The organism is Pseudomonas sp. (genome assembly GCF_032058845.1).
Classification (GTDB): domain Bacteria; phylum Pseudomonadota; class Gammaproteobacteria; order Pseudomonadales; family Pseudomonadaceae; genus Aquipseudomonas.
The window spans coordinates 16821-72807 of the sequence record NZ_DAMCCR010000002.1 but is presented as its reverse complement, the minus strand read 5'-3'; the positions used below and the strand labels follow the sequence as shown (position 1 = coordinate 72807).

The following is a 55987-nucleotide window of genomic DNA, read 5'->3' as shown; positions in this document are numbered from 1 at the left end:
TTTTGCAAAACTTATACTAATTCTATTCTTGCTCTATAACCGTGTAGTACCCTAGTCCAGTATAGCAAACTTGTCGAGCTCGCTCAAAAATCATGCGAACGTCTCCCATGCAGCTCTGCAATTGGTCCTTTTAACGCCTTGATGTTTCCGCTGTAGATTGGCTGCTCCAGTTGCTGATATTTGACGAACCTCCAGCTCGGCATCGAGGGGGGGTGTTCGCTAGTAATATGGTAACTATGTGTTAGTTGTGTGGTGGCAGTGTGGTAACAACGTGGTTGAAGTGTGGCAGCATTGTGGTAACAATGTGGTAACAATGTGGTTGAAGTGTGGTTGAAGTGTGGCAGTATTGTGGTAACAATGTGGTGAAAGTGTAGCGGCAGTGTGGTGATAGTTGTGGTTTATGTTTTTTGTTTTTTTAAAAGCACTGTTGTTGACACGTTTTTTAGTTTAGCTTAGTTTCACTAGTGGACAGGGTAGGGTTTGTCCCACCGCCGCTTCGCGTCGTTAGGCCACCGGCCCGCTCCACTCGCTGCGCTCGTTCTGCGGGCCTAACCTTTTCCCCTGCTCAGGGCTTCGCCCCGAGACCCCGCCGCAATGCGGCCAGTTAATAGCATGACCGTTTGTTGTCTAGGGGTTGTTTATGTCATCAAGTGAGAACCGTAAGCGCACAGTAAACCTCAAGTTACGCTGTTTGCCGGAAGAGGCAGACAAGATCAAAGAAAAGGCCATTGATAGCGGAGTAAGCATTTCGGAATTCCTGCGCTGCGCAGCGTTGAAACGCAAAACACGTTCGACTATAGACAGCCAAGTAATAAACGAACTGCGTCGTCTTGGAGGGCTGCAAAAGCATCTATTTACTGAGGGCGGCGGGCATACAGCTGGTGGACATGTCTCCAAAGAGTACGGCGAAATTTTGGTTAACATAAAACGCGCGATTCAGAGGATCGAGGGTTAAAAATGCTGGCGAAGGTACCCGACAAGCGCAACGATGGAAAGAGCAGCTTTAAAAGTCTGCAAAAGTACATTGAGGAGCGCGACGTTATCGACTCGGAAACCGGCGAGATTAAGGGTCGGTTGCGTCACAGGCTGTCAGTCGAGACGAACTGTTTAGACCGTGACACTGCTTGGCGTGAAATGCTGGCTGTTGCGGACATGAATGGTCGGGTTAAAGATCCGGTTTACCACGCGGTTATCTCTTGGCAGAGGGACGAGAAGCCTACAAATAGACAAGCGTTCGAGGCATGCCAGGACGCAATGAAAGCGATAGGCATGCAGGACCACCAGTTCGTTGCCGCTGTACATCGTGATACCGATAATCATCATGTACATTTAATGGTCAATCGTGTGAATCCTGAAACCTACAAAGCTGTCTACCCAGACCGGGACTTTTACAAGCTCGACAGAACAATGAGGGAGATTGAGCTTAGCCAAGGATGGAAGCATGATAATGGACCGTTTTCTGTTCATGAAAAGGACGGAAACAAGGTTGTAGATTGGGCTAAGAGTTCGGCAAAAGAGTACCGTAAGGAGCAAGCAGAGAGGCGCATACGCCGTCCTACTAAGGTCAAAGATATGGAACAGCATACAGGTAATGAGTCGCTTTACACATATGCGCAGGCTGAGCCGAAAAATGACGCTAAAGCGGTATTACAAAAGTCGGATTCTTCTTGGCAGTCCCTACATCGTGCTTTGTCTAAGCATGGTTTGGAGCTTCGGCCTACAAGTGACAAGATGAATGCGTTCCGAGTGCATAGCGCCGCAGACCCAAGAATCTGTATCAAGGCGTCCGCTATGGAGCTTGGCGGCGGTAAGCTTATAAAGCAGCTTGGCCCGTATGAACAATTTCAAATCCGGGACTTTGATCGGGACGCGGAAGAGAAGCAGATCTATAGCAAGTATCGTCCGTTGCGTGATCCAGCTAAGCGAACAGAAAACCGTGAGAAGCGAGCCGAAGAACGCGCAGAGCTGCGTGGTAAGTATGACGGGTTTGTTGATGAGTGGAAGGCCACGAAAGCCCCGGCTAAAGCTGAACTAGTCAATAGCCAGAAGCTACGGCGTAAGTCGCTCACAGATCAGTTTAATGCAACGAGGGAAGCGATCCGAACAAGCGGGTTAGATGGTAATCAGCGTAAGGCACTTACATCTGTGGCAGCGTTTACGGTTGCGGCTAAACGAGACGAATTAAAGGCTATAATTAAGGCCGAAAATACCAGTTTCAAAAAAGAGAAATGCCCCTGTTATCGAGACTGGGTGACAGATCGTGCAGAAGCTGGCGATCCAGCAGCTATAGCGCAACTTCGGGGATTTGCGTACGCAGACAAACGCAAAGGGAAACGGCAGGAAGAGTTAAATATTACAGACGTAAAACAGCCATATTTTGCGGCTACTTCGGATAGCGATCTTGACCCAGCACGGCCTGCAAGGCTTTCTGAGCGTGTTACGTGGGCCGTTGATCGTTCGAATGGTGCTGTTAACTATTCGGTCAATGATCGGTTGGCGTTCCGGGATGAAGGACAGAGGATCACTTTCAACAAGGACAGCCGCAACGATGCGGATAGCATTGAATTAGGGTTGTTGCTGGCGAAGGAGAAATTCGGCGCTGTAGCGGTGTACGGCGGGCAGGAATTCAGGGATAGAGTGCTTGCGACCGCGGTTGAGCGACGGCTGGATGTGCGGTTTGCTGATCCTGAGCTTGAACAGCAACGCAAAGACGCCATCAAGGCCGACATTGACCAGACGCGTCAGCGCTTCATAGAGGATCAACAGCAGGTCGGTGTTATCCGTGCGCAACATGAGCCCAAGAAAGCGCCCCGGCAGGCTGCTATGACGCGAGGTGAGGCGCGGCAGGCGCTATCAGCACCGGCACCGGTTCGGCCAGTCCGTGATTATGTTGAGATGGATGCTGTCGAGGCTGATGTGGCTCAGTATCGGTCTAGACTGGATCGTACACACCGGGAGTCGTGGGGCAAACGGCCAGACCCGGAGAAGGCGGGCGGCTTCATTGGCCGACACATGGCGAAGGGCAAGGCCATGCAGTGGGACAATCATTTTCGCAAGAACGTAGAGCGCCCATCAGAGGCTCGGCGCGATCACTTGAACAGCGATCATCCCGACGCTATTAAGTTAAGAGACGATGCTTGGAGTCAGGCTTTAGAAACGCATGATTCATCAGTAAATGCTTGGACAAAAAAGTGCGATTATGCGAGGCAAACGTTGATGAATACGCACGTGGATAGTGAGCCAGTAGCACTGAATCAGGACGATCAGCGAGCAGCACGGCAGACCGAAGCCCAGCGGTTGCAGCAGCGTCAGAAAGAGCAAGAGCGTGAGCGTCAGAACTCATTGAACAGGGACTCGCAGGATTTGGATATGTGAGGGTGGCACCATGCTCGATAGAATTAAGTACGTGTGGCGGTTCAACCCGGAAACGCAAGATTTCGACGATGTCTTGCCGCTCATGGTTCGTAACGACCCCGGCGCGTATTACGTCGTTCGGGACGGTTTTGGTGACTTGTGGGTGCATGATCCTTGGGGGCGTGAGTGCCATGCGAATTTTGGATATGTAGAGGTATGCGGTATGACATTCGATAGAGAGCAGTTCGACCCGGAAGGGGTCGATGGGCAGCGCACAACCGACGAGCCACCCTCGAGGTCGCTTTATTGTTCGCTCACCCCAGGGGAACTGGACGACCTGCGTACAGAAATGCGGCGCGACGGCCAATTGATGAGAGAACGGCTCGCTGTCTGGGGTAAAAAATTTTAAGGCATCTAATCAGCATCTGATTTTTTTGCGACGCAGCGTGCCTGTAACGCTTTGTAGCGTTCCACTATCCCCCGATAGGCACACTCAAGCGGGGAGCCGAGTTGTTCTAGGTTCGGCATTATGGGCATTCCTATTTCTGGGGAAGCCAATTTTGTCGAAGATGGCCGACCGCGCCCCCTTGTAGGACGATCTATCCCAGCTTTCACCATCGCACGACTGAGTGCGTCCAAAGCCAACCAAATAGCGGTTTTCTGTGCTTCATCGACGGTACACGCTTCCTCACTCAAGGCGGTAGCTGCATAGCTCAACGTAAGAGGTAAGGCATCCAGTGATGCTTCGAGCTGCTTACGTCTGAACGCAGCATCGTGGGCCGCCTTCCATGCCTTCCACTCCTCGACTTCAACCTTTGTCAGCAATTGGACTGCATGTTCTGGCAGCTTGGTATCCCATCGACTGATCGTGCAGACATAGCTTTGCTTCTGGTTGCCGCTCTCGGTCGTTTCATCGAGAAGGCGAACGCAAGCTACGGGGTTGCCAATGTACTGGATACCTAATGTTTTATTGTCTTGATACTTTAGCTTGAATCTCACTTTTCACCGTATCTGCTGGCAAATTTCGGGATGCTGGAGTCTACGTGACAGTCCTCCTTAAATACACATTATTATCTATCGCCTACTAGATGCGGTTTCAATACTGCAAAATATATTTTTTACTTTGTAAACAACTAGTTGATGGAGCTTAGTCCTTAATAAGTGGACTATAGTCCATGTCCAATTTTTGCCTGTCTTTTAAAGGATGCAGTGGGCCTATAGACTCTCTCGTGAATTCCCCCGCGAGATTTTCCAGATGGCAGGAATGCCCTTTTCACCGTGCGACACAACGGACGGCGCAAGCAGTTGCTCAGATGCAAGTGTAGGAGTACTTAGAGCAGTCTTTGGGCCGGTCATTGACGCCTTGGCACAAGGTAATGATCCAGAAACTGTTACTGCCAGTTCTAACGTGCTAGCCTCGATGTTCGTGCAATACAACTCTGGTCTGCTGATACTCGCGTCCTTATTCGTTTCGTATATCGCCGTTGTCGGCGTCGCCAACACGGCTAATGAGGGCGAAGCGATGGGGAAGGCATGGAGTTCGCTTTGGACTCCACTGCGTATCGTGTTCGGTGGTGGAGCCCTACTGCCCGCTTCAAGCGGCTATTCGATAATCCAGATCATCGTGCTGACAATTGGACTTTGGGGTATTGGTTTTGCCAACGGCGTATTCAAGGCCGGTGTTGAAAACGGGATTGTTAACGGCTCGCTCAGCAGCGTTAGTAGCCAGCTTGGATTTGGTAGTGGCGCGAAGCCTAACCCCAGTTATCCGTTGTACGACATTCGCCAGTTTGGCCAATCCTATTTGGCGTCGAGCTGGTGCGCCCGATCCCTCAATGCTATTTACGGCTCGCTTGACCAGCCTACCGCTGTACAAGCACTCTCAACCCCTGACTCCAAGGTAGATGACGGCATAGGACGACAGGCTGCGACGTATCTCATCAAAGATCGCAATACGGCCACCAACCTTGGCGGTGGCACGCCAATTTGTGGATCGATCAAGGTCTATAGCTTTAGCGTTCCTACGGAGCTGATAACAACTTCAACCTCTACTGGTTCAATTTTTGATCCTGCTACGATTACTAACAATAAGGCCGCGATGCAAGCGGTACGCCATGCCACGCTAAACGCTAAAGTCATCGCCATGAACAAGGTAATGTCTGATATTGATGCATGGGTGAACACTTGGCCCACGGATATCACCAAGACCGGATGGGATACGGTGAAGAGTGACCGCTTTAACCTAATTATCAACCAAGCCCAGAATACGCTTACTCAAAATCTAACGTCCCAAATGACGAATGATGCAACGCTACAAAGGATAATGGTTAAGTACGTCGAGGATGTAACTGAAGACGGCTGGGCAATGGCAGGGGGCTTTTATCAACGTCTCTCCGGCATTAGGCAAGAGATGGGGGCTATGTATGCAGAGCCTGTTGCAGTTGCAACGCAGCCAAACCTAAATATGCTGCCTAAAGACGCCGCGAGTCGGCTGGCATTAAATAGTTACCAAACGGTGTATCAAGCAATTATTAGCAAGTCGCTTGATGGTTCAAGCTACAAACCACCCGTAACGCCAAATGCAGCAGATATTAAAGCTGCTTTAGCTCCGGCATCGCTGGATGATTTGAATGTCGACACCTTGGGTAGCCGTGGTGACAGCATTATGAGTAACTTCATGGGCTGGGGTATGGAACGCGTTACGGCCACGCTGATTGGCACGGATGGCGATGTTGACGCAATTTCTCGGATCAAGACTACTGGTGATGTTCTGGCCCTTATGCAGGCATCTGCTATTACAACTAATCGTATCGTGCATACTGCGTTATCAGGTGCCAAGGCGGTTGCAGCTGGGGTTGGATCAGTATCGTTTTTCGGGACTAGCGTTGACGCTACCCCGCTAGCTGACACGTTGCTTGAATGGGTAATCTACAATTTCTTGAAACCACTGGTCGAAGTCGCCAGCTGGGTAGGAGTATTAGCATTTTACTTCGGTGTGTTTCTGCCGTCACTGCCCTATACCATTTTCATTATTGCCGTGGTCGGCTGGGTGCTTGGTGTTCTGCAAGCAGTTGTGGCTGCGCCACTATGGGCATTGATGCACATGACGCCAGAACGTTCGTTTGTTGGATCGCAGACCCAAGGTTATTTGATGTTGTTGTCCCTGTTTGCACGACCTGTACTGATTGTTTTTGGTTTGTTTGCAGCGATGGCGATAGCAAATCCAATTCTGCTGTACATCAGTAAAGCATTTTGGGCGATGCATGCAGCCAACGTGACCAGTGCGGAATCTTTGGGGTGGTTTGTTGAGTTCTTCCAGTGGCGCAACTGGTTAATCATGTATGGACTGCTATTGCTGCCTGTCATCTACATGATCTTTGGACTATCTCAGACTCTGCCGGATGTTGTCTTGAAATGGATCGGCATCGGCATCGACTCTATGGGGTCGACGCAGGCTACTAGTGAGATGCGAAGCAACACAGAAAAATTCGGGCCAAGCAGCTTGGGCGGCCATAGTGGCGGAACAAAGCCAATTCCCGGAGGAGGAACATCTGGCCTTCGAGATGACAGCGGTAATAACCATGGTGGTGATCGAGGTGGCCGAAAAGACGGTGGGGCTCCACTTAACATAGGCCCACAAGGCGTTGCTCCTAATATGGCTGATGAATCATTAGGTGGTGCGTCCTCTGCTGAACTCTCGACTCGGCCCGGTGGCCGAGATGATGAAAGTCTGCTGCTGGGCCCACGAGGTGGTGTTTTGCCTGAGACTTCCGCTAATCCTGCGAAATCAGATGGAAAAAATTCTTCGTCCGAAGTCAAAAAACTCAATGGTCAGGACCGTAACGCAGACGACGACAAGCCCATAATTTCTTAAAGGAATTGAAATCATGTCATATGACTTTAATGCAGAAACCACTGGGGTCATTATCGGCCGCAGGCAGGGTTACCAAAAAGGACGCAATGAAGGTTACGACGCAGGTTTTGAAGATGCAAATAGCCAATGGATCGAGGTTAATAATAAATGGAAAGCGGGCTATGCCCAGCTTAAAAAAGAAAATGAACAGCAGGCAAAGACCATAAAAGAGGCAAACTTTGCAATGTCTAGTCTTGCGATTATTGCAATGAGCACAATGCATGGCTTAGGAAATGCAAATGATAAAGAAATAAACAAAGTCGTTCTGCGCTATTGCGAGCTTTCCAAAAGTTGGTTGGATGGTGGTTATATACGCACTGCTCCCGCTCAGGAACCTGTCCTTATACAACTTTCACCTCACATTTGCGAGGTAATGCAAGGGTGGTGTGATCGAATAATCGAAGCACACAGACGAGAAAAGCTGCACATCCCGCACTGTGCCCCATCAGAGTAATTTTCGCAGCCCGTAGGCTAGTAGTCTGTACCAACGACCTTGGAGATCGGAACCATGAAACAAAGATGTGATGTAGAAGAATCGCCCTCTCAGGGCATCATGGCGGTGCTCATCGCTGTTGCTGAAAAAGTCCTAACAAATATTCCTGTAAAACGTCGCCGCAGTGCGCGTAAGGTGCTTTGAAATGACGATTTTGAAAACTGCAAAAAAGGCTGCAAAATTCACGTTCGTTTCTATGCCTCTTTCGATTTTCGGATGGCGTAACATCTCCACAAACCATCAGCATTTAAAAGACCTGGTGAACACGATCAGAAACCCGCATTGCCCTGCGTGCGACAGGGGAGTGATGTTCGTTCACAAAGACGCAGAGCCAGACAAAAATGCGCTTTACCCGTGGACTTGTTCGGGTGGCTGTGGCTTCGGCGTTTTTACCAAGCGCGATCCACACTCAATCAATGAGGTGGTGATTCCCCTCATTAGCAAAAAGGGTCGTGCCCGACTCAATGGCATGAGCGAACAAGAGCAGATGGGCTTGATCAAATCACACACACGACAATCTCGGATGTTTTGGATACTAGCTGCGCTTTGCCCTTTGATTGCCTTGTACAGCCTCGCAACAGGCGGCATGGCGATGACCTGCATTAGCATCTTGTCGATGGCCGTACCTTTCTCGATCCTTGCTATCAAGTGGAGCTATCGGGCTTGGCAGGTACACACCGGAACATTGTACGTCGAAGGCGCATTCACGCAGTTTGTGACGCGTGGCCTTTGGCTTCCAGGGGTGGAGGCATGATTGCGCATAAGTTTGTCAAAGGCGAGCTGCTGATTTTAGATCCAACATATTGGGCCGCACTCGAATACGCTGCTGATGAGTTTTTGGCTCGTGAGGCCGCGTCTCGAAAATCCCGTCGAGACAATCTCATCCGCTCCGCTCGGGCCAAAGGGGCGTTGCCCCTCTGGACGCCCCAAGTCTGCCTTGCGACGCGGCGGGTAGCTGACGGGAAAAGCACCCATCAGCTACCCTTGCAGAGGCTGGGGGCGTTACAACCGCATCAAGGGTGAAGGCTTCGCCCCGGCGCTCCGTTCATCGGGCAGGCCCGATGAGCCGGTGCGGCGGCCCTTGACCCGGCCTCCACGCGTTGTCTGGCTGATTCGAGATAGCGCCCCAGGGAACATTGGAGCCGACTTGGCTCTGGCAAACCATCTGTCATGTTCCCAATTTCAGTAAGCATATGCGTAATATGTAGACCCTCCGCGAATATCCAGAAGTACGCGCCAGACAAGGAAGCGACAATGTCCAGAAGTAGCAATCGCAAGCATACAAAATCCGATATGTTCAATATTGATGAGATACGAAAGAACGCCGTTAGCTCTATACAGTTAGGAGTGGAAGACTTTGTGATAAGTCGCGATACACCTGGAAAAACTACCAGAGCTATTTCTGCGGCTAGAAATATATACGCAGGCGTCTTGCTGCTATTCAAATATAAAATAGCGTCCCTCGCCAAAACACCCGAACAAGCCCAAGCATTGATCTACATACCAACGTCTATACTTCCTAGTATCACGGACACGGGTGACATATCTTGGTCACCAACGCCGCACGTTCGAGACACCATAAATACAGGGATGATTAAGGCAAGGCTTGAAAGCTTAGGTGTTAGTCACGACTGGCAGGCAATCCTGCCTTTGCGCGACTGTCGGAATGCTTTGGAACACCTTCATCCTACCGACCCTATCAGCAGCATCCAAGCCTCTATAGCGGCACTTTTCCCCATGCTTAGTCGGTTCATCACAGAGGAGCTAGGGGAAACTCCAGCAGCCTTGCTCGGGGACGCTTGGCCAACGATGCTTGCCACGCATGACTTTTACAAGGAATGCGAGAACCAAATAAAAAAAGAATGGATTGCAATTAACTACCCTCCTTCCGCGATAGAGTTCTTGCGCGGCTGTTGTTGCCGAGCATGTTATTCCTCACTGCTTGGCCCCATGCAAGAGGATGTAGATAACCTTGTCCCAATTGACACAACAGATTTTCGCTTGCAATGTATTGCGTGCAGTCAAACAGAATCAGCGATCGAGTTTCTAGAAGATAATTTCTCAGACTTACATGAAGACCCTTTCGAACACACAGAACCCTCTGTTGTACAAGAATGCAATGCGTGTTTGACCCGCATGTATTTGATAACCGATTCAACATGCCGCTGGTGCAGATACAAAACTGTATGGCCGAAGTGCGCTGGCTGCGAGAAACCGATTACAGAACATGTTGCAAATGAAGGAGGCCGACTGTGTGATCGATGCGCTGAAGATGAGTGGCTTGATCGTCGGCGCTAAGACACTAATCAAACGTCTGGGCAGATTTCGGGTTTTGCGCTTACGGAATTTGCCTGCCACGAGCGCGTAGGTGGTTTTGGTAAGGCATTAAAAACTTGATTGCCCTAAGGGCTAATTCATGTGTCCGTGCTTTCAATTATCCACAGCCCTTAGTTTTAGGATTGGTTGTGGTTGGACTTGCCTGTTAGATATATTTGAATGCTCTTTACCTTCCCTATGAGTTTCAAGAGCGTCAACGGTAAGGGACATAGCGTAGTGCAGCTGGTTAATGTATGGTGTCATTATCTCTCTAAGTTCTAGGAGTGCCTTCGTTTGTATGACTATTTGTTCTACCAGTGGTTTTCCAAGTTTTATGAGTGATACAGTCAAACTCCAGTCCAAGTTATTACTATTTGATGAGTGGAGGGCGAGCATTACGCACCTCATGGCCGCAGTCGCGTTGCCTTGGATGTCTGGTAGATATTGCACACTTTCGTTTGGCTGGATGTAGGCAGATGTTGAAACGAAATCATTTCTAATACTTGTTGATATTTCGTATTCCTGTAGTTTGGTTATCAAAGGTCGTGCATATAAGGCACGTAACATTTTGGTTTTTCTTGCATAGTTGCTCGTGTCTTCTACTCTGTGCTGAGCTATTATTTCCAGCTCTTGGGCCATTTTTTTTAGGTTTGTAGTTCGTTCGCTTAGGTCTGATTTTTCAGAGTTTGTGAGGTTAAATACGTCAATGTCATGCTTGTTTAATAGTGTTAATGAGTGTGCAAGTCGTTTAGCGTCAGAAGCTGCTTTCGCCAATGCTCTTAGCCGGATTTGAGTATCACTTTTATCGAGAACAATAAGCCCATCTTTTTGCTCTGTTAGAAATCTTATTAAGGATTCCTTTCTGTCCGGCGATAGATGATCTAAAGATGGATGCATTAAGATGCTTTCGATCAGTAGACTGCGAAATCTTTTCTGGTCGGCGTCGTTGTCAGATCGCAGCATCTGAAGCCTCCATTTTCCATTGATCAAGCTTGTCTGCCCAATGCTGCATCATTTCTGCTCGCTCACCCATATATGTAGCGTGATTGTAGGCCCGACGAACTGAATTAGGTTCTGCATGAGCCAGCTGCGCCTCGATTGCATCAGATCTGTAACCCATTTCGTTAAGCCTCGTGCTTCCTGTTGTACGAGTTCCATGGGGACTATATATCGTTGCCCAACCGAGTTTTTTCAGTGCTTGGCGGAAAGCCGCATCAGACATCGGCTTGTGGCGATCATCTCGGTTAGGAAAAACATAGGTGCTTTGCCCGGTGATCGGCTGCATCGTCGTTAGTATTGAGACTGCCTGGCGGGGGAGGGGGAGCAAATGCTCCCGACGTGCTTTCATGCGCTCTTTAGGGATTTTCCAAAGCCCATTGGTTAGGTCGAATTCATCCCACCGCGCCTGGACGCTTTCATTGGCTCTTGTCAGCGTCAGCCACATTAACCTGAATGCCATCTGCGTCTGGAAATGCCCTCCGTGGGACTCGAAAGCATTAAGTAGATTGCCTACTTGGCCTGACGTAAGTGCTGCTTTGTGTTGGGTTTTGTTCGGTGGCAGAGCCTTTCTCACAGGCCATACGGGGTCGGTGTCAGCTCTAAGTGTTGCGACGGCTAGCTCAAAAACTCCTGACATCGTGCGTTTTGCTTCGGCAGCTACGGATGGGGCCCCGCGCTTCACTGTTTTATGCAGGATGTCGAGGACATGTGCTGATGTGATGGTGCGAACTGGAAGTTTCCCTATCGAAGGGAAAACAACCCTTTTTAGCATCCCCAATCTCCGAGATTTCGTCACCGGCTCCCAGCTCTTTAGAGCAAGCCATTCTTGGGCGATCGTCTCAAATGTGTTGGAAGCATCCATCTCCCGTTTGATTTTCGTGAGCTGTCTGTTCTGTACTGGGTTAATGCCCTGTCTGACCAGCTTGCGGGCCTCATCGCACTTTTCTCGGGCGTTTGCCAGCGACAGGTCGGGATAATCGCCGAGGGCGAACCAGGAGGCCTTTCCGCAAAGCTTAAAGCGGTATCGCCATGCCCGCACCCCGTTAGGCTTTACCTCAAGGTACAGGCCTCTAGCGTCGTTGATGCGATACAGCTTGTCTTTGGCTTTTGCAGCCCGGCAGTGAGCGTCGGTGAGCATCGGATGACTCAGTTTTCACAGGATGCATTCATCGTATACACCTAAAAACGGCTTGTCCAAAAAACATATACACCAGCGTAGTCGCTTTTTTTCTGCATGGTCGTGCAATAGCATGCAACACATAGAAACGCGAAAGCCCCATAGAATGGGGCTTTCGGGGCGATTTTTAAGCCTTTAAGCAAGCTTATGCAATCACCTGCAATGTTATCTACAATTTAGACGTTGAAACGGAAGTGCATCACGTCGCCGTCCTTGACGATGTAGTCCTTGCCTTCCAGGCGCCATTTACCGGCTTCCTTCGCGCCGCTTTCACCCTTGAACTGGATGAAGTCGTCGTAGGCCACCACTTCGGCGCGGATGAAGCCCTTTTCGAAGTCGGTGTGGATCACACCTGCGGCCTGGGGGCCGGTGGCGCCGATGCGCACGGTCCAGGCGCGGACTTCCTGCACGCCGGCGGTGAAGTAGGTCTGCAGGTTGAGCAGCTCGTAGCCGGCGCGGATCACCCGGTTCAGGCCAGGTTCTTCCAGGCCCAGGGCTTCGAGGAACATGTCTTTCTCTTCGCCGTCATCGAGCTCGGCGATTTCGGCTTCGATCTTGTTGCACACCGGCACCACGACTGCGCCTTCTTCCTCGGCGATGGCACGCACCACGTCAAGGTGCGGGTTGTTCTCGAAGCCGTCTTCGGCGACGTTGGCGATGTACATGACCGGCTTGCTGGTCAGCAGGTGGAAGCCGCGAACCTGGGCTTTTTCGTCGGCGCTCATGTGCTTCATCAGGCTGCGCGCAGGCTTGCCTTCGGTGAAGTGCGGGATGAGCTGCTCCAGAATGGCTTTCTGCGCCAGGGCGTCCTTGTCACCACCCTTGGCGTTGCGGGTGACTTTCTGCAGTTGCTTCTCGCAGCTGTCGAGGTCAGCGAAGATCAGTTCCAGGTCGATGATCTCGATGTCGCGCTTGGGGTCGACGCTGTTGGAGACGTGAATCACGTTCTCGTCTTCGAAGCAGCGCACCACGTGGGCGATGGCATCGGTTTCGCGGATGTTGGCCAGGAACTTGTTGCCCAGGCCTTCACCTTTCGAGGCGCCCGCCACCAGGCCCGCGATGTCGACGAATTCCATGGTGGTTGGCAGGATGCGGTTGGGTTTGACGATCTCGGCCAGCGCTGCAAGGCGAGCGTCGGGCATCGGCACGATGCCGCTGTTGGGCTCGATGGTGCAGAAGGGGAAGTTCTCAGCGGCGATGCCCGATTTGGTCAGCGCGTTGAACAGGGTGGACTTGCCAACGTTGGGCAGACCGACGATGCCGCAATTGAAACCCATGTGAATTCCCCTCTCTAGGAAGTCAGGCCTTCTGGCCGTGCAGCTCGCGCATCGCCTTGGCGAAGTCGCCAGCGAGGACATCCGGCAGCACGCCGAGGGCGTAATCGATACTGGTGTCGAGCTTGTCCTGTTCGGCGCGCGGTGCGCGGCCCAGCACGAAGTTCGAGACCAGCTTGGCGTCGCCCGGGTGGCCAATGCCAAGCCGCAGGCGGTGGAAATCGTTCTGGTTGCCGAGTTGCGCGATGATGTCGCGCAGCCCGTTGTGCCCACCATGGCCGCCGCCTCGCTTGAGCTTGGCGACGCCGGGGGGCAGGTCGAGTTCGTCGTGAGCCACCAGGATTTCTTGCGGCGCAATGCGGAAGAAATTGGCCAGAGCCGCGACGGACTGGCCGCTGCGATTCATGTAGGTGGTGGGGATCAGCAAACGAACGTCGCGGCCCTGATGGCTGAATTTTGCCGTCAGGCCGAAATACTTGCGGTCAGCGTTGAGTGAAACACGCTGGGCGCTGGCAATGCGTTCAACGAAAAGAGCCCCTGCGTTATGCCGGGTCTGTTCGTATTCGGGGCCGGGATTTCCCAGGCCAACGATCAACTGGATGGCGGTCACGTCAGGGGCTCTTCCTTGGGGCAGTCAGGTTACAGTGCGCGGCACTGTACCCTGACCTACACCGGCGTGCGAGTGATTACTCGGCAGCGCCTTCTTCACCTTCTTCTTCAGCAACGATGCGCGGCGCGTGAACGTTGGCAACGGCTTTGTCATCGCCGTGGGCCAGGGCCACGAACTCGACGCCTTTCGGAGCCTTGAGGTCGGACAGGTGAATGGTGGTGCCGATTTCAGCGCCATTGAGGTCAACTTCGATGAACTCAGGCAGGTCCTTGGCTTCGCAGGACACTTCGATCTCGGTTTCGGTGTGGGAGATCTCGCCGCCGTTCTTCAGGGTGGTCTCTTCGTTGACGAAGTGAACCGGAACCTTGGCAGTCAGCTTCTGGCCAGCAACGACGCGGATGAAGTCGGCGTGCATGATGAACTGCTTGACCGGGTGACGCTGCATGGCCTTGACGATGACGTTCTGCTTGGCGCCGTCAACGTTCAGTTCGATAACGTGGCTGAAAGCCGCTTCGTTTTCGAACAGCTTGGCGATTTCCTTCAACACGATGGTCAAGGATTCAGCTTCTTTGTTGCCGCCGTAGACAACGGCAGGGATGCTTTGCGAGTGACGCAGGCGGCGGCTCGCACCTTTCCCCAGGTCAGTACGCTTCTGAGCGTTCAGGATGAAATCAGTCATGGTATATCTCCAAAATAGCCAGCTCCCGAAGGCGTTTGCGACCAGCGCCAAACGGGGTGGGCAAAAAAGCCCCGCCCCAACGAGAGGTTGGGGCGGGGCGCTTTTCGTCAGGACGGGTTCCGCTTAGCGGAACATCGCACTGATCGATTCTTCGTTGCTGATGCGGCGAACCGCTTCGGCAACTACCGGTGCGATATCCAGTTGACGGATACGGTCACAGGCTTGAGCAGCGGCGGACAGCGGGATGGTGTTGGTCACCACCAGTTCGTCCAGGACCGACTTCTCGATGTTCTCGATCGCGCGGCCGGAAAGCACAGGGTGCGTGCAATAGGCATAGACCTTGGCAGCGCCGTGTTCTTTCAGGGCCTTGGCCGCGTGGCACAAGGTGCCGGCGGTATCGACCATGTCGTCTACCAGGATGCAGGTGCGCCCTTCGACATCGCCGATGATGTGCATCACTTCGGAGTGATTGGCCTTTTCGCGGCGTTTGTCGATGATCCCGAGATCGACGCCCAGCGACTTGGCAACGGCACGTGCACGCACGACGCCACCGATGTCTGGGGAAACGATCATCAGGTTGTCGAAACGCTGGTCTTCGATGTCATCGACCAGTACGGGCGAGCCGTAGATGTTGTCGACGGGGATATCGAAGAAGCCCTGGATCTGGTCAGCGTGCAGGTCGACGGTGAGTACACGGTCGATACCGACGACAGTGAGCATGTCAGCGACGACTTTGGCGCTGATGGCTACACGTGCCGAACGCGGACGGCGGTCCTGGCGGGCATATCCGAAGTAGGGAATCACAGCAGTGATTCGAGACGCTGAGGAGCGGCGGAAGGCATCTGCCATCACGACCAGTTCCATCAGGTTGTCATTGGTTGGAGCGCACGTGGGCTGGATGATGAAGACGTCTTTACCACGAACGTTTTCATTGATCTCAGTGCTGATCTCGCCGTCGGAGAACTTGCCGACAGAAACATCACCCAGTGGAATATGCAGCTGACGTACGACACGCCGAGCCAGATCGGGGTTGGCATTCCCCGTGAAGACCATCATCTTGGACACGCGCAGTACCTGAAGGCTGAGGGTAACCTGGATGAGAATAGGAAAATGGCAGGGGCGGCTGGATTCGAACCAACGCATGGCAGGATCAAAACCTGCTGCCTTACCGCTTGGCGACGCCCCTGTATCTGTTGCTGCGAATACGCTGTATTCGACTTCTAGAGCAGACTTTGCAGCTTCCGATGCAACATTGAAGTGTTGCAACCTTTAGCGACAAACCCTGTTTGGGTCTCTGAAAGAAGGGCCAGAACTTTATCAGCTTCGGCTTTGCTTGGGAAGGCCCCAAACACGCAACTTCCAGTACCGGTTAATCGAGCTTCCGTGTATTTACCCAATGAAATCAGCGCATTGCGAACTTCTGGATAACGTTGCTCTACCACCGGCTGGCAGTCATTACGACTGTTTCCCTCGGGAACGGGGCGCATCTTAAGGGGGAGGGAATCACGTGTCAACTCTGGATGTGAAAAAATTTCTGCTGTGCTGACAGACACTTGCGGCACCAGCACCACATACCAGGGCTCGGCGGGATCGACGGGCGTGAGCCGTTCGCCCACCCCTTGGGCGAAGGCGGCGTGGCCGCGCACGAACACCGGAACATCCGCGCCCAGGGTCAGGCCCAGCGTAGCCAGTTGGTCAGGGCTCCAGCCCAGCTGCCAGAGGTGATCGAGCCCCAGCAGGGTGGTGGCGGCATCGGAGCTGCCACCGCCAATGCCGCCGCCCATGGGCAGGACCTTGTCGAGCCAGATGTCGGCGCCCAGCGTGCAGCCCGACTGCTGCTGCAGTTGCCGGGCCGCGCGAACGATCAGGTTGCTGTCGTGTGGCACCGACGCGAGGCTGTGGTGCAGGTGGATCTGGCCATCTTCACGCCGTGCAAAACGCAGCTCGTCACCATGGTCGAGAAACTGGAACACGGTCTCGAGCAGGTGGTAGCCATCATCGCGTCGACCGAGGATGTGCAGCCACAGGTTCAACTTGGCCGGGGCGGGCAGGGTCAGCATGGTTCAGCGGCCCAGCTGGCGCGGTTGCCAGTCCTTGACCACCAGGGTCACGTCGATCTTTTCGCCATGCAGCTTGATGCGCTCGGGCAGCCAGTAGCCGTTCTGCTCGGCATAGCTCAGGTACTCGACCTTCCAGCCATCCTGATCGAGGCTGGCCAGACGGCTGTCGCCATCGAGGGTGAGCTGGCTCTTGCTGTCGGGCGCGGGCAGGCCGCGGACCCACCAGACCAGGTGCGAGACGGGCAAGCGCCAGCCCAGCTGTTCTTCGAGCAACGCTTCGGGCGTCGGGGCTTCGTAGCGGCCCTGGTTGGCCACCTCCAGCACCACCGCTCCGGGTCGGCCGGTGAGTCGTGCAGCCCCGCGACCCAGCGGGCCGGACAGGCGGATATCGTAGTAATCCTGGCGCTGCAGCCAGAACAGCGTGCCGCTGCCCGAATCCTGCGGCGCGCGAATGCCGACCTTGCCGTTGATCTGCCAGCCGTCAAGCGCCGTCAGCTGCGCTTTGTGCTCGCGCCATTGCGTGGGGTTGCCTTGGCCCTGAAGGGCTTCGTGGGAGCCGAAACCGGCGCAGCCGGCCAGTACGGCGAGCAGGCTGAAGGTAATGCAGTGGCGCAGAAACATGGTTCAGAGAGCCTCGGAGCCGGTCATGCGCAGGATGGTCTGGCGCAGGACGGTGCTGTCGGATTGGATGTCCAGGCCCTTGGCCCAGACCTGACGGGCGTCGCGGCGCTTGCCGTTGGCCCAGAGCACTTCACCCAGGTGCGCGGCGACTTCAGCGTCGGACAAGCGCTCGAAGGCCTTGCGCAGCGCGTGCTCGGCCTCGTCGAGATTGCCCATGCGGTAGTTCACCCAGCCCAGGCTGTCGAGCACCGCCGGATCATCGGGGGTGATGCTCAGCGCCTTTTCGATAAGGCGCCTGGCTTCGTCGTAGCGCGTGGTGCGGTCAGCCAGGGTGTAGCCCAGCGCATTGAGCGCCATGGCGTTTTCCGGTTCGCGGGTGAGGATGGCGCGCAGGTCTTTTTCCATCTGCGCCAGGTCATTGCGTTTCTCGGCGAGCATGGCGCGGCTGTAAAGCAGGTTGAGGTCGTCGGGGTAGCGCTGGATGGCCTGCTGCAGCACCTGGTCGGCCTGGGCGGTCTTGTCGTTGTTGCTGTAGCTCTCGGCCTCGATCAGGTACAGCTGAATGGCGTAGTCCGGCTGCGCTTCACGCGCTTCGGCGAGCAGGCGCGAGGCTTCGCGGGCGCGGCCGTTGGCGATGAGGATGTCGCCCTGGCGCAGTTGCGCGGCGAGGTAGTCCGGCCCTGGCCCGACCAGCGCGTATTCGCGCAGCGCAGCCTCGGGGTCGTTGCGCTGCTCGCGGATGCGGCCCAGGTTCAGGTGCGCGGCATCGGCGTTGGCATCGCGCTCGACCAGTTCCTGCAGGTAGCCTTCGGCTTCGTCGAGGTCCTGGTTTTCCAGGCTCACCAGCGCCAGCGAGTAGCGCAGGTCGTCGTCTTCGGGGTACTGCTGCACCAGGCTGACGAACTCGGCCTTGGCGTCCTTGATGCGGTCGAGCTCGACCAGGGTGCGCGCGTAGGTCAGGCGCAGGCGTTTGTCTTCAGGGTTGTCGCGGATGGCGCCGCGCAACAGCGGCAGGGCTTCGTCGCCACGATCGAGGGTCTGCAGCAAGCGTGCGCGCAACAGGATCGGTGCGATTTCATCGTCTTGTACAGGGTGTGATTCGAGCAGCTCCAGCGCTTGCTGGGTCTTGCCATCCTGGTTGAGCAGCAAGGCCTTGCCGAAGATCAGCTGACCATTGGCCGGATGCTTGGCCAGCAAGCGATCGAAGCTTTGCAGCAGGCCTTCACGGGTGCTCTGGTCGGTCTCGGCCGCCGACAGGGCGAGGAAGTCGAAGTGCGTATCGCCCTTGGCCTGCAGGACTTTTTCCATGTAGGCCATCGACTCGTCGTAGCGACCGGCGCGGGCCAGTTGGATGGCCGCAGCGCGCTGGGCTTCGAGGTTGTCGGCATCGTTGCGTGCCCAGAGCAGCGCGGTGTCCAGCGCCGGCTCATCGGCGCCAAGGTACTCGGCAATGCGATAGGCGCGTTCGGATACGGCCGAATCCTGGGTTTTTTCAGCCTGGTCAACGTAGTTGGCCAGGGCGATATCGAAACGGTTGCGCTGCCCGGCCAGTTCAGCCACCAGCAGGCTGTACAGCGTTTCGGGCTTGAATGACCCATAGACCACAGGCTCGGCCGGTGTCTGCTCGGCAGCATCCTCGGCCGGCGCGCTGTGCTCGGTCGAATGCGGAGCCAGGCTCTGGCAGCCCTGGAGCAGGGCGAGGGCAAGCAGCAATGCGTAGCGTCTGTTCATAAATGAGGCTTTAGAGGGCTAACCGGCGGTCTGGAGATGATGACACAAGCGTTGTGGCAAACCCACCAACGATGGTCTTGGTTTATAGGGACAATAGCGAACGGTGGTTGTTCTGAATCCTGTGAAGTAGGACAATTATCGGCTTCTCGTCACAATCAGCGACCTCGCATGGCCTTTCTTGCACTCGGGATCAATCACAAGACTGCCTCGGTCGACGTCCGCGAGCGCGTGGCGTTCACGCCCGAGCAACTGGTCGATGCCCTGCAGCAGCTCTGTCGCCTGACCCCAAGCCGCGAAGCGGCGATTCTTTCGACCTGCAACCGCAGCGAGCTTTATATAGAGCAAGACGTGCTCTCGGCCGACCAGGTGTTGCAATGGCTGGCCGACTATCACCGCCTCAGCCTTGCCGAGCTGCGCGCCTGCGCCTACGTCCATGAAGAACATGCTGCCGTCAAACACATGATGCGCGTCGCCTCCGGGCTCGACTCGCTGGTGCTGGGCGAGCCGCAGATCCTCGGCCAGATGAAATCGGCCTACGCCGTGGCGCGTGAAGCCGGTACCGTCGGGCCGTTGCTGGGCCGGCTGTTCCAGGCCACGTTCAGCGCCGCCAAGCAGGTGCGCACCGACACGGCCATTGGCGAAAACCCGGTGTCGGTGGCCTTCGCTGCCGTCAGCCTGGCACGGCAGATCTTCAGTGATCTGGGGCGCAGCCAGGCCCTGCTGATCGGTGCCGGGGAAACCATCACCCTGGTCGCGCGTCACCTGCATGAGCAGGGCGTGCGGCGCATCGTGGTGGCCAACCGGACCCTGGAGCGCGCCAGCCTGCTGGCCGAGCAGTTCGGCGCGCACGCGGTCCTGTTGGCCGACATCCCGCAAGAGCTGGCCAACAGCGACATCGTCATCAGTTCCACCGCCAGCCAGTTGCCGATTCTGGGCAAGGGCGCGGTGGAAAGCGCGCTGAAGTTGCGCCGGCACAAACCGATCTTCATGGTCGACATTGCCGTGCCGCGCGACATCGAGCCGGAAGTGGGCGAGCTCGACGATGTGTACCTCTATACGGTCGATGACCTGCACGATGTCGTCGCCGAAAACCTCAAGAGCCGCCAGGGCGCGGCGCATGCCGCCGAAGAACTGGTGGCGGTGGGCGCCGAGGATTTCATGGTGCGCCTGCGCGAGCTGGCCGCCGTCGATGTGCTGCGCGCCTACCGCCAGCAAAGCGAGCGCCTGCGTGACGACGAGTTGCAGAAGGCCCAGCGCCTGCTGGCCAACGGCGGCAACCCGGAAGAAGTGCTCGCGCAGCTGGCCCGCGGCCTGACCAACAAACTCCTGCATGCCCCCAGCGTGCAACTGAAAAAGCTCTCTGCCGAAGGCCGCGTCGATGCGTTGGCCATGGCCCAGGAACTCTTCGCCCTCAACGAGGGCTCCACGGACAAAACCCCGCAATGAAAGCGTCGCTGCTGAACAAACTGGACACGCTCCAGGACCGCTTCGAAGAACTCACCGCGTTGCTGGGCGATGGCGAAGTCATCGCCGATCAGACACGTTTTCGCACGTATTCGCGCGAGTACGCCGAGGTTGAGCCAGTGAACGCGGTCTATCAGGCCTGGCGCAAGGTCCAGGCTGACCTCGAGGGCGCCCAGGCGCTGCTCAAGGACAGTGACCCTGACCTGCGCGAGATGGCCGTGGAGGAGGTTCGCGAGGCCCGCGAGCGGCTGGTCGACATCGAGTCGCAGCTGCAACGCATGTTGCTGCCCAAAGACCCTAACGACAACCGCAACGTGTTTCTTGAAATCCGCGCCGGCACCGGTGGCGACGAGGCGGCGATCTTCTCCGGCGACCTGTTCCGCATGTATGCGCGCTATGCCGAGAAACGCGGCTGGCGGGTCGAAGTGCTGTCTGAAAACGAGGGCGAGCACGGCGGCTACAAGGAAATCATCGCCCGGGTCGAAGGCGACAGCGTGTACGCCAAGCTCAAGTTCGAGTCCGGCGCCCACCGCGTGCAACGTGTGCCGGAAACCGAGAGCCAGGGGCGCATCCATACCTCGGCCTGCACCGTGGCCGTGCTGCCCGAGCCTGACGAACAGGTGGCGATCGAGATCAATCCGGCCGACTTGCGCGTGGACACCTACCGCGCTTCGGGCGCCGGCGGTCAGCACATCAACAAGACCGATTCGGCGATCCGCATCACCCACTTGCCGACCGGCATCGTGGTCGAGTGCCAGGAAGAGCGTTCCCAGCACAAGAACCGTGCACGCGCCATGTCCTGGCTGTCGGCCAAGCTCAACGACATCCAGACCAGCGCCGCGCAGAACGCCATCGCCAGTGAGCGCAAACTGCTGGTGGGCTCGGGTGACCGCTCGGAGCGCATCCGCACCTACAACTATCCGCAAGGGCGGGTGACCGACCACCGCATCAACCTCACCCTGTACTCGCTGGACGAAGTGCTGGCCGGTGGCGTGGAGGCGGTGATCGAGCCGCTGCTGAGCGAATACCAGGCCGACCAACTGGCCGCGCTGGGGGACTGAATGACCATCATTGCCAGCCTGCTGCGCAACGCGCAGTTGACCGATTCGCCCACCGCGCAGCTGGACGCCGAGCTGCTGCTCGCCGCCGCCCTGGGCCGTTCGCGCAGTTACCTGCGCACCTGGCCGGAGCGCATCGTCGAGCGCGACGCGGCGCAACGCTTCGAGGGCTATCTGGCGCGCCGTCGTGAAGGCGAGCCGGTGGCGTACATCCTCGGCCAGCAGGGGTTCTGGACCCTGGACCTGGAAGTGGCGCCCGATACCCTGATTCCCCGGCCTGAAACCGAACTGCTGGTAGAAGCAGCGCTGGCCCTGCTGCCGGCCGCCCCCGCGCAGGTACTCGACCTGGGCACCGGCACCGGGGCCATTGCCCTGGCCCTGGCCAGCGAACGGCCGGCCTGGCAAGTGACTGCCGTGGACCGTGTCGACGCTGCCGTGGCGCTGGCCGAGCGCAACCGTCAGCGCTTGGGCCTGGGCAATGTGCAGGTGCTCGCCGGGCACTGGTTCGAGCCCTTGGCCGACCAGCGCTTCGCCATGATTCTCAGCAACCCCCCCTACATCCGCGATCAGGACCCGCACCTGGTGCGCGGTGACGTGCGTTTCGAGCCCAGCAGTGCGTTGGTGGCCGGGCACGACGGTCTCAGCGACCTGCGCCAGATCATCGAGCAGGCCCCACAGCACCTGCTGCCGGGGGGCTGGCTGCTGCTCGAACACGGCTACGATCAGGCCACCGAGGTATGCGCCTTGCTGGCCGAACAGGGTTTCGTCGACGTGGAAAACCGTGTCGATCTGGGAGGCCAGCCACGGGTGTCCCTGGGACGCCTGCCATGTTGAGCGACCAGGAACTGCTGCGTTACAGCCGGCAGGTCCTGCTGTCACAGGTCGACATCGCCGGTCAGTTGCGTCTCAAGCAGAGCAAGGCGCTGCTGGTCGGGCTGGGCGGTCTGGGCTCGCCGGCGGCGCTCTACCTGGCGGCGGCCGGAGTCGGTGAGCTGCACCTGGCAGACTTCGACAGCGTCGACCTGACCAACCTGCAGCGCCAGGTGCTGCACGACAGCGCCAGTGTCGGCCTGAGCAAGGTCGACTCGGCGCTGCAACGCTTGCGCGCCCTCAACCCCGAAGTACGTCTGGTCGCTCACCGCGAGGCACTCGATGCCGAGCGCCTGGCGGCTGCAGTGGCTGGGGTCGACGTGGTGCTCGACTGCTCCGACAATTTCACCACCCGCGAGGCCGTCAACGCCGCCTGCGTCGCCGCTGGCAAGCCGCTGGTGAGCGGCGCGGCGATTCGCCTGGAAGGCCAGTTGTCGGTGTTCGACACGCGCCGCCCTGACAGCCCCTGCTACCACTGCCTGTACGGGCATGGCAGCGAGGCCGAACTGACTTGCAGCGAAGCCGGCGTGCTCGGGCCGCTGGTGGGGCTGGTCGGTAGCCTGCAGGCCCTGGAAACGCTGAAGCTGCTGGCCGAATTCGGTGAGCCTCTGGTGGGCCGGCTGCTGCTGATCGATGCCTTGACCACGCGCATGCGCGAACTGCGGGTCAAGCGCGATCCGGCCTGCCCGGTGTGCGCCACGCGCCATGGATGAGCGCGCAGCGCCGGTGGGCGTGATGGATTCGGGAGTGGGTGGGCTGTCGGTGCTCAGCGAAATCCAGCAGCGGTTGCCCCACGAATCCCTGCTCTATGTGGCTGATTGCGGGCACGTGCCCTACGGGGAAAAATCGGCGGACTACATTCGTCAGCGCTGCCGGCACATCGCAGGCTTTTTCCGCGAGCAGGGCGCCAAGGCCATGGTGCTGGCGTGCAATACCGCCACCGTGGCGGCGGTCGCTGACTTGCGCAGCCTGTACCCGGACTGGCCGCTGGTGGGCATGGAGCCTGCCGTGAAACCTGCCGCCGCGGCAACGCGCTCAGGCGTGGTGGGCGTGCTGGCCACCACCGGCACGCTGCAGAGCGCCAGGTTCGCGGCGTTGCTCGATCGCTTCGCTGGTGATGTTCGGGTTATCACGCAGCCGTGCCCAGGGCTGGTGGAATGTATCGAGGCCGGTGACCTGCACAGCCCACGCTTGCGCCAGTTGCTGACAGGTTTCGTCGAACCGCTGTTGGCAGCGGGCTGCGACACGCTGATCCTCGGCTGCACCCATTACCCGTTTCTGCGCCCCTTGCTCGCCACCCTTGTGCCGGCTGACATCGCCATTATCGATACCGGCGCGGCCGTGGCTCGGCAGCTGCAACGGCTGCTGCATGAGCGCGACCTGCTGGCAGAGGGTCCAGCCCAGAAGACCGCGTTCTGGAGCAGTGCCGATCCGCACGCGCTGCGCCGGATTCTGCCGGTGTTGTGGGGCAATGCCGACTGCGTGCACAGCCTGCCCCTGTAGCACGGCGGGAAGCTGCGGTGCCTGCCAGGCCCGTGCTCCTGACACAGGGCATTGAAGATCCCTGCCATGGGTATCTGGGCCGCTCACGGGATAGGCCGAGGGCGCTATACGCAGCTGTCGCGGAGCGATCCGAGGTGCCTGACGCGCGTCGTTACAGCGCGGCCTGGGTAGGCCAGGCTCGATCAGGCTGACTAGGCCAAATCGAATCGGTTGGATCGAACCGGTCTGGCCGACCCGGTCTGGTCGATCCGGTCTGGTTGATCCGTTCAGGCCGACCCGGTCTGATCGACCCGTTCAGGCCGACCCCGTCACATCGACTTCAATGGCCAGAGTGTCCTGAGACCCAGAGCCTCCAACACCACTTCCTCTCTGCGCTCGGCCACCCTCGACAGGATCTCGGCCGCCGCCGTTTGAGCCGTCCAGTGTTCCGGAACGTGCTGGGTATCCCAAGGCGCATTAAGGCTGTGCGGGGTCACCACGGTCAGATCGATGCCGGCCTTTTGCAGTACGCCGCGTCGCTCGCGCAGCCGCTCGGGCAGGCTGCTGGCAGGGCTGGCGGGAAAGCAGGGTTCAGACAGTTTGGATGCGGTGTAGAGATTGAGGATCACCACCACGTGCGGCCGCTGAGCTTCGAGCAACAGAGGCATCGCTGCCTCCAGATAGTGTTCGACGGCCTGGACGTTGCTGGTGATCAGCGCCTGAAGGATCTGGCTGTCAGCGATGTCGTCGGGCAAATAGTCGCAGGTACCCGCATTGATCATCAGGGTGTCGAGCGAACTCCACTGCTCCTTGAGCCGAGCCGCCTGCTGATCCGGCGTACCGGACAGCGCCAGCAGTCGGTGGTCATGGCGTCTGGCCATGGCTTTGAATTCCGGGCTGTCACGCCCGCTGGCTGCCACACCGGCCTGCCGCTGCAGCAGTTGGTCGACCAATGCCGCACCCAAACCACTGGTGCCGGCCGTTATCCAGAAACGGTGATGATGGTTCACTCGCCTGCGCCCCTACAGATAAAGTCAGCGTGGGAGGCTCTTGAACGCCTCCAAAGCCCGCCGACGACTACTATCAAGACTCACGATGGGTTGTGTGTAACTACTTTTAGCAGAGTGTTTTGCCGATTTCACGGGAAAATGAGTGGCCTTCGCGTCCAAGTGCTCCAGCTCTGGCAGCCAATGGGCAATGAAGCGGCCTTGCGGGTCGAAACGCTGGGATTGCGTGACCGGGTTGAAAATCCGGAAATAGGGCACGGAATCAGTGCCTGTGGATGCGCTCCATTGCCACCCGCCGTTGTTTGCCGACAGATCACCGTCGATCAGATGGCGCATGAAATGCCGCTCACCTTCACGCCAGTCGATCAGCAGGTTCTTGCTGAGGAACATCGCCACCACCATGCGCAGGCGATTGTGCATCCAGCCGGTCTCCAGCAATTGGCGCATCGCGGCATCGATCAGCGGAAAACCGGTGCGGCCCTCCTGCCAGGCCTTGAGTTCCTCGGGCGCCTTGCGCCACGCCAGGGCTTCAGTGTGTTCGCGGAATGCACGATGCATCGAGACCTGCGGGTAGCCCACCAGAATATGCTTGTAGAACTCGCGCCAGATCAGCTCGCTGATCCAGGTCTGGATCCCGCGGTTGCCGCTGTCCAGCTCGCCCTGGTTGCCTGCCAGGGCGGCGTGCAGGCATTGCCTTGGGGAGATCACGCCGGCTGCCAGATAGGCAGAAAGCTGACTGGTGCCAGGCCGGGCAGGGAGGTCGCGGGCAACATCGTAGTCTTCGATGGCCTCGTCGACGAACCGTTGCAGGCGTGCTTGCGCCTCGGATTCCCCCGCAGGCCAGAGGGCTTGCAAGGCCTTGCTGGGTGGGGCGAAACCTTCGATCTGACGGGGAATCGGATCACTGTGAAGCGACAGTGCGTTCTGCTTCTTCAGGCGCGCGGCGCTTGGCGGCGCACCGACTTGCAGGCGTTCCAGGCAAACCTTCTTGAACTGGCTGAAGACCTGAAAATAACCGCCGCTACGGGTCAGGATAGTGCCGGGCTTGAACAGCAACTGGTCGAGGTAGGTCGTGACCCCGATGCCTGCGTCTTCGAGCGTGTCACGCACGCCAGCATCCCGACGCTGTTCGTTGACGCCGTACTCATCGTTCCAGTGCACCGCTTCGATCGAATGCTGCTGGCACAGGTGCAACAGGGTTTGCGGCACCTGAGCCCAGGTGTCGGTGGTGCGGATCAGCAGCGGGATATTCAGCGCCTCGAGCTGTTGGCGCAGCTCACGCACATTGCGCAGCCAGAAGTCGACCTTGCACGGGGCATCGTCGTGCGCTTGCCATTGCTCTGGGCTGGCGATCCAGAGCGCGACCGTCGGGCCGCGTTCGCAGGCCGCTGCCAGGGCGGTGTTGTCGGAGATGCGCAAGTCGCTGCGCAGCCAGATCAATTGCATTGGGGAGTCCCCGCTCAGGGTGTGCATGGCGCTCAACCGGCGCGCAGGCGTTGGAATTGGCGCAGCGCGTCGGGCGCGCTGTTGAACAGGTGCAGGTCGGCAACGTCCAGCGCGCGCAGTTCGGCGTCGTGGATGCTTACCGCGAGCCCGCCCAGCAGTACCGGCACCTCGATATCGTGCAACGCCTTGAACAGGCTGGCGCGCTCGAACTGCGTGCCGATGCACAGCACCACGGCGCTGGGCCGCAGTTGCGTGACGGCGTGGCGCAGTTGGGCCAGGCCGATCGATTGCTCCAGCACCACCACAGGCTGGCCACTGCTGCTCAGCAGCCAGGCGCACAACCACACCTCAGGGCTGAAGTGTGTGTCGTCTTCCTGCACGATCAGCACGGGCTGGCCGTCGAGCGACTGATTGTCGTGGTACACCCGCGCGCCCAGCTTGCTGCGCAGCCAGGCATGGAAAAAGGCTTGCTCGAGTCGAGCATTGAACTGGTTGCGCCAGCGCTCGGCCAGTTGCGCCAGCAGCGGCAGCAGCAGGTGTTCGCACAGGGTGACCGAGGGGTACAGCGCCATGACCTGATTGAGGTGGTGATCCAGGCTACGCGCCGACAGCTGGGTAATGGCGTCAGACAACTGCTGGCAGCGAACCTGCCAGTCACCCTGCGGCGCCACGTTCAACTGACGTTCCAGCAGCTCGCGCACTTGGCCAACCGAAGCGCCTCGCGCCAGCCAGTGCAGGATGTCCTGTACGCGCTGCACCTGGGCGGGTGAATACAGTCGATGGCCCTTGGCCGTGCGGTGCGGCACCAGCAGGGCGTGGCGGCGCTCCCAGGCGCGCAGGGTCACGGGGTTGACGCCAGTCAACCGCGCCACGTCGCGAATCGGGATCAGGTCTTCAGAGAGCATTGCGCAGCCCCAGCTTGGAGGGGTGAGGGTGCAGATAGGCCTGTTGCATCAGGTACGGGTCCGGGTGGTTGCGCAGGTGATGCTTGAACAGCGTCAGGGGCACCACCAGAGGCACGCTGCCGCTGTGGTACTGCTCGATGATCTGCTGCAGTTCCTGACGATCATCGACGTCCAGGGCATCACGCAGGTATCCCGACAGGTGCTGCAGCACATTGCAGTGAGTGCCCCGGCTGGCACAGCGGCGCAGGGCCTGCATCAATCGGCTGAAGTAGCGCGGGCCGACCTCATTGGCGTCGTCGTCGCGCTTGAGGCTGCCGAGCATTTTGCCGATGTCGCGGTAGGCCTGCGGGTTGTTTGCCATCAGCAGGTATTTGTAGCGGGCGTGAAAAGCGATCAGCGCACCACGGGTCAGGCCTTGGCCAAGCAGGTGCTGCCAGTCGATGTAGGCGTAGACGCGGCTGATGAAGTTTTCGCGCAGCACCGGATCATGCAGGCGGCCTTCTTCTTCGACAGGCAGATCGGGCCGTTTGGCCGTGAACGCCTCGGCGAAGGCGCCGCGGCCCCCCTTGAGCGCCGGCCGACCCTCGCTCTGGTAGACCTTGACCCGTTCCAGGCCGCACGACGGTGACTTCTGCATGAAGACGTAGCCGCAGATGTCGTCCAGGTGCTCGGCCATGTAGTTGCCGTATTCACGCAGGGGCGCTGAGAAGTCGCGGGTCGCATCGCGCGTGCCGACCACTTGAGGATGGTCCGGGTCGCCGACCAGACGGATGGGTTCGCGCGGAATGCCCAGGCCGATGGCCACCTCCGGACACACCGAGACCCACTCAAAGTCTTCGTCGAACAGTTCATGGCAGAGCGATGAGGATTTGTGACCGGCGTTGTAGCGCACGTTTTCGCCGATCAGGCAGGCACTGATCCCTATGCGGAACTTGCCCGTTGAAGAAATCCCCGTCATCGCAGCCTCCAAATTCTTGTACAAGGTTGAAATCTTATACAAGTAATACACGCGAATGACGGGCGTCGTTCAATAAAAATTGTGCCGGGGCGATCAGTCGAGGTGCTCGAGCAGGCGCCGCGCTGCGTCCTGGCCGCTCAGCCAGGCGCCTTCCACACGCCCCGACAAGCACCAGTCGCCACAGGCATACAGCCCTTGGTCGGGGTCGGCCAGTGCTCCCCATTCGTGGTTGCCCGCAGGGCGTGCGTACAGCCAGCGGTGGGCGAGGGAAAAGCTCGGTGCGGGCACCACGCAGCCGACCAGCTCGGCAAACTCGCCCCACAGCCGTTCGATCACGGTGTCTTTGGCCAGGTCGATGTGCTGTTTGCTCCAGGTGGACGTGGCATGCAGCACCCAGGTGTCGGGCTGCGCGTCGCGCCCAGGCTTGCTGCGGTTGCGCGCCACCCAGTCGAGGGGGTTGTCCTGAACGAAACAACCGTGCATCGGCGTCGGCAACGCAGTGTCGAATCCTACGGCGACGGCCCAGGTAGGTTCCATCTGCACGCCGGCAGCAATGCCGGCAAGCTTCGGTGCTGCGGCCAGCAACGGCGTGGCCTGGGGCGCCGGCACGGCAATCACCACCCGCTCGTAGGGGCCATGGCTGACGCCTTCGGCGTCCTGCAGATGCCAGTAGTCGACGCCGCGAAACACCTCGGTGATACGGCAGCCGAAGTGGACCGTGATGCTTTCGAGCAGCCCGCGCGTGATCGCGCTCATGCGTGGCGTGCCCACCCAGCGGGTCTGCTCGTCGGGAGAAGGCGTGAGCACGCCATCCCGGTAATTGAATAACTGGGGTTTCCATTCGGCAGCCCAGCCTGCCGCGACCCAGTCTCTGACCTGCTCGACGAAGCGTCGATCGCGTGCGGTGAAGTACTGTGCGCCCAGGTCCAGCGCGCCGGCGTCGCTGCGCTTGCTGGACATGCGTCCGCCGCTGCCGCGGCCTTTGTCGAACAGGTGAACGGTCTGCCCGGCCGCTTGCAACGCCTGGGCAGCTGACAGGCCGGCAATGCCGGCACCGATGATGGCAATGGGTACTGTCATGGTGGCCTCTGTTAACCGTGCTTCGGGGCAGCCTACGTGGCCGAGCGAACCTGTACAATGGCGAATGCTTGTATAAGGTTATACCGCCTGACACCGCAGCCTGACCTATGTTTATCCGAGAGCGTTGGGTCAAAAAAGTGCCTTGGCCTTAAAAATAGACCACACCTGTTCATAGCGAGGACACATGCCATGCATATTTTGCTGACCGGCGGCACCGGCTTGATTGGCCGGCACCTTTGTCATCTGTGGCGGGCCCAGGGCCACCAGGTGACGGTGTGGAGCCGCTCGCCTGATGCGGTGGAAAAACGCTGTGGCCCGGGTGTGCGGGGGGTGGGCCGGCTCGAAGACATCGCGCCGGAGACCGTGCTGGACGCTGTGGTCAACCTGGCCGGCGCGCCCATCGCCGACCGTCACTGGACCGGTGCCCGGCGAACGCTGCTCTGGAGCAGCCGCATCACCCTTACCGAACAGTTGCTGACGTGGCTGGACATGCGTACTCAGCGGCCCGATGTACTGGTGTCCGGGTCGGCCGTGGGCTGGTACGGCGATGGTGGTGAGCGTGAGCTGACCGAGGCCGCCGTACCGGTGAAGGCGGATTTTGCCAGCCAGCTGTGCATCGCCTGGGAAGAAACCGCCCTGCGCGCGCAGCGCTTGGGCATCCGTGTGGTGCTGGTGCGTACCGGGCTGGTGCTGGCCAGCGATGGCGGTATGCTGGCGCGCTTGCGCTGGCCGTTCAAGCTGGGCCTGGGCGGGCCGATTGGCAGCGGACGGCAATGGATGCCGTGGATCCACATCGACGATCAAATCGCCCTGATTGATTTTCTGGTGCGTAATGCCGCGGCCAGTGGTCCGTATAATGCCTGCGCCCCGGAGCCGGTTCGCAACCGGGCGTTCAGCCGATCTCTGGGCCGTGCCTTGCACCGTCCGGCGTTCATGCCGCTGCCGGCATTTTTGCTCAAGGCGGGCCTCGGCGAGCTTTCCGTGTTGCTGCTGGGGGGCCAGCGGGCCCGGCCGGCGCGGCTGCTGGAGGCGGGCTTCAGGTTTCGTTTCAATGATCTGCAATCTGCCCTGGACGACCTGTCCACGGCGCTCTGACATAGGACGCTGCATGACCGATCACGCCCTGCTGCTGGTCAATCTTGGCTCCCCGGCCTCCACTTCGGTGGCCGATGTGCGCCGTTACCTGAACCAGTTCCTCATGGACCCCTATGTGGTCGACCTGCCGTGGCCGCTGCGCCGCCTGCTGGTGTCGCTGATCCTGATCAAGCGGCCCGAACAGTCGGCGCATGCCTACGGTTCGATCTGGTGGGACGAAGGTTCGCCCCTGGTGGTCCTGACCCGCCGCCTGCAAGCGGCGATCACCCCCTACTGGCCCCATGGCCCGGTGGAGATCGCCATGCGCTATGGGCAACCGGCCCTGCCCGAGGTGCTGGCGCGCCTCGCCGCGCAGGGCGTGCGGCAGGTGACCCTGGCGCCGCTGTACCCGCAGTTCGCGGACAGCACCGTGACCACGGTGATCGAGCAAGCCAGGCAGACCCTGGCCGATCAGCAACTGCCGTTGCAGATGCGCGTGCTGGCACCCTTCTATGACGACCCCGACTACATCGAAGCACTTGCCAACAGCGCCAGGCCGTACCTGGAGCAGGGCTACGATCACCTGCTGCTGAGCTTCCACGGCTTGCCTGAGCGCCACCTGAAGAAACTGTTCCCCAAAGGCACCCGGCACGATCTGCGTGCGGCCAACTGCTGCGCCGAAGCCAGCGCCGAGGTGCGCGCGGTCTGCTACCGCGGGCAGTGCCTGGCCACTGCGGCGGCCGTGGCGCGGCACCTGGGGCTGCCAGATGGCAAGTGGTCGGTCTCGTTCCAGTCGCGCCTGGGGCGTGACAAATGGATCGAGCCGTACACCGAAAATCGGTTCGATGAACTGGGCAAGGCGGGGGTGCAGAAGCTGCTGGTGATGTGCCCGGCGTTTGTTGCCGACTGCATCGAAACGCTTGAGGAAATCGGCATCCGTGGCAGCGAGCAGTTCGTTGAGGCAGGTGGGCGAGAGCTGGTGCTGGTGCCGTGCCTGAACGATCAGGTGGCCTGGGCGCAGGTGCTGGCGGGTTTGTGCGAGCGGGCTTCAACTGCAGACGCAGCGTTGCCCCGCTGAATGCTGAACCGGCCGCGAGGCGGCCGGTTCAGGTGCATCAACAGTCGGCCTGAGGTCAGGGCAACTGGTCGTCGAGCTTCTTGTTCTTCCAGCCATCGTTGCCGGGCAGGATCAGGTTCAAGGCAATCGCCACCACGGCGCACAGGGCAATGCCTTTGAGGCCCCAGTCATCCGGGCCGTCGCCACTGCCGATCAGCACGCCACCGATACCGAACACCAGGGTCACCGAAACGATCACCAGGTTGCGCGCTTCGGCCAGGTCGATCTGGTGACGAATCAGCGTGTTCATCCCCACCGCCGCGATCGAGCCGAACAGCAGGCAGAGAATGCCGCCCATGACCGGGATCGGAATGCTCTGCAACAGCGCGCCGAACTTGCCGATGAAGGCCAGGGTAATGGCGAACACCGCTGCCCAGGTCATGATCTTCGGGTTGTAGTTCTTGGTCAGCATCACCGCGCCAGTGACTTCAGCGTAGGTAGTGTTGGGCGGCCCACCGAACAGGCCGGCTGCGGTGGTGGCCAGGCCATCACCGAGCAGGGTGCGGTGCAAGCCCGGCTTTTTCAGGTAGTCACGGCCGGTCACGCTGCCCACGGCAATCACCCCGCCGATGTGTTCGATGGCCGGCGCCAGCGCCACCGGCACGATGAACAGGATCGCCTGCCAGTTGAACGCAGGTGCCGTGAAGTTCGGCAATGCGAACCACGGCGCGTTGGCGATCTTGGCGGTATCGACCACACCAAAGAAGAACGACAGGGCAAAACCCACCAGCACGCCCGAGATGATCGGCACCAGGCGGAACATGCCTTTGCCGAACACCGCCACCAGCAAGGTGGTGAGCAGAGCGGGCATGGAGATCAGCATGGCGGTCTGGTAATGGATCAGCTCGCTGCCGTCACCGGCCTTGCCCATGGCCATGTTGGCCGCGATGGGCGCCATGGCCAGACCAATGGAAATGATCACCGGGCCGATGACCACCGGCGGCAGCAGGCGGTCGATGAAACCGGTGCCCTTGATCTTCACCATCAACCCCATGAAGGTGTAGACGAACCCTGCGGCCATGACACCGCCCATGGTCTCGGCCAGGCCGAACTGCCCCTTGGCGAGAATGATCGGGGTAATGAAGGCGAAACTGGAAGCCAGGAACACCGGCACCTGACGGCCCGTGACGATCTGGAACAGCAGCGTGCCCAGGCCTGCGGTGAACAAGGCGACGTTAGGGTCGAGACCGGTGATCAGTGGCATCAGCACCAGGGCGCCAAATGCCACGAAGAGCATCTGCGCGCCCGAAACGACCTGGCGCCAGAGCGGGTCGTTGAAGCCGTCCTGCATGATCAGGCGTCCTTCTGCTTGGTGCCGAAGATCTTGTCACCGGCATCGCCCAGGCCTGGAACGATGTAGGAGTCCTCGTTCAAGCCTTCATCGATCGAGGCGGTGAAAATGCGCACGTCCGGGTGTGCTTTCTCGACCACGGCGATGCCTTCCGGGGCGGCCACCAGCACCATGGCGCGGATGTCCCGGCAGCCAGCGCGCTTGAGCAGGTCGATGGTGGCAACCATGGAGTTGCCGGTGGCCAGCATCGGGTCGATGATCAGGGCCAGGCGCTGGTTGATTTCCGGCGCGAGCTTTTCCAGGTAGGTGTGGGCCTGAAGTGTTTCTTCGTTGCGCGCAACGCCGACGGCGCTGACCTTGGCACCCGGGATCAGGCTGAGGACGCCTTCGAGCATGCCGATACCGGCGCGCAGGATCGGCACCACGGTGATCTTCTTGCCAGCGATTTTCTCGACCGGCACCTTGCCGCACCAGCCGTCGATTTCGTAAGTTTCCAGGGCCAGGTCCTGGGTGGCTTCATAGGTCAGCAGCGCGCCGACTTCCTGGGCGAGTTCGCGAAAATTCTTGGTGCTGATGTCGGCGCGGCGCATGAGGCCGAGCTTATGACGGATCAGCGGATGGCGGATCTCACGAGTGGGCATAAAAAGAAGGCTCCGGAAGGCGGGCAAAAAAACCGCGCTAGATTAATCTATTCGCTTCGGCATGTCGTCCAGCTTTGTGGACGTTAGTGCATATTCGCTTGATCTGCGGCGAACGGATGCGTACCTTTGCCCGCTTTTCCATTTCCCAGCCCCCTGGAGCGCGCCATGCCCGCCGATCTCGAGCATATCCGTCAAGTCATGCACGAGGCAGACTGCCTGTACACCGAAGCGCAAGTGGAAGCTGCCATCGCCAAGGTGGGTGAGCACATTTCCCGCGAGCTGCATGACAAGAACCCGGTCGTGTTCTGCGTCATGAACGGCGGTCTGATCTTTGCCGGCAAGCTGCTGACCCACCTGCAGTTCCCGCTCGAGGCCTCGTACCTGCACGCCACGCGCTACCGCAACCAGACCAGCGGCGGCGAGCTGTTCTGGAAGGCCAAACCGGAGGTCTCGTTCATCGATCGCGATGTCCTGATCGTCGATGACATCCTCGACGAAGGCCACACGCTGAGTGCCATCATCGACTTCTGCACCCACGCCGGCGCCCGCGCCGTGCACACCGCCGTGCTGATCGACAAGGACCACGACCGCAAGGCCAGCCCTGATCTGAAAGCCAACTACGTTGGCCTGCCGTGCGTCGATCGCTACATCTTCGGCTACGGCATGGACTACAAAGGCTACTGGCGCAACGCCAATGGGATCTTTGCCGTCAAAGGCATGTGAGCTGGCGCCCTGGGCGCATGAGCGCATGAGGCCCAGGGCGGGGCCACCCTCTGGCCGGGCCGCACGCCGTGCGGCTGACGCGAGCCCATGAGGCCATTGCTGGAAGTGGCGTGCTAGAGTGCCTCCTCATGCCAAGGAGCCTCCCATGCGTGCACTCGTTCCTCTGCTGCTGGCCCTCAGCCTGCCGCTGTCCGCCGCACCGCTGCACAGCCAGTTCCTGCCCCCGGACGACCAGTCACTGCGCCAGCAGCCACCGACCTCACAGCAATTGCTGCAGGTCACCGATTACACGGTGGTGGTGGGGGCGCAGCGTCAATCGGATCAACAGCCGATCCCCATCACCTCGAGCCTGCAGATCACGCTCAAGGGCAAGCCGCTCAGCAAGGGGGCAAGCATTGGCCAGGTGTTGCTGACCTTCGACGCCGAGGGCGGCAAGAGCCTGAAAAAGCCGGTGTACGATGCCGCCGCGCACCGCCTCACCTTGACCTACCCGGTGAGCGACTATCGCGTGATCATGGACCTGCTGCGCAATGACACCCTTTACGTGCAGTTCCTCACCTATGAAAACGGCCATATCTGGGCTGACCTGCACACCGGCACGGTGCGTACGCGTTGAGGGCTGTCGGCCGCGAAGGGTACACTGCGGCCCTTTGAATTTTTCTGATCGTTGCAGCCGGAGCCTTTGATGCGTAAAGACAAGAAACAGGTAATTGGTGATGAAATCAGCGATGACTACATCAAGGCATTTCTTCAGTTCGAGCCTGCCGATGACGTGACGTCGCCGTCGCTGCACAAGCTGGTCAAAGCCTACCGCGGCCTGCGCGTGGATGACTTCGAGCGTTTCGTCGGGTTTTTCGTCGAAGCCGGTCTCGACCTGGACGGCAAGGACGCTGAGGGCAAGACCTTCATCGAGCAGATCGCCGACCAGCGTACGGCGCCCGAGTACATCGAGATCATCGAAAAAGCGCGCGGCTGAGGTTTTCAACGGCAATAAAAAAATGCCCCGAAGGGCGTTTTTTTTGTCGGGCGGATCAGGCGTAGTGCTGCGCCGGATGCGTGTCGACCATCTGCAGCGTGGCGTCGTTGTTGGCGCTGATCTGCTGATACAGCGCAGCGTCGGTGGCCAGTGTCTTTTCCCGAGCCGGGAAGATCGCCTGCAACTTGGCGGCCCAGGCACCGTGGGTTTGCTCGGGGAAGCAGCGTTCGATCAGTTCCAGCATGATCGACACGGTCACCGAAGCACCTGGGGATGCGCCCAGCAGGGCCGCGAGGCTGCCGTCCTGGGCGGCAACCAGTTCGGTGCCGAACTGCAGCACACCGCCTTTTTTCGGGTCTTTCTTGATGATCTGCACGCGCTGACCCGCCACTTCCAGGCGCCAGTCCTCGGCTTTGGCTTCGGGGTAGAAGCGGCGCAGCGATTCCAGGCGTTGCTCCATCGACTGCATCACTTCGCTGACCAGGTACTTGGTCAGGTCCATGTTGTCGCGCGCAACGGCGAGCATCGGGCCGATGTTGCCCATGCGCACCGAGAAGGGCAGGTCGGTGAACGAGCCGTGCTTGAGGAACTTGGTGGTGAAGCCGGCGTAGGGGCCGAACAGCAGTGAGGTCTTGCCGTCGACCACGCGGGTGTCGAGGTGTGGCACCGACATCGGCGGCGCGCCGACGGCGGCCTGGCTGTAGACCTTGGCCTGGTGCTGGCGCACGATTTCCTGATTGTCGCAGCGCAACCACTGGCCGCTGACCGGGAAACCGCCGTAGCCCTTGCTCTCCGGGATGCCCGAGGCCTGCAGCAGCGGCAGCGCCGCGCCGCCAGCGCCGAGAAACACGAAGCGGGCATCGAGGTCACGGCTGCTGCCGCTGTTGACGTCCTTGACGGTCACCGTCCAGCCGCTGCCGTTACGGCGCAGGCCGACGACTTTCTTGCTGTACTTGACCTGCGCATCCGAGGCATTGCCCAGGTGCTTGAGCAATTGATTGGTGAGGGCGCCGAAGTTGACGTCGGTGCCTTTCATCACGCGGGTCGCGGCAATGTGCTGGTCGGCCGGGCGGCCCGGCATCATCAGCGGCATCCACTGCTGCATCACGGCCTTGTCTTCGGTGTATTCCATCTCGGCGAAGGCATGGTGCTGCTTGAGCAGCTCGAAGCGCTTCTTGAGGAAGGCCACGCCTTTGTCACCTTCGACGTAGCTCAGGTGCGGGACCGGGTTGATGAAATCACGTGGCGCGCCGAGGCTGCCGTTGTTGATCAGGTACGACCAGAACTGGCGGGAGACCTCGAACTGGGTATTGATGTGCACGGCCTTCTTGATGTCGATGCTGCCATCGGCCGCTTGCGGGGTGTAGTTGAGTTCGCACAGGCCTGCGTGGCCGGTGCCTGCGTTGTTCCAGGGGTTGGAGCTTTCCGCAGCCCCCGAGTCCATTGCCTCGACCACCTCGAGCTTGAGGCTCGGGTCGAGTTCCTTGAGCAGTACGGCCAGGGTGGCACTCATGATGCCCGCGCCTACCAGTACTACATCAACCGCTTCGTTCTGCGCCATTAACGCGTCTCCACACTCTACAGCAACCTATTTGACAGCACGGCAGGATCGCCATGTCCGACGTTTCGCAGTTCGTGCAACGCTCGTGGACACCGCCAATAAGCCTTTACGTTCGTCTATTGAACGCTGTTTGCCCCACCTGCGGCAATTCGACTTATGGTCAAGGTGCCTCGCGTGCGCTATGCACCGGCCTCGACGTGCGCTTTCGATGAGCACGTTGGCCGCCTGTTCGGCGCTGTTCGAGACGCTTGTGTCGCATATACACATGCCAGACTGTTCATTGCTCGCCACACTCTTGTGAAGTAGTCTCATTTTTCACGCTCTTTTGGAGGCGTGAACCTCAAAAGTGGGCTGCGCGAACACAACCCGCAGATTCATGCACCAGCGCACGCCAGAAAAAACGCAGGCGACAGCGAGGGCAAGACCTGAGTGGAAGGCTCTCTGTGGGCGAGGCAGTGAAGGTGCCGGGGTCAAACGGCGGATGCGGGGGCCCGATCAGGAGACGTCCTTATAATCGGGGCCAGATTATAGCCAGGTCGCGGGCAGAAAAGGCGCCTGAACGAGGATTTTATTGCGACGTTTGTCAGGCCGGCAGACTGCTCGGCTGCCAGTTCCTTCCGCTTTTGCGACGAATCCTGGCGCTGTGCGGCAGCGGCTGCCCGAGCCAGGCCAGGCGGGCTTCCGTGACGTGTACCCACAGACCGCTTTCAGGCAGCGCCGAGCACTCCTTGAATGCCAGGCAGCGGCCCTGGCTGTCGAGGCGGGCGTAGGTCTGATGACGCGGGCGTTTGAACAGCAGGTTCCAGAGCGAGGCCATGGCAGCGATTCCCGAAGTGTCTGACATGGGGGCGAGCGTAGTCGTGGCCGGTTAAACCATTGTGACAACCGTGTCGGGCTGATGGCTGGTCGCCCGGGGCGTGGGTATACTGTGGGCCTTTGCGGCTTTTTCTGGAGAAATGCGCATGTTGCAACGTCTGTTGTTCGGTGTGATCGCGGTAGCCAGCCTCAGTCTGGTCGGATGTGCACATAGCCCGCAGCAACTCACCCCACAACCCAAGCTGAACGCGCAGTTGGCGCCGGTCGGGCACGGTCAGCCGGTCGTGGTCAGGGTGGTCGATGGCCGTCCATCGCCTTCACTGGGCACGCGTGGTGGCATGTATCCCGAAACCAGCACCATCAGCGTCAGCGGCAACGAGATCGTGCCCAAGCTGCAAGCTCAGGCTGAAGCTGCGGTGCGCCTGCTGGGCTTTACCCCTACGGCGAACGCTGGCAATGCGCCTCGGCTGACCGTGACCCTGGCCGAGCTCAAGTACCAGTCGCCCAAAGACAAGATGTACGTGACCGAAGCCACCATCGGCGCCACGTTCCGTGCTGATGTGGCCGGCAATGGCCGCAACTACAGCGGTCGCTACGGCGCCTCGCTGGATCAGCGCTTCGGCATGGCGCCGAACCAGGAAACCAACACCAAGCTGGTCAGCGATGTGCTCAGCGACGCGCTCACTCGCCTGTTCAAGGACCAGGCCATCGGCCAGGTCCTTAGCCAGTAAGGGCCGGACAGGCACAAAAAAGCCCGCGCAGTTGCGTAATGCTATTCAGTTGAGCCGAATCAACATGACTTGGGGCCGCTCTGCGGCCCATCGCGGCTAGAAGCCGCTCCAACAGGCTATGCGTAACCTGTTGGAGCGGCTTCAGCCGCGATGGGCTACCAGGCAGTCCTAACCAATTCAAATTCGCTTGACTGAAACAGCATTACGCGCAGTCGCGGGCTTTTTCATGCCTGCGATTCAGGCAGCCTGCACGTGCAGGTCCAGCATGCTGATGCCGGTGAACAGGTCGACATCCGGCAAGTCCTGATGGGCATGGCCACCGAGCGCGCAGTACACCAGCCAGTGGCGATCCTGGACGTTGATGGCGAAACCGTCGATCAGCGCTTGTTGTTCATCACTCTGGGCAACCAGGTACAGACGATCCTGGTTCTGGGCATGCAGCATGATCACACTCCGTTGCGAGAAAGGCCGACAGGGTGGCCTTTCTTGATGACGAGTGTGTGACAAGGGGATTTATCCCCCCGGCCCCTGACGACCGGGGCAGGCCAGTGAGGATCAGCGGTTGAGCTCGGCTGCGCGCTTGACCTGATACTGGTTACGCACCGGCGTGGCGTACTGCAACACCAGATAAGGCTGCTGCTCCACCGGGCAGGCGTCCAGGCGCCGTTGCCACTCGGCCTGGGCCTTGGCCAGCTCAGCGGCCGGGAACACCGCTTCGGCGCCCGGCACCTGCAGCGCGGCATCCTTGTCAGCCCACATGGCGTAGGCCAGGTAATGCACCGGGAACAGTCGATAGCCGCCGAGAATCTGCTGGTCGATGGCCTGGGCCAATTGTTTGGTGTCGTCGTGATAGGTGGTGAGCGGCGGAGCGAAGTGAATGTGCACCCGGCCCTTGTAGCCGGTAATGCCGAGCGCGATGCTGTTGTCGTCCTCGCCCGGCATCTTGCTGTAGGTGCCACTGGTCGCACGGATGTACAGCTCGCGGGCCTTGGCCTGGTCGCAGGGGTCGTACTCGTAGCTGATCGATACCGGAATCAGGTTCAGGCTCTGGATCACGGCGCCGAAGGGCTCATCCTTGCGGCTCATGTGGAACATCTTGAGGATCGCCGAGTCGGTGCGGTCATCACCGTCCTTGGCTCGGCCCTCGGCCTGGGCGATCCAGATCGAGGCGCCATCGTGGCGGATCGAGTGGTTGATGTAGGCCGACAGCAGCTGGAACGCGGCGAGCTTTTCCCGACGCCCGGTGAGTGAGCGGTGAACGATGAAGCTCTTGTTCAGGCGCATCATGTCGCTGACGAACGGCTTTTGCAGCAGGTTGTCGCCGATGGCGATGCGTGGGGTCGGCAGGCCGGCGTGGTAGACGGCGTAATTGACGAAGGCCGGGTCCATGACGATGTCACGGTGGTTGGCCAGGAACAGATACGGAGTGCCGGACTTGAGTTGCTCGACGCCGGTGTAGGTCACGCCGTCGGTGGCCTGATCGATGGTGCGGTCGACGTAGTGTTCGACCTTGTCTTGCAGGGTCGATACGCACGTGACGCCGGCGAACTGCTGGCGCAGGCGGCGGGCGATCAGGGGTTTGAGCAGCCAGCCGAAGGCACCGGCAGCGCGGGGGAATCGGTAGCGGGTCAGAAGGTCCAGAAATGCCGGGTCGCTGAGCAGGCGCGCCAGAACGGCAGGGACTTCAGCGTCGTCATAGGGTCGGATGGCATCGAATTCGCCCATCATGCTCTCTTGTTGGAAACGGCTAAGGTAGTAAAGGCAGGGCTGGGCCCGAGAAACGGCTCGGCCGCCCGCAGGCCCTGCAGACAGACCGCCGATTATACGCACAAGTCCATGGGGAGACCGCGATGCTGGAAGAGGATGCGTACGATTGTCCGTACTGTGGTGAGCGTGTGCAGACCCTGGTCGACCTGTCGGCCGGCGATCAGGCGTACACCGAAGACTGCCAGGTGTGCTGCCAGCCGGTGGTGTTCGTGTTGCAGGTCGAGGGCGCCGAATGGTGGCTGGAAGTGCGACGCGAGGATGACGCCTGATGCGGCGCATCTACGAGCCGGAAAACCTCATGGAAGCGCAGATGCTGATCGGCATGCTGGCCAGTGAGGGTATCGAGGTGTTTCTCACCGGGCGTGATCTGGTCGGCGCCACTGGCGAGCTGCCGATGCACGGTTTGCTTGGCCTGGCCGTGGTGGATGAGCAGGCCGGTTACGCACGGCAACTGATCGATGCGTACAATGCCGCCCAGCCAGTCGCTGGCGACGAGCCGGAAAGCTACCCCGGCACACTCATCTGCTAGGTCTCTGTTTTCGTCATGTCCGGACGCTACGCCTTGTTTCGCTGGTCCCCTTCGTTCGCCGCGCTGCCGGGCTTTCCCGCCGACCAGCAGGCGCAATGGAACATTTCTCCGGGTGCTTCAGTGCTCATGCAGCGGCGTCTCGACGGGGAACTGTCGCTGGCCCGCGCGCGTTGGGGCCTGACGCCGCCCTGGCTGACCGACATGACCCGCACCCCGGCCCATGCCCGCGCCGAAACCCTGGCCGAGCAGCCCATGTTTCGCGAGCCGTTTCGCCTGCGCCGCTGCCTGATGCCGGCCAATGGTTTCTACGAGTGGCGCGGCACCGTGCGCAAGCGCCCGTACTGGCTGACTGCAGGGGACGGCGCCACGCTGTACATGGCCGCCATCTGGGAGGCTTACCCGGTGCAGGAGCAGGTCTGGCTCAGTTGCGCAGTGGTCACTCAGGCGGCGATGAACCAGCGTCGACCGCTGTTGCTCGATGCCGCAGGCCAGGCCGCCTGGCTCGACCTCGACACCCCTGCCGCACGTTTACACGAGCTGCTCGCGCAACCGTCTGCTGCCCTTCGGGAACGCGCCCTGGCCAATCTGGTCAATGATCCGACGCTGGATGCGCCCGAGTGCCTTACGCCTGCGTGAACCGTATCGACAAAAACCCGCCAGAGACCCTAGCAGCGCGTCAGCATCTGCGCCTAGGATACGCGGCATGTAAAAAGGAGCCTTTCCATGCGTAAAGTTTTTCTCGTCAGCCTGCTCAGTGCCGGCGTTGTGCTGGGCGGCTGTCAGGCGGTCAACACCACCAGCGGCGACTCGGTCGGCGTACAGCGCAAGCAGTACATGTTCAGCATGCTGTCGACCGATGAAGTCAACCAGATGTACGCCCAGTCGTACCAGAAGACCCTCAGCGAAGCCTCCAGCCAAGGCGTGCTGGACAAGAGCAGCACTGATGCGCGCCGCGTCCAGGCCATCGCCGACCGGCTCATCGCCCAGGCGCCGAAGCTGCGTGCCGATGCGGCGCAGTGGAAGTGGGAAGTCAACGTCATCAAGAGTGACGAGCTCAATGCCAACTGCGGTCCAGGCGGCAAGATCATCGTGTTCACTGGGCTGATCGACAAGCTCAAGCTGACGGACGACGAACTCGCGGCGGTCATGGGCCATGAAATCGCGCACGCTCTGCGCGAGCATGGCCGCGAAGCGATGTCCAAGGCCTATGGAGTGCAGATGGCGCGCAATGGCGCCGGTGCTCTGCTGGGTCTGGGTGAGGGGGGGCTGGCGTTGGCCGATACCGTGGTCAACTACTCCCTGACCCTGCCCAACAGCCGTGCCAACGAGAACGAGGCTGACCTGATCGGTCTGGAGCTGTCGGCCCGTGCCGGTTACAACCCGAACGCGGCAATCACCTTGTGGAACAAGATGAGCAAGGCTTCCGAAGGGTCGCCGCCTGAGTTCATGAGCACTCACCCGGCTTCCGATAGCCGCATCGCTTCGCTCGAAGCGGCCATTCCGAAGGTCATGCCGCTGTATCTGGCCTCGAAGAAGTAACGCTTCGCCCCGGCCGTGAAGTGTGTCCATCGCCCCAGCGGTTCTGCCGCTGGGGCGATGCTCGTTGAGCGGGAGCGTTCCAGGTTCGAGCGCTGCGCACGCCTGTGAACGATCAGGCCCGCTGCCTCTCGGACCGACACGCACGGCATGGCGGCCCGATCCGCTCAGCCGATCCAGCCACTGGCCTTCATCGCCGAATACACCGCGACGATCGCCAGTACCACGAACGCGGTGGCGGCGAGTCGGCGGATCAGGGTCAGGGGCAGTTTGTCGGCGGCGAAATTGCCCGCCAGCACCACCGGCACGTTGGCGATCAGCATGCCCAGCGTGGTGCCGATGATGACCATGATCAGGTCAGGGTACTGGGCGGCCAGCATCACCGTGGCAACCTGGGTCTTGTCGCCGATCTCTGCCAGGAAAAAGGCGATCAGCGTGGTCAGGAAAGGCCCGAAGCGCCGCGCCTTGCTGGTCTCGTCGTCGTCCATCTTGTCTGGCACCAGTGTCCACAGGGCCGTGGCTGTGAAGCTGGCGGCGAGGATCCAGTGCAGCACCGATTCGCTGAAGAAACTGCCTACCCATGCACCCACTGCGCCAGCAGCCGCATGGTTGGCCAGGGTCGCGGCGACGATGCCGGCGATGATGGGCCAGGGCTTGCGGAAGCGGGCAGCGAGAATGAGGGCGAGCAGTTGCGTCTTGTCGCCGATTTCGGCGAGCGCCACGATGGCGGTGGGGACCAGCAATGATTCCAGCATCAGGGTTCCTACGGGGGCGGGTCGACACGGCTATGACACGTACGACCTTCCCGCCCCGGGTAAGGTGTGCGTGTCATAGGTCTTGTCAAACCCTGGACCCGTCTGCGCGGGTCGTAGGTCGTACGCGCCATGGTCGGAGGACCAAGTATGTTGACGCGTACCGGGCGAGCGCTGGGCTCGCGGGAGACTACTCCCCTAGGACGGAGCGGATTCTGCCTTCGCCGAACGGATTCGGCAAGCGCTGTTTTTCAGGCGCGATGGGCCTGGTAAATGCGAAAACCCGCCTCTTCCACGCGGATAGAACAGTTGCCCAGGGCCGCTTCGATCAGGGGTTTGTAACGCAGGAAGGTGTTCGCCACCAAGCGCATTTCGCCGCCTTTTCGCAGATGTTCGCCTGATTTTTCCATCAATTTTTCCGAGGCGCGGTAATCGGTGTGAACCCCGGTGTGGAACGGCGGGTTGCTCAGGATCAGGTCGAGTTCAAGGGGCGCATGGTCGATCCCGTCGCCGCTGATGACATCCGCTTGCAAGCCATTGGCTGCCAGGGTCAGACGGCTGCTGGCCACGGCAAACGCATCGACATCGAGCAGTGTCAGCTGGCTGGCAGGGTAGCGGCGCTTGACGATCGCGCCCAGCACCCCGGCACCACAGCCAAAATCCAGCACCTGGCCGCTGGGCAGGTCGTCGAGGTGCTGGAGCAGCAGGGCCGTGCCGCGGTCCAGCCGGCCATGGCTGAACACACCGGGCAGGCTCACCACCTGCAACGGGCCGTCAGCCAGTGGCAGCTCGAAGCGCTCTGCCAGGTCTTCCAGCACAGGCGCGGCAGGCGGGTTTTCCACGGTGACCTGCCAGAGCTGGCAGTGCCGAGCGCTGTCGAGCTTGCGCGGGGCGCCGAACCCTTTGAGGATTTTCGCGCCGCCCTCGATGCCGCCGCGTTTTTCGCCGACCAAGTACAGCTCGCGGCCGGCCAGACGCGAGGCAAGGGCGTTGAGCAGGTAGTGGGCCAGCTCGCGTGACTTGGGCATGAACACCACCGCCGCCTCGAACGCCACCTCGGGCACGTCGGTGCCGTAGTGGCTGCGCCCGGCGAAGCGGCTGTCGAGCAGCGCCTGATCGCCGGCGTGCCAGGTCCAGCCAGCGGCGTTGGGCAACTGGCCGAGCAGGTCATCGGGGGCGAGGCCGGCGATCAGCAGCGGGCCTTGAAACAGCTCTGCCTGGCGGAGCAACACTTCACTGCGCGGGTCCATGGACGACGCCTCCTGAAAAAGGGGCGAAGTGTAACAGAGCCACCAGCAATGCCTCAGCCGACGACCCGGCACGGCTGCCCGGCGAAGAATGCCAGGGCGTTGTCCGCCAGTTGCCCGACGATGCGCTGACGGGCCTCCACCGCGCCCCAGGCCGAGTGGGGCGTGACGATCAGCCGTGGAATATCGCTGGCCAGCAGCGGGTTGCCGTTTGCCGGTGGCTCGACGCTGAGCACGTCGGTGGCGGCACCGCCCAAGTGGCCACTGCGCAGGGCATCGGCCAGCGCCTGCTCGTCGATCAGCCCGCCACGGGCGGTGTTGAGCACCAGCGCACCTGGCTTGAGCAGGGCCAGTTCGGCCGCGCCGATCATATGATGAGTGTGCTCGTTGAGCGGGCAGTGCAGGGTCAACGCGTCGACCTGCGGCAGCAGCTCGGCCAGTGGCAGGCGGTCGTCACGGGCCGGGCGCCCCGGAATCTGCCCGCTGAGCACGCGCATGCCGAAGGCTTCGGCCAACCGCGCCACCGCGCCGCCCAGCTCGCCATGGCCGAGCAGGCCGAGGGTCTTGCCCTGCAGTTCGACGATGGGGAAGTCCAGCAGGCAGAACTGCCGGGCGCTGGCCCAGCGGCCTTCGCTGACCGCGCGCTGGTAATCGCACAGACGTGTGGCCAGCGCCAGCAGCAGGGCCAGGGTGTGCTGCGCCACTGATGGCGTACCGTAGCCCTGGCAGTTGCACACCGTCACGCCGTGCGCGTGGGCGGCCTGCAGGTCGACGTTATTGGTGCCGGTGGCCGCTACCAGGACCAGCTTGAGCTGCGGATTGGCTGCGAAGGTGTCGGCGTTGATCACGACCTTGTTGGTGATCACCGCCACGGCGCCGGCAAGGCGCTGCGCCACCTCGGCCGGTGCGGTGGCATCGTGCAGGTGCAGTTCGTCGAACGCGCTGTGCAGCGGCGCCAGATCGAGGTCGCCCAGATCGAGAGAGGCGTGGTCGAGGAATACGGCGCGATGCAGGCTGGACATGAAGGCTCCGGTAGTGGAAGTCGTCAGGAAGGAAATCGATTGGCTTACTGCGCAGTCAGACCACTGAGGGCGGTGATTTGCAGCGCCTTGGCTGACCAGTCTGCGGTGATTGCAGTCGAGTACTCAACACCCTGGGTTCGCCTGGTTGTCGGCACAGACCGCTACACCCCCAGATGCCCCTCGCCACGTCGAGCGATGGAGTCGGGCCAGGGCCTCATGGGCTGCAGAGAAGCCGAAGCCGGATCGCCCTGTTATCTACAAGGTGGAGTGAAGTGCAACCGCTCGTCACTGCACGATCGCGCCAGTACGTCTCTGTCGACACGGTCAAATGGCCCTTGGACTGATGTGACCCGGCCTGCTGCGGTCTACAGTCAAGTGCCCGAACGCCCCAATCCGTCCGTACGTCACGAAAGGGATCCCCATGCTACAGACGCGCATCCTTGCGCCCACCGAGGGCGCCTACGCCTACCCCCTGCTGATCAAGCGCTTGCTGCTTTCGGGCACGCGCTATGAAAAGACCCGGGAAATCGTCTACCGCGACCAGTTGCGCCTGACCTACCCGCAGCTCAACGAGCGCATCGCGCGGTTGGCCAACGTGTTGACCGAGGCCGGCGTGAGGGCCGGGGACACCGTGGCGGTGATGGACTGGGACAGCCACCGCTACCTGGAATGCATGTTCGCCATCCCGATGATCGGCGCGGTGGTGCACACCATCAACGTGCGGCTTTCCCCTGAGCAGATGCTCTACACCATGAACCACGCCGAGGACCGGCTGGTGCTGGTCAACGGCGAGTTCGCCGGGTTGTACCAGGCCATCGCCGGGCAACTGACCACGGTCGACAAGACCGTACTGCTGACCGACGGCGCCGAGCACAGCGCTGAACTGCCGGGCCTGGTCGGGGAATACGAGCAGCTGCTGGCCGCCGCCAGCCCGCACTACGATTTCCCGGACTTCGACGAGCACTCGGTGGCCACCACCTTCTACACCACCGGCACGACCGGCAACCCCAAGGGTGTGTACTTCACCCACCGCCAGCTGGTGCTGCACACCCTGGCAGAAGCGGCGGTGCTGGGTGGGTTGGACAGCGTGCGGCTGATGAGCAGCGATGACGTGTATATGCCCATCACGCCGATGTTCCACGTGCACGCCTGGGGCATTCCCTACGTGGCCACGCTGATGGGGCTCAAGCAGGTCTACCCTGGCCGCTACGAGCCGCAGATGCTGCTCAGGCTCTGGCGCGAGGAGCAGGTCACGTTCTCTCACTGCGTGCCGACCATCCTGCAGATGCTGCTGAACTGTCCGTCAGCCCATGGCGAAGACTTCAACGGCTGGAAGATCATCATCGGCGGCAGCGCGCTGAATCGCGCCTTGTACGACGCTGCCCTGGCGCGAGGCATCCAGCTCACCGCTGCCTATGGTCTGTCGGAAACCTGCCCACTGATTTCCTGTGCGCACCTCAACGCCGAGCTGCGCGCCGGCAGCACCGAGCAGCACGTGACCTATCGGCTCAAGGCCGGCGTGCCGGTGCCGCTGGTGGAGGCGGCCATCGTCGATGAGCACGGCCAGTTCCTTCCGGCTGACGGCCACACCCAGGGCGAACTGGTGCTGCGCGCGCCGTGGCTGACCCAGGGCTACCTGCACGAGCCGGAGCAGAGTGCCCAGCTGTGGCGCGGCGGTTGGCTGCACACCGGAGATGTGGCGACCCTCGATGGCATGGGCTTCATCGATATTCGCGACCGCATCAAGGACGTGATCAAGACCGGCGGTGAGTGGCTGTCTTCGCTGGCGCTGGAAGACTTGATCAGCCGCCACCCGGCCGTGCGCGAAGTGGCGGTGGTGGGGGTGGCCGATCCGCAGTGGGGCGAGCGGCCCTTCGCGCTGCTGGTGGCCCATCCAGGCCAGGACCTCGACGCTCACTCGCTCAAGCAGCACCTCGAACCGTTCGTCGCGCAGGGCCACATCAACAAGTGGGCGATTCCCAGCCAGATCGCCCTGGTCACGGAGATTCCCAAGACCAGCGTGGGCAAGCTCGACAAGAAACGCATCCGCCTGGAAATCGCCCAGTGGCAAGCCAGCAACAGCCCGTTCTTGTCGACCGTGTGAACCGGGTCTTGACGGGGCATAATGGCGCACCGCCCATGGCCCAGCAGATGGCACCTTGCTATCGCTGAACATTGAGCCATTCTTCATCTCGTCTCTGCTCCCGCTGCGCCTGACGTCGCGGGAGCAGGGCAGGGGGCACACATCACACGTTCGAGGGATCTGCGCCGCTGTCCAAGCTGGCTATAGTCCTGGCAGAGGATGTTCAGCGACGGAGGGAGCACAGGTGCGCAACGCCTGTTCCGTGACTGACCGCACTCGTTGCCATAACAAGAAACGACATGGAGTAGGGTCGATGAAATCTGCCAATACACTGTGGCGCCGGGCCAAGCTGCCCTTGGCTGCCAGCCTCGCGTCCACCCTTGCCGGGCCCGCGTTTGGCGTCAGTTTCAACATCGGCGAGATCGAAGCTCAGTTCGATTCTTCGCTGTCGATCGGTGCCAGCTGGTCCACCGCCAGCCGCAATCGCAACCTGATCGGCGTCAACAACGGCGGCAAGGGCCTGTCGCAGACCTCCGATGACGGCCACCTGAACTTCAAGCGCGGTGAGACCTTTTCGAAGATCTTCAAAGGCATCCACGACCTGGAGCTGAAATACGGCGATACCGGTGTGTTCGTGCGCGGCAAGTACTGGTACGACTTCGAGCTCAAGGATGAAGGCCGTGAGTTCAAGGACATCAGCGATTCCAACCGCAAGGAAGGCGCCAAATCGTCGGGCGCCGAACTGCTCGATGCCTTCGTCTATCACAACTATTCGATTGCCGATCAGCCCGGCTCGGTGCGATTCGGCAAGCAGGTGGTGAGCTGGGGCGAAAGTACCTTCATCGGTAATGGCATCAATGCCATCAACCCGATCGATGTCTCCGCCTTCCGTCGCCCCGGCGCGGAGATCAAGGAGGGGCTGATACCGGTCAACATGTTCTACGTGTCGCAAAGCCTGACCGACAATCTGTCGGCCGAGGCCTTCTACCAGCTGGAATGGGACCAGACGGTGGTCGACAACTGCGGGACCTTCTTCTCCCAGCCCGACATCATCGCTGACGGCTGTGGCAACAACCTGCGCGTGCTCAACAGCAGCCGTACATTGCCGGCCGCCGCCCAGGGCTTCCTGGCCAGCCAGGGAGTGAACGCCAACGCAGAGGGTGTGCTGGTGCGCCGTGGCGCGGACCGCGATGCGCGTGACAGCGGCCAGTTCGGCGTGGCCATGCGCTACATGTTCGAGCCGCTGGACACCGAATTCGGTGCCTACTTCATGAATTACCACAGTCGCGCGCCGATCTTCAGCGCCACCGGCGCACCGGTTTCGGCCTTCCGAGGGGTGGCTGGCCTGCCCGCAGCACTGCGTCCGCTGGCGCCGTTGGTCATTGCCGGGAACTCGCAATACTTCGTCGAATACCCCGAAGACATCCGCTTGTACGGCTTGAGCTTCTCCACCACCTTGCCCACCGGCACGGCCTGGAGTGGCGAGCTGAGCTACCGGCCCAATGCCCCGGTGCAGCTCAATACCACCGACATTCTCTATTCCGGCGTACGCCCACTGGGCGGTGCGCTGAGCAACGCCTCTCTGCTCAACGGCGTGCCCGGCCAGGACCTGCACGGGTACCGGCGCAAGGAAGTGACCCAGCTGCAGACCACGCTGACGCATTTCTTCGACCAGGTGATGGGCGCCAGCCGCATGACCTTGGTGGGCGAGGTGGGCGTGACCCATGTCGGCGGGCTGGAAAACCCGTATGAAACGCGCTACGGCCGCGACCCGGTGTTCGGCCCGGGCCCGCTGCCCGCCACGGGTGGGCAGAACACCTGCCTGGCGCTCAACGCCAGCACCATCAACGGCGCCGGGCCCGGCAGTTCCACTGCCAACCTCAGCCGCAAGTGCGAAAACGACGGCTACACCACCAGCACGTCCTGGGGCTACCGGACCCGGGTGATCTGGGACTATCCGGATGTGTTCGCCGGGGTCAACCTCAAGCCCAGCGTGGCCTGGTCCCATGACGTTTCCGGTTACTCGCCAGGCCCTGGCGGCAACTTCGAGGAAGGTCGCAAGGCGGTCAGCCTGGGGGTCGATGCGGAGTACCAGAACACCTACACCGCCAACCTCTCGTACACCAACTTCTTCGACGGCAAGTACAGCACCGTGGATGACCGCGACTTCGTCGCCCTCAGCTTCGGCGTGAATTTCTAAGGCCTGCATGAAAAGTCTCGAGACGACGCTCAGGCAAGGCGAAGACCGGTAGGAAAGCGCAGCGTACAGGTGTACCTGAGCGTTTCGACGGGGCCGGCCTACCGGCCGGTTTTCAACCCGGCACGAGCGAGTCGCAAGGTTTTTCGTACAGCGCCAAGGCCTCTTGATCAGGACGATAACGCTATGAAGACCTCCTCACGTGTGCTCACCGCCAGTTTCCTCGGGTTGTCCCTGCTCAGCAGCAGCGTCATGGCGGCGGTGTCCGCCGAGCAGGCGGCCAAGCTGGGGACCACCCTGACGCCCATGGGCGCCGAAAAGGCCGGCAATGCCGACGGCTCGATCGGCCCCTGGGAGCCGCTGTCGAAAACCGCTGGCAGCGTCGACGGCAAGGGCTTTCTGTCTGACCCGTACGGCAGCGAGCAGCCGCTGTTCACCATCACCGCGCAGAACGTCGAGCAGTACAAGGCCAAGCTCTCGCCCGGCCAGTTGGCGATGTTCAAGAGCTACCCCGACACCTACCGCCTGCCGGTGTACAAGACCCACCGCAGCGCCACGGTGCCCGATGCGGTGTTCGCCGCGATCAAGCAGAACGCCACCCAGACCACCCTGGTGCAAGGCGGCAACGGCCTGAACAACTTCCGCACGGCCATTCCGTTCCCGCTGCCGCAGTCAGGCCTTGAGGTGATCTGGAACCATATCACCCGTTACCGTGGCGGCAGCGTCACGCGGCTGGTCATCCAGGCCACGCCGCAGCAGAACGGCTCCTACAGCCCGGTTTCGTTCCAGGATCAGTTCGTCTTCAGCGACCGGATGAAGGATTACGACCCGGCCAAGCCCGAGAACATGCTGTTCTACTTCAAGCAGAAAGTGACCGCCCCGGCGCGCCTGGCCGGTACCGTGTTGCTGGTGCACGAGACCCTCGATCAGGTGAAGGACCCGCGCAAGGCATGGATCTACAACGCCGGGCAGCGCCGTGTGCGCCAGGCGCCGCAGGTCGCGTACGACGGGCCAGGCACTGCCGCCGACGGCCTGCGCACCTCGGACAACCTGGACATGTTCAACGGCGCGCCCGACCGCTATGACTGGAAGCTGGAAGGCAAGCAGGAGATGTACATCGCGTCCAACGCGTTCAAGCTCGATTCGCCAAGCCTCAAGTACGACCAGATCATCAAGGCCGGGCACATCAATCAGGACCTCGCCCGTTACGAGCTGCGCCGTGTGTGGCATGTGGTCGCCACCCTCAAGCCCGGCCAGCGGCACATCTATGCCAAGCGTGACGTCTACATCGACGAAGACACCTGGCAGGCCGCGGTGATCGACCAGTACGATGGCCGTAACCAGTTGTGGCGAGTGTCGGAGGCCCATGCGCAGTCGTATTACAACGTTCAGGTGCCGTGGTACACGCTGGAGGCGATCTATGACCTGCAATCCAAGCGCTACCTGGCCCTGGGCATGAAGAACGAAGAAAAGCGCGCCTATGATTTCGGCTTCACGGCCAGCAAAAGCGACTTCCAGCCAGCGGCGCTGCGCCAGGAGGGGGTGCGCTGAGTCGGGGGTAGGCGCAGCCGGTCGCGGACCGTAGCGCGGGCCAGATCCTTCGCCTGGCTGGCCTGAGGAAAGGGTGGCCGATACAATGCTGGCTTTGCGCTATCGTCTGGCCGCGCGGCAGATTTTTTCAGGTTTTGTCCGTCATGGCCGATACAGCAGCCGGCGGCTCTGCGTTCGCGCGCGCCATGTGTCCAACTTCCCAACTACAACAGGGCGTGTTGATGCTGCAGTACGGGCAAAAAAGCTTTCTGATCGTCGACGACTTCACCGACTTCCGCACCTCGACCCGTTCCATGCTGCGCGAGCTGGGCGCCACCGAGGTCGATACCGCCGACAGCGGTGAACAGGCGTTGCGGATGTGCGCGCAGAAGCGCTACGACTTCATCCTCCATGACTTCCACCTCGGCGACGGCAAGAAGAACGGCCAGCAGGTGCTCGAGGACATGATCCTCGATCGGCTGATCAGCCATGAAAGTGTGTTCGTCATGGTCACGGCCGAGAGCAGCCAGTCGATTGTGCTGTGCGCGCTCGAACACGAGCCGGACGCCTACATCACCAAGCCGTTCAACCGTGTGGGCCTGGCCCAGCGTCTGGAAAAGCTGGTGCAGCGCAAGACCCTGCTCAAGCCCATCCTGCAGGCACTGGACCGCAACCGTCCGGCCGAAGTGCTGGCGGCCTGCGCCGAGATCTGCAAGCAGGACCCGCGTTTCGCGCCACTGTGCCTGCGCTTTCGCGCCGATGCCCTGCGTGACCTGAACCGTTTCGACGAGCTGGAAAAGTACCTCACGGCGATCCTCTCCAGCCGTCCGCAGCCGTGGGTGTACGCCGCGCTCGGCAAACTGCTGCACAAGCGCGGTCGCAATGCCCAGGCGCAGGGGGTATTCGAGCAGGCGATCAAGGCCTTCCCGATCATGCCCAACCTGTACGACGGCATGGTCGATGTACTGATTGCCCAAGGCGACAACCGCCGCGCGCAGGGCTTGCTCGAAGAGGCGGTGCGGCTGTCGCCGCTGTCGGTCAAGCGTCAGGCGACCCTGGGCAGGCTGGCCCATGAGAACGAAGATTTCGACACCGCCGCCAAGGCGTTCCGCCAAGCGGTGAACCAGGGCCAGAGCTCGCGCTACAAGGACCCGGAAAGCAACCTCGGCCTGGCCCAGGCCTTGATGAGCCGAAGCGCGGGTGGCCTGGATGCGCGCACCCGTGTCGAGATCAACAACGCCCTGGGCGAAGTGGCCAAGGACTACCCCGAAGACCAGGGTATGCAAGTGCGAGCGCGGATGATGAAGGCCGCCAGCCTGGTGCAGGCCGGCGACGCCGAATCGGCCGCCAAGCTCACCGAACAGGCCGTGCAGCGCCTGGGCAAGATGAACCAGTTCTTCTCGGTCGAATCGGCCTTGACGGTGGCCACGCAGATGAAGGCCATGAGCCAGGGCGTAGCGGCGAAGGCCGTGCTCAAGGCGTGCGTGGAGTCTTACGGCGATGATCCGAAGGTCATGGAGAGCGTCGGCAAGCTCACCGAAGACCCTGACGTGCTGAACGCCGTGGCCGATGCCGTGGACCTCAACCGTCAAGGCGTCAAGGCCTACCAGGCCGGGCATCTGGAGCTGGCCCTGAGCATGTTCCGCCGCGCCCTGGCGCAGCAGGGCAAGAACATCAGCATCGCGCTGAATACCGCCCAGGCGCTGCTGCGCGTGGCCGGCGACAAACTGACCCCGGCGGTCATCGAGGAGTGCCGCGCCTGCCTGAGCAGCGTGTCCGGCATTCCGCCCGGCGACAGCCGTTATGACCGTTACCGCAAGCTGCATATCCGAGTGTTCGGCGCATGAATGAGACAGACCAGGGGCTGGATTTTTCCACGGTGATCGCCTCCACCGTGCATGACATGAAGAACTCGCTTTCGGCGCTGATCCAGGCTCATCACCAGTGGCTGGAGCGCATTCCCCAAGCGCTGCGCGAAGGCAGCGAGCCGGGGGTCGTCGAGCACGAGCTGAGCCACCTCAACGGCATGCTGGTGCAGTTGCTCGGCTTGTACAAACTGGGCGTGAACCAGTTGCCGATCTGCCCCGATTACCACGAGATCGACGACTTCCTCGAAGCGCAGCTGGCGGTTCACGAAGATGTCATCAAGCATCGCGGTATCGTCGCCACCTGCCGCCTGGACACGATGGCGCCGCTGGCCTTCTTCGACCGCGAGCTGGTGGCTTCGGTGGTGTCCAACATGCTCACCAATGCCATCCGCCATGCCGACAAGGCCCTGCTGCTGAGCATCGAGGAAGCGGGCACCGAGCTGGTGATCTGCATCAACGACGACGGCCCGGGTTACCCCGAGCGGCTGATCGAGCAGCAACTGGACTATGTGCCAGGCATCGATCAGAGCAGCGGCAGCACGGGCCTGGGCTTGTACTTTGCTTCGCGCATTGCCGCGCTGCATGAGCAGGGCGGGGTGCGTGGGCGCATCGAGATCGCCAATGGCGGGGAGTTGGGGGGCGGGTTGTTCAAGTTGTATTTGCCGTAGCCGCTAAGTGTTCGCTTCGGCCAGCAACTCGGTCAGAGGCCGTCATAGAACCTTTTGATACATGTTCAGGGTGTCTGCCGATGAGGTGATACAGATACGCGTGTTAACCTACTTGCCAAAAAAACCTAGTAGGTTAATTTACCCCATGGAGAAACGTGTACCTCACTGCAGGCTTCAGCGCGTTCAAGCATTGATACAAGCCGGGAGTGTCCGAACAACCAGGTCCGCGCTCACTGGCGCGGTGGAACTGGGACTGGATTTGTCAGGCATGCTTGCAATCATCACGGCACTGACGCCCAACGATTTCTTCAAAAGCATGACTACCCACGCGGATCACACGATCTGGCAGGACGTGTATCGACCGCGTACCCCGGTTGGGGATGTGTATCTGAAACTGACGGTCATTGATGATGTGCTGATCGTATCCTTCAAGGAGCTCTGAACATGAAATGTCCTGTGTGCGGCGCTGCGCAATTGATCCACGATACCCGTGACCTGCCCTACACCTACAAGGGTGAAACCACCAAAATCTGTGATGTGACAGGAGCGTTCTGCCCATCATGCGGTGAGTCGATTCTCGACTTGCCGGAGTCCGAGCGGGTCATGAAGGAGATGAACGCTTTTTCCAGGCAGGTGAACACGGCAATGGTTGATCCGGCTTTCATTGCCACAGTCCGCAAAAAGCTCTTGTTGGATCAGCGCGAAGCGGCCGAGTTGTTCGGCGGGGGCGTGAACGCTTTTTCGCGTTATGAGAACGGCAAGACCAAACCCCCACTGGCGCTCGTGCAACTGCTGAAAGTGCTGGATCGCCATCCAGAATTGCTGAGTGAGGTCCGAGGACGCTGATTCACTGCCTGGTTTCAAGTGGCGGCGCCCGCTCCGCAACGCATCCGTAGAGCCAGGCATCTGGACAGTGTGTCTGAGCTGCCTGGGAATTTTCCTCCCCCGACACACTCCAACCCCGGTACAGATCGCTCAACGATCGCTGCACTTTTCATCCTGCCTCAGGAGCTTGCCCATGTTCACCCTGCGTCCTTTGATCGTCCTCGCCACCGCCGCTGCGCTGATGTCCGGTTGCGCCAGCCAGAATCCTTACGAGAACCAGGGGCAAGGCTCCGCTGGCATGAGCAAGACCGTGAAATACGGCGGGCTTGGTGCACTGGCCGGTGCCGTGGCCGGCGCCGCCATCGACCATAATCACCGCGGCAAGGGCGCGGCAATCGGTGCTGCAGCCATCGGCGCTGCCGCTGCCGGCTATGGCTACTATGCCGATCGCCAGGAAAAAGCGCTGCGTGAAAGCATGGCCAACACCGGCGTCGAAGTGCAGCGTGATGGCGATCAGATCAAGCTGATCATGCCGGGCAACATCACCTTTGCCACCGACTCGGCCAGCATCGCGCCAAGCTTCTATTCGCCGCTGAACAACCTGGCGAGCTCCTTCAAGCAGTTCAACCAGAACACCATCGAAGTGGTCGGTTTCACCGACAGCACCGGCGCCCGCCAGCACAACATGGACCTGTCGCAGCGCCGCGCGCAGTCGGTGGGCACCTATCTGACCTCCCAAGGTGTGGACGCCTCGCGCGTGACCGTACGTGGCCTGGGCCCGGACCAGCCGGTGGCGAGCAACGCCGACGCCAATGGTCGCGCGCAGAACCGCCGCGTAGAGGTCAACCTCAAGCCGATTCCTGGCCAGCAGTATCAACAACAAGGTCAGCAACAGGGTACGGTGCAGCAATACCCTTGAGCCTGTGAAAGCGTGACACGGCGGGGCAGTTCGGGTAACCGGCTGCCCCGCCGTGCGTTTCAGCTCACCTGACTGGCCTGAATGGCCGTCAGAGCGATGGTGTGCACGATGTCATCGACCTGCGCGCCGCGTGGCAGGTCGTTCACCGGCTTGCGCAGGCCTTGCAGCATCGGCCCCAGGCTGACGCCATCGGCGCTGCGCTGCACGGCCTTGTGCGTGGTGTTGCCGGTGTTCAGGTCGGGGAAAACGAACACCGTGGCGCGGCCAGCGACCTGGCTGTCGGGTGCCAGTTGCCGGGCAACGACGGGGTTGGCCGCGGCGTCGTACTGCAGTGGCCCGTCGATCAGCAGGCCAGGCACGGCCTCCTGGGCCAGGCGCGTGGCCTCGCGCACCTTGCCGACTTCCTCGTCGCTGGCCGAGTCGCTCGAATAGCTGATCATCGCCACGCGCGGCGCGATGCCGAAGGAGGCGGCCGAGGCTGCGCTCTGCCGGGCGATTTCGGCCAGTTCCTCGGCACTGGGGTGCGGGTTCATCACGCAGTCGCCATAGATCAGCACCTGATCGGGGAACAGCATGAAAAAGACCGACGACACCAGGCTGCACCCCGGGGCGGTCTT

Annotated in this window: 55 protein-coding genes, 1 tRNA gene and 1 riboswitch; of the genes, 30 read left to right on the top strand and 26 right to left on the bottom strand. The window is 60.5% G+C overall.

Annotated features, from left to right (window positions below):
• Positions 1-640: 640 nt before the first annotated feature.
• From mobA to RT028_RS00845, 3 genes are read left to right on the top strand one after another with little or no spacing between them, the layout of a single operon-like run.
• Positions 641-955 carry a plasmid mobilization protein MobA gene (gene mobA, locus RT028_RS00855; RefSeq protein ID WP_005768895.1) on the top strand — a complete coding sequence of 105 codons (315 nt, stop codon included), beginning with the start codon at positions 641-643 and terminating at the stop codon, positions 953-955.
• Positions 956-957: 2 nt separating this feature from the next.
• Entirely contained in the window at positions 958-3375 is a 2418-nt protein-coding gene (traI, locus tag RT028_RS00850) for a TraI/MobA(P) family conjugative relaxase (protein ID WP_312931347.1), read from the top strand.
• A gap of 10 nt (positions 3376-3385) precedes the next feature.
• Positions 3386-3763: a hypothetical protein gene (locus tag RT028_RS00845; RefSeq protein WP_312931345.1), complete on the top strand. Its 378-nt coding sequence runs from the start codon at positions 3386-3388 to the stop codon at positions 3761-3763.
• Between the two features lie 5 nt (positions 3764-3768).
• On the opposite strand, the gene RT028_RS00840 is transcribed toward RT028_RS00845, so the two are convergent.
• Entirely contained in the window at positions 3769-4353 is a 585-nt protein-coding gene (locus RT028_RS00840) for a hypothetical protein (RefSeq protein ID WP_312931342.1), read from the bottom strand.
• 265 nt (positions 4354-4618) lie between these two features.
• Here RT028_RS00840 and RT028_RS00835 point away from each other — a divergent pair, with 265 nt between their 5' ends.
• The 4 genes from RT028_RS00835 to RT028_RS00820 are packed head-to-tail and all read left to right on the top strand — an operon-like array spanning position 4619 to position 8514.
• The gene (locus tag RT028_RS00835; protein WP_312931341.1) at positions 4619-7228 is read left to right on the top strand and encodes a DotA/TraY family protein; all 2610 of its coding nucleotides are present in this window, start codon (positions 4619-4621) and stop codon (positions 7226-7228) included.
• A gap of 13 nt (positions 7229-7241) precedes the next feature.
• On the top strand, positions 7242-7721 hold the full coding sequence (locus RT028_RS00830; protein ID WP_312931339.1) for a hypothetical protein: 480 nt from the start codon (positions 7242-7244) through the stop codon (positions 7719-7721).
• Between the two features lie 54 nt (positions 7722-7775).
• A complete protein-coding gene (locus RT028_RS00825; protein ID WP_259638484.1) occupies positions 7776-7904 on the top strand; it encodes a hypothetical protein in 129 nt (42 codons plus the stop codon).
• A 1-nt stretch (position 7905) separates the two neighbouring features.
• Positions 7906-8514, top strand: coding sequence for a hypothetical protein (locus tag RT028_RS00820; protein WP_312931335.1), 609 nt, complete (start codon positions 7906-7908; stop codon positions 8512-8514).
• A gap of 1676 nt (positions 8515-10190) precedes the next feature.
• On the opposite strand, the gene RT028_RS00815 is transcribed toward RT028_RS00820, so the two are convergent.
• The 10 genes from RT028_RS00815 to RT028_RS00770 form a co-directional block, all read right to left on the bottom strand.
• Positions 10191-10973, bottom strand: a complete 783-nt coding sequence (locus tag RT028_RS00815) for a hypothetical protein (protein WP_312931333.1) — start codon at positions 10971-10973, stop codon at positions 10191-10193.
• Positions 10974-11025: 52 nt separating this feature from the next.
• The gene (locus RT028_RS00810; protein WP_312931330.1) at positions 11026-12213 is read right to left on the bottom strand and encodes a tyrosine-type recombinase/integrase; all 1188 of its coding nucleotides are present in this window, start codon (positions 12211-12213) and stop codon (positions 11026-11028) included.
• A gap of 215 nt (positions 12214-12428) precedes the next feature.
• Complete coding sequence (ychF, locus tag RT028_RS00805) at positions 12429-13529, bottom strand: redox-regulated ATPase YchF (protein WP_312931328.1); 1101 nt, start codon at positions 13527-13529, stop codon at positions 12429-12431.
• 22 nt (positions 13530-13551) lie between these two features.
• Positions 13552-14136: an aminoacyl-tRNA hydrolase gene (pth, locus tag RT028_RS00800; RefSeq protein ID WP_312931326.1), complete on the bottom strand. Its 585-nt coding sequence runs from the start codon at positions 14134-14136 to the stop codon at positions 13552-13554.
• Positions 14137-14212: 76 nt separating this feature from the next.
• Positions 14213-14815 carry a 50S ribosomal protein L25/general stress protein Ctc gene (locus RT028_RS00795; protein ID WP_312931324.1) on the bottom strand — a complete coding sequence of 201 codons (603 nt, stop codon included), beginning with the start codon at positions 14813-14815 and terminating at the stop codon, positions 14213-14215.
• A gap of 123 nt (positions 14816-14938) precedes the next feature.
• The gene (locus RT028_RS00790) at positions 14939-15880 is read right to left on the bottom strand and encodes a ribose-phosphate pyrophosphokinase (protein ID WP_028696334.1); all 942 of its coding nucleotides are present in this window, start codon (positions 15878-15880) and stop codon (positions 14939-14941) included.
• A gap of 46 nt (positions 15881-15926) precedes the next feature.
• A tRNA-Gln gene (locus RT028_RS00785) sits at positions 15927-16001 on the bottom strand.
• Positions 16002-16035: 34 nt separating this feature from the next.
• On the bottom strand, positions 16036-16875 hold the full coding sequence (gene ispE / locus RT028_RS00780) for a 4-(cytidine 5'-diphospho)-2-C-methyl-D-erythritol kinase (RefSeq protein WP_312931322.1): 840 nt from the start codon (positions 16873-16875) through the stop codon (positions 16036-16038).
• 3 nt (positions 16876-16878) lie between these two features.
• Positions 16879-17496, bottom strand: a complete 618-nt coding sequence (gene lolB / locus RT028_RS00775) for a lipoprotein insertase outer membrane protein LolB (protein ID WP_312931320.1) — start codon at positions 17494-17496, stop codon at positions 16879-16881.
• Between the two features lie 3 nt (positions 17497-17499).
• A complete protein-coding gene (locus tag RT028_RS00770) occupies positions 17500-19227 on the bottom strand; it encodes a tetratricopeptide repeat protein (RefSeq protein WP_312931318.1) in 1728 nt (575 codons plus the stop codon).
• 168 nt (positions 19228-19395) lie between these two features.
• Here RT028_RS00770 and hemA point away from each other — a divergent pair, with 168 nt between their 5' ends.
• Genes hemA through murI form a run of 5 tightly spaced genes read left to right on the top strand, consistent with a single transcriptional unit; the run spans position 19396 to position 24122 of the window.
• The gene (gene hemA, locus RT028_RS00765) at positions 19396-20673 is read left to right on the top strand and encodes a glutamyl-tRNA reductase (protein WP_312931316.1); all 1278 of its coding nucleotides are present in this window, start codon (positions 19396-19398) and stop codon (positions 20671-20673) included.
• Complete coding sequence (prfA, locus tag RT028_RS00760; protein ID WP_312931314.1) at positions 20670-21752, top strand: peptide chain release factor 1; 1083 nt, start codon at positions 20670-20672, stop codon at positions 21750-21752. The genes hemA and prfA overlap by 4 nt, the downstream gene beginning before the upstream one ends.
• On the top strand, positions 21753-22583 hold the full coding sequence (gene prmC / locus RT028_RS00755) for a peptide chain release factor N(5)-glutamine methyltransferase (protein WP_312931312.1): 831 nt from the start codon (positions 21753-21755) through the stop codon (positions 22581-22583).
• Positions 22577-23332, top strand: coding sequence for a molybdopterin-synthase adenylyltransferase MoeB (locus RT028_RS00750; protein WP_312931310.1), 756 nt, complete (start codon positions 22577-22579; stop codon positions 23330-23332). Before prmC ends, RT028_RS00750 begins: the two co-directional genes overlap by 7 nt.
• Positions 23325-24122 carry a glutamate racemase gene (murI, locus tag RT028_RS00745; RefSeq protein WP_312931309.1) on the top strand — a complete coding sequence of 266 codons (798 nt, stop codon included), beginning with the start codon at positions 23325-23327 and terminating at the stop codon, positions 24120-24122. Before RT028_RS00750 ends, murI begins: the two co-directional genes overlap by 8 nt.
• A 308-nt stretch (positions 24123-24430) precedes the next feature.
• Here murI and RT028_RS00740 read toward each other — a convergent pair whose 3' ends face one another.
• The 5 genes from RT028_RS00740 to RT028_RS00720 all read right to left on the bottom strand — a co-directional run bounded on the left by RT028_RS00740 (position 24431) and on the right by RT028_RS00720 (position 29497).
• Positions 24431-25111 carry an SDR family NAD(P)-dependent oxidoreductase gene (locus RT028_RS00740; RefSeq protein ID WP_312931307.1) on the bottom strand — a complete coding sequence of 227 codons (681 nt, stop codon included), beginning with the start codon at positions 25109-25111 and terminating at the stop codon, positions 24431-24433.
• Between the two features lie 24 nt (positions 25112-25135).
• Entirely contained in the window at positions 25136-26554 is a 1419-nt protein-coding gene (gene phrB, locus RT028_RS00735; protein WP_312931303.1) for a deoxyribodipyrimidine photo-lyase, read from the bottom strand.
• 32 nt (positions 26555-26586) lie between these two features.
• Positions 26587-27459 (bottom strand): MerR family transcriptional regulator, encoded by an 873-nt coding sequence (locus RT028_RS00730; protein ID WP_312931301.1) that lies wholly within the window; start codon positions 27457-27459, stop codon positions 26587-26589.
• Complete coding sequence (locus RT028_RS00725) at positions 27449-28417, bottom strand: DUF523 and DUF1722 domain-containing protein (RefSeq protein ID WP_312931395.1); 969 nt, start codon at positions 28415-28417, stop codon at positions 27449-27451. The genes RT028_RS00730 and RT028_RS00725 overlap by 11 nt, the downstream gene beginning before the upstream one ends.
• A 93-nt stretch (positions 28418-28510) precedes the next feature.
• On the bottom strand, positions 28511-29497 hold the full coding sequence (locus RT028_RS00720) for an NAD(P)/FAD-dependent oxidoreductase (RefSeq protein ID WP_312931299.1): 987 nt from the start codon (positions 29495-29497) through the stop codon (positions 28511-28513).
• Positions 29498-29686: 189 nt separating this feature from the next.
• Between RT028_RS00720 and RT028_RS00715 the strand changes: the two genes are divergently transcribed.
• Together RT028_RS00715 and hemH are read left to right on the top strand one after the other, a co-directional pair.
• Positions 29687-30592, top strand: coding sequence for a TIGR01777 family oxidoreductase (locus RT028_RS00715; RefSeq protein ID WP_312931297.1), 906 nt, complete (start codon positions 29687-29689; stop codon positions 30590-30592).
• 13 nt (positions 30593-30605) lie between these two features.
• Positions 30606-31649: a ferrochelatase gene (gene hemH, locus RT028_RS00710; RefSeq protein ID WP_312931295.1), complete on the top strand. Its 1044-nt coding sequence runs from the start codon at positions 30606-30608 to the stop codon at positions 31647-31649.
• Between the two features lie 55 nt (positions 31650-31704).
• Here hemH and RT028_RS00705 read toward each other — a convergent pair whose 3' ends face one another.
• Together RT028_RS00705 and upp are read right to left on the bottom strand one after the other, a co-directional pair.
• Complete coding sequence (locus RT028_RS00705; protein ID WP_312931293.1) at positions 31705-32979, bottom strand: uracil-xanthine permease family protein; 1275 nt, start codon at positions 32977-32979, stop codon at positions 31705-31707.
• Between the two features lie 2 nt (positions 32980-32981).
• Complete coding sequence (gene upp / locus RT028_RS00700) at positions 32982-33620, bottom strand: uracil phosphoribosyltransferase (RefSeq protein WP_312931291.1); 639 nt, start codon at positions 33618-33620, stop codon at positions 32982-32984.
• Between the two features lie 165 nt (positions 33621-33785).
• Here upp and RT028_RS00695 point away from each other — a divergent pair, with 165 nt between their 5' ends.
• The 3 genes from RT028_RS00695 (at position 33786) to RT028_RS00685 (ending at position 35319) form a co-directional block, all read left to right on the top strand.
• Positions 33786-34343, top strand: coding sequence for a hypoxanthine-guanine phosphoribosyltransferase (locus RT028_RS00695; RefSeq protein WP_312931289.1), 558 nt, complete (start codon positions 33786-33788; stop codon positions 34341-34343).
• A gap of 145 nt (positions 34344-34488) precedes the next feature.
• A complete protein-coding gene (locus tag RT028_RS00690; protein ID WP_312931287.1) occupies positions 34489-34959 on the top strand; it encodes a hypothetical protein in 471 nt (156 codons plus the stop codon).
• Positions 34960-35028: 69 nt separating this feature from the next.
• Positions 35029-35319, top strand: a complete 291-nt coding sequence (locus RT028_RS00685; protein WP_312931285.1) for a PA4642 family protein — start codon at positions 35029-35031, stop codon at positions 35317-35319.
• 55 nt (positions 35320-35374) lie between these two features.
• Here the strand turns inward: RT028_RS00685 and mqo are convergent, their stop codons facing one another.
• Together mqo and RT028_RS00675 are read right to left on the bottom strand one after the other, a co-directional pair.
• Positions 35375-36880, bottom strand: a complete 1506-nt coding sequence (gene mqo / locus RT028_RS00680) for a malate dehydrogenase (quinone) (RefSeq protein WP_312931283.1) — start codon at positions 36878-36880, stop codon at positions 35375-35377.
• Positions 36881-37463: 583 nt separating this feature from the next.
• Positions 37464-37697 carry a hypothetical protein gene (locus RT028_RS00675; RefSeq protein WP_312931280.1) on the bottom strand — a complete coding sequence of 78 codons (234 nt, stop codon included), beginning with the start codon at positions 37695-37697 and terminating at the stop codon, positions 37464-37466.
• 145 nt (positions 37698-37842) lie between these two features.
• Here RT028_RS00675 and RT028_RS00670 point away from each other — a divergent pair, with 145 nt between their 5' ends.
• Entirely contained in the window at positions 37843-38427 is a 585-nt protein-coding gene (locus tag RT028_RS00670; protein WP_312931278.1) for a YajG family lipoprotein, read from the top strand.
• Positions 38428-38664: 237 nt separating this feature from the next.
• On the opposite strand, the gene RT028_RS00665 is transcribed toward RT028_RS00670, so the two are convergent.
• Positions 38665-38871 carry a hypothetical protein gene (locus RT028_RS00665; protein WP_312931276.1) on the bottom strand — a complete coding sequence of 69 codons (207 nt, stop codon included), beginning with the start codon at positions 38869-38871 and terminating at the stop codon, positions 38665-38667.
• Between the two features lie 111 nt (positions 38872-38982).
• Positions 38983-40152, bottom strand: coding sequence for a 1-acyl-sn-glycerol-3-phosphate acyltransferase (locus RT028_RS00660; RefSeq protein WP_312931274.1), 1170 nt, complete (start codon positions 40150-40152; stop codon positions 38983-38985).
• A gap of 125 nt (positions 40153-40277) precedes the next feature.
• Between RT028_RS00660 and RT028_RS00655 the strand changes: the two genes are divergently transcribed.
• The 4 genes from RT028_RS00655 to RT028_RS00640 all read left to right on the top strand — a co-directional run bounded on the left by RT028_RS00655 (position 40278) and on the right by RT028_RS00640 (position 42262).
• On the top strand, positions 40278-40463 hold the full coding sequence (locus RT028_RS00655) for a CPXCG motif-containing cysteine-rich protein (protein ID WP_312931272.1): 186 nt from the start codon (positions 40278-40280) through the stop codon (positions 40461-40463).
• Positions 40463-40723: a putative signal transducing protein gene (locus tag RT028_RS00650; RefSeq protein WP_312931270.1), complete on the top strand. Its 261-nt coding sequence runs from the start codon at positions 40463-40465 to the stop codon at positions 40721-40723. Before RT028_RS00655 ends, RT028_RS00650 begins: the two co-directional genes overlap by 1 nt.
• A 15-nt stretch (positions 40724-40738) precedes the next feature.
• Positions 40739-41359 carry an SOS response-associated peptidase gene (locus RT028_RS00645; protein ID WP_312931268.1) on the top strand — a complete coding sequence of 207 codons (621 nt, stop codon included), beginning with the start codon at positions 40739-40741 and terminating at the stop codon, positions 41357-41359.
• An 87-nt stretch (positions 41360-41446) separates the two neighbouring features.
• Positions 41447-42262 carry a M48 family metallopeptidase gene (locus tag RT028_RS00640; RefSeq protein WP_312931266.1) on the top strand — a complete coding sequence of 272 codons (816 nt, stop codon included), beginning with the start codon at positions 41447-41449 and terminating at the stop codon, positions 42260-42262.
• A 164-nt stretch (positions 42263-42426) separates the two neighbouring features.
• Here RT028_RS00640 and RT028_RS00635 read toward each other — a convergent pair whose 3' ends face one another.
• The 3 genes from RT028_RS00635 to RT028_RS00625 all read right to left on the bottom strand — a co-directional run bounded on the left by RT028_RS00635 (position 42427) and on the right by RT028_RS00625 (position 45280).
• Positions 42427-43011 (bottom strand): TMEM165/GDT1 family protein, encoded by a 585-nt coding sequence (locus RT028_RS00635; protein ID WP_312931393.1) that lies wholly within the window; start codon positions 43009-43011, stop codon positions 42427-42429.
• 46 nt (positions 43012-43057) lie between these two features.
• A riboswitch (yybP-ykoY riboswitch) is annotated at positions 43058-43222 on the bottom strand.
• Positions 43223-43262: 40 nt separating this feature from the next.
• The gene (locus RT028_RS00630; RefSeq protein WP_312931264.1) at positions 43263-44261 is read right to left on the bottom strand and encodes a class I SAM-dependent methyltransferase; all 999 of its coding nucleotides are present in this window, start codon (positions 44259-44261) and stop codon (positions 43263-43265) included.
• A gap of 53 nt (positions 44262-44314) precedes the next feature.
• Positions 44315-45280: a 2-hydroxyacid dehydrogenase gene (locus RT028_RS00625; protein ID WP_312931261.1), complete on the bottom strand. Its 966-nt coding sequence runs from the start codon at positions 45278-45280 to the stop codon at positions 44315-44317.
• A 421-nt stretch (positions 45281-45701) separates the two neighbouring features.
• Between RT028_RS00625 and RT028_RS00620 the strand changes: the two genes are divergently transcribed.
• From RT028_RS00620 to RT028_RS00585, 8 genes are all read left to right on the top strand, one after another.
• Entirely contained in the window at positions 45702-47384 is a 1683-nt protein-coding gene (locus RT028_RS00620) for a fatty acid--CoA ligase (protein WP_312931257.1), read from the top strand.
• Positions 47385-47676: 292 nt separating this feature from the next.
• A complete protein-coding gene (locus tag RT028_RS00615) occupies positions 47677-49563 on the top strand; it encodes a DUF1302 domain-containing protein (RefSeq protein ID WP_312931255.1) in 1887 nt (628 codons plus the stop codon).
• A 183-nt stretch (positions 49564-49746) separates the two neighbouring features.
• Positions 49747-51111, top strand: coding sequence for a DUF1329 domain-containing protein (locus RT028_RS00610; RefSeq protein ID WP_312931252.1), 1365 nt, complete (start codon positions 49747-49749; stop codon positions 51109-51111).
• 221 nt (positions 51112-51332) lie between these two features.
• Positions 51333-52937, top strand: coding sequence for a response regulator (locus RT028_RS00605; protein WP_312931391.1), 1605 nt, complete (start codon positions 51333-51335; stop codon positions 52935-52937).
• Positions 52934-53626: a HAMP domain-containing sensor histidine kinase gene (locus RT028_RS00600; protein ID WP_312931250.1), complete on the top strand. Its 693-nt coding sequence runs from the start codon at positions 52934-52936 to the stop codon at positions 53624-53626. Before RT028_RS00605 ends, RT028_RS00600 begins: the two co-directional genes overlap by 4 nt.
• Before the next feature lie 145 nt (positions 53627-53771).
• Positions 53772-54068 (top strand): type II toxin-antitoxin system MqsR family toxin, encoded by a 297-nt coding sequence (locus tag RT028_RS00595; RefSeq protein ID WP_312931247.1) that lies wholly within the window; start codon positions 53772-53774, stop codon positions 54066-54068.
• A 2-nt stretch (positions 54069-54070) separates the two neighbouring features.
• Positions 54071-54472 carry a type II toxin-antitoxin system MqsA family antitoxin gene (locus RT028_RS00590; protein ID WP_312931244.1) on the top strand — a complete coding sequence of 134 codons (402 nt, stop codon included), beginning with the start codon at positions 54071-54073 and terminating at the stop codon, positions 54470-54472.
• 172 nt (positions 54473-54644) lie between these two features.
• Positions 54645-55370: an OmpA family protein gene (locus RT028_RS00585; protein ID WP_312931241.1), complete on the top strand. Its 726-nt coding sequence runs from the start codon at positions 54645-54647 to the stop codon at positions 55368-55370.
• A 59-nt stretch (positions 55371-55429) separates the two neighbouring features.
• On the opposite strand, the gene RT028_RS00580 is transcribed toward RT028_RS00585, so the two are convergent.
• The coding region (locus RT028_RS00580; RefSeq protein WP_312931239.1) for a phosphate acyltransferase at positions 55430-55987 on the bottom strand (558 nt) is incomplete at its 5' end.

What these genes read in the sequence shown, in the direction of transcription:
- RT028_RS00655 (WP_312931272.1), top strand. Translation starts at nt 40,278, where the DNA reads ATGCTGGAAGAGGATGCGTACGATTGTCCGTACTGTGGTGAGCGTGTG.
- RT028_RS00600 (WP_312931250.1), top strand. Translation starts at nt 52,934, where the DNA reads ATGAATGAGACAGACCAGGGGCTGGATTTTTCCACGGTGATCGCCTCC.
- RT028_RS00820 (WP_312931335.1), top strand. Translation starts at nt 7,906, where the DNA reads ATGACGATTTTGAAAACTGCAAAAAAGGCTGCAAAATTCACGTTCGTT.
- RT028_RS00630 (WP_312931264.1), bottom strand. Translation starts at nt 44,261, where the DNA reads ATGGACCCGCGCAGTGAAGTGTTGCTCCGCCAGGCAGAGCTGTTTCAA.
- RT028_RS00610 (WP_312931252.1), top strand. Translation starts at nt 49,747, where the DNA reads ATGAAGACCTCCTCACGTGTGCTCACCGCCAGTTTCCTCGGGTTGTCC.
- RT028_RS00590 (WP_312931244.1), top strand. Translation starts at nt 54,071, where the DNA reads ATGAAATGTCCTGTGTGCGGCGCTGCGCAATTGATCCACGATACCCGT.
- RT028_RS00750 (WP_312931310.1), top strand. Translation starts at nt 22,577, where the DNA reads ATGTTGAGCGACCAGGAACTGCTGCGTTACAGCCGGCAGGTCCTGCTG.
- RT028_RS00660 (WP_312931274.1), bottom strand. Translation starts at nt 40,152, where the DNA reads ATGGGCGAATTCGATGCCATCCGACCCTATGACGACGCTGAAGTCCCT.
- mqo (WP_312931283.1), bottom strand. Translation starts at nt 36,880, where the DNA reads ATGGCGCAGAACGAAGCGGTTGATGTAGTACTGGTAGGCGCGGGCATC.
- RT028_RS00690 (WP_312931287.1), top strand. Translation starts at nt 34,489, where the DNA reads ATGCGTGCACTCGTTCCTCTGCTGCTGGCCCTCAGCCTGCCGCTGTCC.
- RT028_RS00845 (WP_312931345.1), top strand. Translation starts at nt 3,386, where the DNA reads ATGCTCGATAGAATTAAGTACGTGTGGCGGTTCAACCCGGAAACGCAA.
- RT028_RS00615 (WP_312931255.1), top strand. Translation starts at nt 47,677, where the DNA reads ATGAAATCTGCCAATACACTGTGGCGCCGGGCCAAGCTGCCCTTGGCT.
- RT028_RS00770 (WP_312931318.1), bottom strand. Translation starts at nt 19,227, where the DNA reads ATGAACAGACGCTACGCATTGCTGCTTGCCCTCGCCCTGCTCCAGGGC.
- RT028_RS00810 (WP_312931330.1), bottom strand. Translation starts at nt 12,213, where the DNA reads ATGCTCACCGACGCTCACTGCCGGGCTGCAAAAGCCAAAGACAAGCTG.
- RT028_RS00730 (WP_312931301.1), bottom strand. Translation starts at nt 27,459, where the DNA reads ATGCTCTCTGAAGACCTGATCCCGATTCGCGACGTGGCGCGGTTGACT.
- upp (WP_312931291.1), bottom strand. Translation starts at nt 33,620, where the DNA reads ATGCCCACTCGTGAGATCCGCCATCCGCTGATCCGTCATAAGCTCGGC.
- RT028_RS00595 (WP_312931247.1), top strand. Translation starts at nt 53,772, where the DNA reads ATGGAGAAACGTGTACCTCACTGCAGGCTTCAGCGCGTTCAAGCATTG.
- prmC (WP_312931312.1), top strand. Translation starts at nt 21,753, where the DNA reads ATGACCATCATTGCCAGCCTGCTGCGCAACGCGCAGTTGACCGATTCG.
- RT028_RS00625 (WP_312931261.1), bottom strand. Translation starts at nt 45,280, where the DNA reads ATGTCCAGCCTGCATCGCGCCGTATTCCTCGACCACGCCTCTCTCGAT.
- RT028_RS00720 (WP_312931299.1), bottom strand. Translation starts at nt 29,497, where the DNA reads ATGACAGTACCCATTGCCATCATCGGTGCCGGCATTGCCGGCCTGTCA.
- murI (WP_312931309.1), top strand. Translation starts at nt 23,325, where the DNA reads ATGGATGAGCGCGCAGCGCCGGTGGGCGTGATGGATTCGGGAGTGGGT.
- RT028_RS00640 (WP_312931266.1), top strand. Translation starts at nt 41,447, where the DNA reads ATGCGTAAAGTTTTTCTCGTCAGCCTGCTCAGTGCCGGCGTTGTGCTG.
- RT028_RS00715 (WP_312931297.1), top strand. Translation starts at nt 29,687, where the DNA reads ATGCATATTTTGCTGACCGGCGGCACCGGCTTGATTGGCCGGCACCTT.
- ychF (WP_312931328.1), bottom strand. Translation starts at nt 13,529, where the DNA reads ATGGGTTTCAATTGCGGCATCGTCGGTCTGCCCAACGTTGGCAAGTCC.
- ispE (WP_312931322.1), bottom strand. Translation starts at nt 16,875, where the DNA reads ATGCTGACCCTGCCCGCCCCGGCCAAGTTGAACCTGTGGCTGCACATC.
- RT028_RS00815 (WP_312931333.1), bottom strand. Translation starts at nt 10,973, where the DNA reads ATGCATCCATCTTTAGATCATCTATCGCCGGACAGAAAGGAATCCTTA.
- RT028_RS00650 (WP_312931270.1), top strand. Translation starts at nt 40,463, where the DNA reads ATGCGGCGCATCTACGAGCCGGAAAACCTCATGGAAGCGCAGATGCTG.
- RT028_RS00665 (WP_312931276.1), bottom strand. Translation starts at nt 38,871, where the DNA reads ATGCTGCATGCCCAGAACCAGGATCGTCTGTACCTGGTTGCCCAGAGT.
- hemA (WP_312931316.1), top strand. Translation starts at nt 19,396, where the DNA reads ATGGCCTTTCTTGCACTCGGGATCAATCACAAGACTGCCTCGGTCGAC.
- RT028_RS00705 (WP_312931293.1), bottom strand. Translation starts at nt 32,979, where the DNA reads ATGCAGGACGGCTTCAACGACCCGCTCTGGCGCCAGGTCGTTTCGGGC.
- lolB (WP_312931320.1), bottom strand. Translation starts at nt 17,496, where the DNA reads ATGTTTCTGCGCCACTGCATTACCTTCAGCCTGCTCGCCGTACTGGCC.
- RT028_RS00620 (WP_312931257.1), top strand. Translation starts at nt 45,702, where the DNA reads ATGCTACAGACGCGCATCCTTGCGCCCACCGAGGGCGCCTACGCCTAC.
- RT028_RS00835 (WP_312931341.1), top strand. Translation starts at nt 4,619, where the DNA reads ATGCCCTTTTCACCGTGCGACACAACGGACGGCGCAAGCAGTTGCTCA.
- RT028_RS00725 (WP_312931395.1), bottom strand. Translation starts at nt 28,417, where the DNA reads ATGACGGGGATTTCTTCAACGGGCAAGTTCCGCATAGGGATCAGTGCC.
- RT028_RS00695 (WP_312931289.1), top strand. Translation starts at nt 33,786, where the DNA reads ATGCCCGCCGATCTCGAGCATATCCGTCAAGTCATGCACGAGGCAGAC.
- RT028_RS00830 (WP_312931339.1), top strand. Translation starts at nt 7,242, where the DNA reads ATGTCATATGACTTTAATGCAGAAACCACTGGGGTCATTATCGGCCGC.
- RT028_RS00795 (WP_312931324.1), bottom strand. Translation starts at nt 14,815, where the DNA reads ATGACTGATTTCATCCTGAACGCTCAGAAGCGTACTGACCTGGGGAAA.
- hemH (WP_312931295.1), top strand. Translation starts at nt 30,606, where the DNA reads ATGACCGATCACGCCCTGCTGCTGGTCAATCTTGGCTCCCCGGCCTCC.
- RT028_RS00645 (WP_312931268.1), top strand. Translation starts at nt 40,739, where the DNA reads ATGTCCGGACGCTACGCCTTGTTTCGCTGGTCCCCTTCGTTCGCCGCG.
- RT028_RS00825 (WP_259638484.1), top strand. Translation starts at nt 7,776, where the DNA reads ATGAAACAAAGATGTGATGTAGAAGAATCGCCCTCTCAGGGCATCATG.
- RT028_RS00685 (WP_312931285.1), top strand. Translation starts at nt 35,029, where the DNA reads ATGCGTAAAGACAAGAAACAGGTAATTGGTGATGAAATCAGCGATGAC.
- mobA (WP_005768895.1), top strand. Translation starts at nt 641, where the DNA reads ATGTCATCAAGTGAGAACCGTAAGCGCACAGTAAACCTCAAGTTACGC.
- traI (WP_312931347.1), top strand. Translation starts at nt 958, where the DNA reads ATGCTGGCGAAGGTACCCGACAAGCGCAACGATGGAAAGAGCAGCTTT.
- phrB (WP_312931303.1), bottom strand. Translation starts at nt 26,554, where the DNA reads ATGCAATTGATCTGGCTGCGCAGCGACTTGCGCATCTCCGACAACACC.
- RT028_RS00670 (WP_312931278.1), top strand. Translation starts at nt 37,843, where the DNA reads ATGTTGCAACGTCTGTTGTTCGGTGTGATCGCGGTAGCCAGCCTCAGT.
- RT028_RS00675 (WP_312931280.1), bottom strand. Translation starts at nt 37,697, where the DNA reads ATGGCCTCGCTCTGGAACCTGCTGTTCAAACGCCCGCGTCATCAGACC.
- prfA (WP_312931314.1), top strand. Translation starts at nt 20,670, where the DNA reads ATGAAAGCGTCGCTGCTGAACAAACTGGACACGCTCCAGGACCGCTTC.
- RT028_RS00585 (WP_312931241.1), top strand. Translation starts at nt 54,645, where the DNA reads ATGTTCACCCTGCGTCCTTTGATCGTCCTCGCCACCGCCGCTGCGCTG.
- RT028_RS00605 (WP_312931391.1), top strand. Translation starts at nt 51,333, where the DNA reads ATGCTGCAGTACGGGCAAAAAAGCTTTCTGATCGTCGACGACTTCACC.